Genomic DNA, 57007 nt, shown 5'->3' with positions numbered 1-57007 from the left:
TTTTCGATGGACCCAACGGGTTCGGTAAGACCACATTTTACGATGCCATTGAATTGCTGATTACCGGAACGATCAAACGTTTCGAACGGTTGAGCCGCCTCCTGGTCGATAACCGGGTGCGCTATAATGAGAACCCCTACCTAAATTATGGGAGCACGGGCGATATTGATATCAGAGTTGCTGTTCAAACCGATAATGATTTCCTTTTCTTTTCCCGGAGGGCTATCAGCGCAAACTTGCCAAAAACGGCTGACTTTACAGCATTCAAGCTGTATAAATTAGATAGCTTTGACGATACATCCGGAGAGCTTTTGGTCGATGAGCAGACCTACTTGAAGGGGATTTTTGGAGAAAATTACCGTGAGAATTTTCCTTTCCTTAATTATGTTGAGCAGGAAGATCATACACATCTGTTAAAAGATACGGAATCAGAAAAAAGGCAACATATCTCGCATCTCTTTAATGTCCGGGATTTCGAGCAGACCATAACGCAGCACGAAGCGGTGAAAAAGCAGATCGGTGAATTGTGCAAACCGGATGTTAAAAGAGCATTAAAGGAACATGCCGCTAAAATCGAGGGATTAAAGAAAAGCTTAAAAACTGCTGACGTTATTCAATTTCAGCGAATTCTCGGAGAACAGGCGCCTGTATGGGATCAGGAGGATATCTTTTTTTCGGAAAGCCTGTACAGTAGCTGGCTGGCCGAAAGTGGTGAATTGACATTACTAAGGAAATTGATTGGCGGCCGCCAGGAATACTTAAATTATTTGGCAGATGATCGCTTAGACCGTATCATCGCTTCGCCCGGCTTGCCTGTTTTTCTGCAATACTATCATTTTATCGAAGAAATAGAGCATTTTAAAGGGCAGGAATTATTGCACAAGCAATTGACCGGCCTGATAGAAGCTTTTGAAGATCTGACAACTGATGGGATCGATGAAGAAAAGACCGATCTGTCACCAGAAACAATAGCGGCTTTAACTTCGCTGAATGAAGCAGCGGTCGTGAATTACGAGCGCACTTTAAAACTCCTGCGTGATCAGCGAAAACATTCTACGACCTTTGAGAAGTCCCTTACCGATCTCCAAACATCGCGCAATCGGTTGGTTGAAAAGTTCATCGATCATGAAGTCCACCTCGATCAAAAAGATACAACTTGTCCGCTTTGTGGTCAAGACTGGCAGGAATATGATGAATTATTGGATGCCATAAGGCGCCAAGCGGTCATTTTACAGGAGCTTGTCAATGCCAGTAGTTCTGCTTTGATTACCGCTTATGAGGCATTTAAAATCGAGACCATCCCTGCACTGAAGGAACAGATCGAGTATTATCTATCTCATAACCCTATAGACAGCGAATTTATCGCTGCACTAGTTGAATTGAAGGTAGAGAACCTCGCTCACCAATTCGCCGTTTTTGAAGAACTGGGTGTTGTCATTGACCCTTACCTGAACAAAAGTCCGGTGAAGGATACGCAATTGCAAACCGAAGAACTGATCGCCGCGCTTGAACAGCTTAAGAGGGGCTATGATGCAAAAACTGGTCGCCCGCTGTTAAATGATCTTTATCAAAAATACTTCCGGGATCACCAGGATATTTTCATGAGCATTTCTGTAGCTCAGGTGGAAAACAAGATCCGGTATGTAGAATGGCGTTATGGAATTTATCATAACGCGCTGATCCGCGAAGAAGAAACAGCTTATGCGAAGGACAAGGCGGTCTATGACGAAGCGGAAACCCTTTCAGGTAAGCTTAAGGAGATCATCGACGTTTACAAAAAATCGCTGAAGGAATATAACCAGGCACTGATTAGGGATATCGAGATCCTGTTCCATATCTACTCAGGCCGTATCGTTCAGGATTTTCAGGGAGGTTTAGGGCTATTCATCAAAGAAGAAAGAGGAATCAAATTCGTGACCGATCCGGAAAAAACCTATGATGCGGTATTTTCTATGAGTGCCGGCCAGCTTGCTGCCCTGATCATTTCTTTTACTCTTGCTTTAAATAAAAAGTATTCATTAAACGATATATTGTTTATTGACGACCCGGTGCAAACGATGGACGAACTGAACATTGCTAGCTTTATCGAAGTACTTCGTAATGATTTTGGGGACAGACAAATTTTTATATCTACACATGAGGATATGATGTCCACGTTCATTCGCTATAAGTTTAAAAAGCAAGGGCTTAAAACGAAACGCGTCAACATGAAGAACTTGCGTCATTGATAGTTTATACTCAAACATCCAGGGATGCCGGGTAATATAATTTCCAGTGTGAATCATAAGCCGGAGAAATAAGTTCGTAGTCTAAATAGAAATCATAGTTTTTTTCCCGGGACGAGGGTAGCTTGATCTCACCTGTAGAATAGTTCCTCACCCCTACCATCTCCACACCTTAAAAGTCCAGGACAGCATCTATCGCATCGTCCGCTTTCTTGAAAGAGAAGTTCGATTGATATAGCATGGTTGTCAATACGCTTTCGTGCCTGTACATTTTCTGTAATACCTTAGGATGAATTTCTTTTTCTTCGGCTCTCTGAGCAAACGAGTGCCTTGCCTTATGCTGAGAGGCATTTTTAGTGCTGCCTATCATGGTCATTATCTCTTTCATAATCGTGTTTAGCCGTTTATTTGTGAATGAGATACGTTTACGCACTTCATAACGCTCGTCCAATGATGAAAGGTTTTGCAGATAAGGAAATACCAGTTGATGCGGATTGCTTTTGGTTTTACTTAGATACCGATATTGATTGATAATCTTTGCCGCCCGCTCCGGCACTTTTACAGAGCCGTTTTCGCCATTCTTTGACATTTTGTAATACAAACGACCGTTTTGGAAATCCAGCCATTTAAGTAGCAAGCAGTCGGTAATACGCATTCCTGCAAAGTAAAATTCGGTCAACCATATATTGCGTGCATCGTTATAAATGGGCAGGTGACCCGATAGGTCTAGTTGCTCCAGCTTTCTGATCTCTGCCTCTTCCAGCCCGATTTTGGCCGCCCCGGTCAATTTAATGGAAATATTGCCTTTACCGCCAAAAGGATAATAATCCTTGCTGACAAGTTTTGCGGTTATGGCCCGGTTAAAGAGCGTCCTGATCAAGATCAGGTGATTGATAATCGTACGCTCACTAAGTGGTTTTGGGGGTTTGGTCTTATCATACTGAAACTTCTTGGACAGGCGCATGTGAATCAAAAACCGTTGTAAGAGATCTACAGATATTTCTTCAAAAGTGATTTTCTCATCTTTTATAAATTCATAAAATCTTTTTAAACGTGCTGTATCATTTTGAAAAATATCATAATTACCGAGTGAGCGCTGATCTTCTAAATATTGCTGGGCTATATCTTGGAAGTAGACCTTAATTTCTTCCACTGGCTTTAAACTAACCTTAACGGCTTTGGCTGATACATGCCCCTTTGTCTCCATCTCCAAAGCTTTATCGTTAGCTTTGGCCAATTCGTTTAACAGAAAATTGTTAAGTCTGACTGCGCTGGGATGTGATTTTTTGACTCGCTGCGCTTTCTCATCCCATTGTGAGAGGCTGTCAAGCTTTTGGCCAGTCATAATATACTCCTGTTTACGATTGATCGTAATGCAAATTGAGATAGGAAATTTGCCGTCCCTTGTCGGCCTTTTTCTAATATACACCCTTACGGTTGCCATAATAAACACTAATCAAACCCTACTTTATCGTCAGATAAAGCTAATAGTTTTGGTCATACAATGTTCATACAACAGCTGTATCAATATGGGATTATGTGTATTGATATAATTTCAAAAACCGCGTTTCCACCTTATTTAAGCGGTTTTCAAGATCGAACGAACCATATTTTAATCGATTCATAACCCTAAGGTCGGCAGTTCGATCCTGCTCCCCGCTACTACAGCAGAAAGCCCCTTGAAAAAGGGGCTTTTCTTGTATATTGCCATTATGTTCACAGTGTACGTTTTATATTCCCAAACCTTCAAACAAATTTATATTGGTTATACATCAAACCTGGAGAGCCGATTTCTTTCCCATAATGAATTAGCCACAAAGGGGCACACTATCAAATACCGCCCTTGGATAATAGCATATACCGAAGATTTTTCAACAAAGTCGGAAGCCACAACACGCGAAAAGCAACTTAAATCAGCAAACGGGAGACAATTTATTTGGAATGTTATTAACAAAAAAATTAATAGCTCAGATGGTTAGAGCGTAGGACTCATATTCGTTAGCCAACGAACGGCAGTTCGATCCTGCTCCCCGCTACACTTGACAGAAAGCCCCTTGAAAAAGGGGCTTTTCTTGTATATTGCCATTATTAACAATAAAATTTATTAAGGCCTAGAGTTCATATTCGTTAGTCAACGAACGGCAGTTCGATCCTGCTCCCCTCCGCTACTTTTCAAGTAAAAAGCCTTGAAGAACCAACATAATTACTTATTGTTACCCCCGCTTTTCGATTTCTTTTTTAACCTCTGCAATTAATTGCTGTTCGGTAGGTAAATACAGCTTATACTCACTTGCAAAAATAGTTTTGTTATCTTCCGGAAGAGATATCTTTACAACAGCATTGTTCTTTTCTGCACATAATAAAATACCGATGGTTGGATTTTCAAAGTCTTTCTTTTCGTACCGATCATAGTAGTTTACATACATCTGTAGTTGGCCAATATCCTGATGTGTAAATTTTATGGTTTTTATTTCTATAATTACAAAGCATTGTAAGAGGCGATTATAAAAGACAAGATCAATGAAAAACTCGTCGCCTTCTATATGCAGCCTCTTTTGCCTTGCCACAAACGCGAAACCATTACCCATTTCTAATAAAAAATCGTGCAAATGTGTAATAATGGCTTGCTCCAGGTCTTTTTCATAATAGGACGCCTCGCGGTGTAATCCTAAAAACTCAAGGTACATGGGATCTTTAATTATCTCTTTAGCATCGGACGGTTGCTTTTCATTTCGAGCCACAGCCAATACGCTATCTTTGTCATTGCTCATTAACAACCTTTCCCACAAACTGCTATGGATTTGACGTTCCAATTGGCGTACGGTCCAATTATTCTTAATGGTTTCAGCTATATAAAAATCGCGTTTATCTTGGCTATCAAGCCTGATGATAACTTTATATTGACTCCAACTCAATTGCGAATACACTGCGTTCGCAATTGGGAATGTGCGATAAAATTGACGAAATAGTTCTATCTGCCGTTTCGAGAATCCACAACCATATTCCGGCTCTAATTGATCAACAATAAATTTAGTGAGGTAATTGCCATAATCCGCCCGGTCTTTCCCTTGTTGTTCCTCCTCGAAAATGCGTTGCCCTATTTGCCAATACATTAATGTACGCTCATAGTCAACCAGCCTGTGAGTCCCGCCAGTTTTTGGCGGTCATTGATCCTGATCTGCTTACCAGTCACGATAACTATATTTTCTTTTATAAGGTCCATGATCACCCGGAACACTGTTTCGTAGGTCGAGGCGGCGAAGGCCGCGAGATCATGCCTCGAAAGGGTAAAGTTAATGTAGCCATTCACATCTTTTCCAAACTGTTCTTCTAATGATAGCAAGGCCTGCGCCACGCGCCCTTTGACAGGCATATGTGCCAGGTCACGCATTTTCCGTTCGGAAACATCCAGTTCTTCTGCAAAAAGCACCATGAGTTTATAACTTAGGTCGCTATTGGTTTTCAGCGAAGCTTCAAAAAACTTGATATCCACAAAACAAACTACCAGCGATTCTACAGCAGTAGCGGAAACGCCGTAAACCAGTTTGCTACCCAGTCCCCGGTGCCCTAGTATAGACCCATCGGCGGCAAACTTGATGATCAGTTCTTTGTCATCGCCCCATTTCTTATGAACTTTTGCCGCGCCGGAATAAACAAAATAAATGCCTGTTACCGGTTGCCCTTCGCTAAATATCACCTCGCCTTTTTTGAATTTCAGGTTTTGTTTATGGAGGTTGATGGTCTCGCGCCATTCTGGAACGGTATTACTACACAAAAAACATTTTTCGAGGTTACATCCTTTCTGGGGCTTGTTCATGGACTTTCGTTTAAATATTCAGTTGGTAATGATAGTATATATTGTCAAAAGAAAAAAGCCACCCTGACTTTCGCGTACAAGGGGGTACCTGGTGTAAAACTCATCTGATCAACCGGTGCAGCTTCTCCTCTCAAGCGGCTCACCTGTTCAACGGCATATTCGTTCCATTTTTTGTTCAGCAGATTTTCTACAGTTAAACCGAACTCGTAGCGTTTTTTGCTGTAGTTGATCTTCAGGTCAGTTACGAAGTAGCCGTCTGCGGTGAGTGTATTCGTGTTATTTCCGGGGCGGTCGTGCATATAGCGGTAGCTCAACCCGCCGTTGATCCCGTTATTTAATCTAAAATCCAGCCCCCCGGTGCTGGTCAACGTGGGCGCGAGCGCGAGGTAGCCGGTGCTTTTTGTACTGTCGGCGTATCTTGGACGGGCCATATTGACGTTCAGGTCGGCAAAAAGCCATTTGGTCAGCTGGTAGCGGGCAGAGAGATCAATGCCAGAACGTTTGGTTTTACCACCTGGCACAATGTCACCATCGTCGGTGTAAACAAATTCCTGAGACAGATACAGGTACCACACCGCTGCGTTGATGAATAAGCGCGGCATTGGCTTCCAGTTCAGCTCCACGTCCAACCCATATGCTGACGGGATAGTTTCCAGCCCGTTATTGGCGATGATAGCGATCGCGTTATTGGAATGAAACCCTTTACCCGCTTTCAGATAAAATTGAATTTGTTCATTGGCTGTATACTGGACATTCAGTTTTGGACTTACCTCGAAACTGTTTTTAGTGGAATCATGGTAATTGAATTTAAAGTAGTCCAGCCGTGCACCAGCGTTGAACTGCCATTTACCACTTTCCAATGTTTCATCCAGGTAGATGGCCGTGTTATTTTGTCGGATATCGCCCCGGGTGATGTTATCCAGGAATTGGTATTGTTTGGTTACGTGGTCATAAACGGTGCCATAGGTGCGGTCAAAGCGACCGGCCAATCCAATAATAGAAGTCAGGAGGTTATTCTCCCAGTATTTGCGTTTACTGAGTTTGCCGTTATAACCGAACATATCCCGAGTTTCCGCTTGCTGTCGCTCGTCGCCGTTAACACTGTCTTCCGCAAAAAAAGTGGAGTTCACATGCAATGAAAATGTGTAATGGGTGTAGTACAGCTGATTTTCCATGGACCAGTCGTTTTTTAAACCAGTGGTTAAGCGGGCAATGGCATTCACCCTTGTTGAGCGGCCTCCCTGGGCGCTGTCGATGGCGGCAAACCTGTCGATGGTTACAGGAGCGGCCTGGATTCTGATCGCGTTTCCCTGTTCGTCAAGCGCAACCGTATTAGCCGCAACTACCCGTTCAGGGATTTCCCCGGAAGCGATCCAACTGGTGCTGAAGGTAGAAGCGCTTAAGGTTAATTTATTGTTTGCTCCTATTTTTTGAGTGTACTTTCCGAACAGATTGGTGCGTTTATAATGTTCCGGCAGCTTAAAAGCGCCATCGGTATAATTATATTCCCCGGCTATATAGGCTGTTGTTCCGCTTTGAGCGGCTTGCTTCCCTAACAGATCGACCAGTGCCGCGATGCGGAAGGTATGGAACTGCCCGTCTTCCAGGCTGATCATGCTCCTGTCAATCGCGTCTTTGGTGGTATAACTTAAATAGCCTGCCGTTGCCAGATCGCCATAAGCGGAATAATAAGGACCCTTGCCAAAGTCAAAATTCTTTACCGTTTCAGGGATTAGAAAGTGCAGGTCGGCATAACCCTGCCCGTGAATGTGGGAAACCATATTGACCGGCATACCATCGACCGAAACATTCAGGTCGGTGCCATGATCTGCATCGAAGCCCCGTACAAAAATTTGTTCCGCTTTGCCGCCGCCCATATGCTGGGCGATGAACAAGCCGGGAACCAGACGCATCAGGTCCTGTGAAGAATTGACCGGGCGCAGCCGCAGATCTAAAGTACTCAGGGTATGAAAAGGACTGCACATCAGTGAAGGGGCAATCACCACCTCTTTCAGGTCAACCTGCCCGTTATCCATTACAATGCTCACCGGAATAGCTGAACTGTGCGCCGGAAAAACTTTTGTCGTGTAACCAATATAAGTAATTGTCAAAGTGGCCGTGTCAGATGGAAGCGAAAGCTGAAAGTCCCCTGTTTTACTGGTGCAGCACAATTTGCCATTGGCGCGAATACAGGCGCATTCCAGTGGCTGTTTGATGGTATTATCGGCGATATGGCCTTTATAAATGTATTGTGCGTTTGCCCATTGCACCGCTAAAACGGTGACTATCATAAGCAACGCCATTTTTTTTAGCGTATTCATTGGAATATATATTGAGTAAAACCGCTCGCGGTTTGCTGATCGTTGAAAATTATTCTTTAGGCCGGAAGAAACGATCCGTGCATAAATTATCCATTGGAGGTGCCAAAAGGCTCCTCCTTGATGGTTACACTTAATTAAAGATCAACTCAATTGGGGCGGGCGGAATATGGAGTGAAAAGCACCTCGAAGTTTACCGTAATTTCCTACGGACGGGAACGGGCTTTCGATACCCACGCGCCATAAGGTGCTGTTGTGAAAGAAATTATTGACAAAATAACCATCCTGGAACAGGTTTTTTTGCGCCTGGCTTTCGGCATTGTTTTGTTTGTCCTCCGCTTGCTTTATCTTTTTCATCAGGTAACATTTACCGTTGCAATGCAGTAAAGGTTTATCTCGATTTTCGCACAGTTTGGCGGTAATATAGCTTTGGTTCAATTTGAACCCGGCATAAACGAACAGCCGGGAGTAGTTAACGGTGAGCACCGAGAAAATTAAAAGCCATGCCGTTAACTGCTTTAACATTGTTATATCTTAAAATATTGATTGAATATATTTAAGCGTTTTTTTACTTCATTGATGTGGATTTTGGCCGATGCTGCGTTAGTTGCCTGGTTAAGCTGGGCAACTTGTTCCATCAAAGGTTCCAGCCATTTGTGCAGGGCCAGGTGATCAGGGCCTTTCATCCGGCATTCTTTGATCATTTGATCGATACCCGCCTTTAACGTGGTGCCTGCCTGGTGATAATCAGCTAACGTATTGCCGTTGACTTTTTTTGCGATCTGCCGGAGACGGGCAACATTATTACCGGTAGCTTGGTCGATCTTCCATTTGGTGCCATTATTCAGCACCAATTCCTCGGAAGTTTTTTCATGCTGATAGCGAATCGTTGCATGAAGTGCAGAAAAAGCGAGTGCAAACACAATAACAGTGATTGATTTTTTCATTATAGGTCTTTCTTTTTGAATATTTTAAGTGCAAAAAATAATGGCACAATGATCCAGATCATTTGCATCAACAGGGAAAATACGATCCCGATACCACTTCCAAAAAACTGCTGGTAAAGCGCGCCCGTATAGCCCATTAACGCGGAAATATCCAGTTGCAGCAGGATCAGGATACGGGCAAGATCTATTGGGTTTAATGCCGTTAAAACGATCATCGCTTTTTCCAGGGGATAATCGGCAAAAAGCGTAAGGAATAATAAAACAAGCCCATCAAATATGATCGAGAAATAGAACCAAAGCATTAGGGCAAGTCCAATACCCTTGGCTTTATCGCGGGTGATGGTCGATGTCAGGAAAGCCAGCGAAATAAAGCTGAGTGTCAGCAGGCAGCCGGAGATCATCAGTGTAATGCCGGTGGCAGAAAAAGCGAACAGGCAAACGGGAATACATACGCCAATAAAAAAGGCAAGCAAGATCGAACTGCTGATCCCGATGAATTTCCCCAGTAAAATATTTCGCCTGCTGATGGGCTGCGATACCAGCATTTCGGTGAATTCGGCCGCATTGAAGTAATAAGTGGTCGCATAAACGATGCTCACCAGCGGAACGATGATCAGGATAACCGTCGTAATGCTTACCAGACCTTTGGTTACGTCGGCATCTGACAAGAAAATGGTCAGGCTGATCGCCAGCAATAAAAGTGTATACGCTAGCAATACCTTGCTGCGTACAATATCAAGGATGATATATTTAGCGATCTTTAGCATGATGGTGAACTCAATATTTGTGTTAAGGCCTTACTTAGTTTCTGCTCGCCGGTCTCCAGTTTCAAGTCCGTTAAAGTTTTATAAAATTTGATCTGGCCTTCAAAAAGGTAGAGGATATGATCAGATATCTCATCGGCTTCGCTCAAAATATGGGAGGTTACCATGATCAGTTTACCTTTAGATTTTTCTTCCAGTATTTTTTCTTTCAGCGCTTCGGCGGCGAGCGGGTCAAGGCCGGCAGATGGTTCATCGAGGATCAGCACATCAGGGTTAAACATAAATGCCAGCGCAGCGCTTACTTTTTGTAACGTGCCACCGGATAAAGTGCGCATGGTTTTTTGATACATGCTTTCCAGTTGGTAAGCTTTGAGCAGTTCTGTGTCCACCGCGTCCTGTTGCCGGATATCCATAACCATTTTAAAAAGCTGACCGATCTTCATGTTATCGGGGTAATGCCCTATTTGGGGCATATAACCGATGTTTCTTTTATAATCAAAGGTGTTCAGAATAGACCTGCCTTGAAACAAGATCTCTCCGCCATCCGGTATAACCATCCCTAGGATGGATTTGATCAGCGTAGTTTTCCCCGAGGCATTCGGCCCCAGGATGGATACCACCCCGCCGCTGGTAAAATCGCAGCTCACATTTTTGAGTACTTCCAGCCGTCCAAATGATTTTTTAAGTCCCTTGACCACTATTATCTTTTCCATGGTTTCATTCTTGGTTTTTCGTCTTTAACAGATTCGGGCGTAATGGAAGGAATGGCGCGTTCTACCTTGTCGATCAGGTTAACGATGAAACTTCGCATCAGCATGACGCTTTGCGGGTTCTGTTCGATGATCTGCGCGTACAGGCTTATCGGGCGGTACGGGATATCACCGGTACCATCCTTGTTCAGGTCATAGCCTTCGTATTTGTCCCAATAGTTGTCGTTGAAATAGATCTCTTTTAAAGTACCGTTGGTGGTAACGTCAAAAGAATTTCCTTTATAGTTGTTTTGGGTAAAATGGTCCTTGTTACAGCTGGCCAGTACCCGCATGGCCCAGCCATTGGAAATAAAATCGTTATGGGTTATCATGATGCGGTCGGAGTTTTCCATATAGATACCGGTGGTGTTCCGGATAAAATGATTGCCTTCGATCCGCGCGTCGGTGATCTCTTTGAGCAATACGCCATAGATAGAGCTACCCCAGTTTTCAATGAACGTGTTATCCAGCATGGCAATGCGCCGGGTGTACATGACGGAAACACCTGATCCATTGTTTTTAAAGGTATTTTGCCGATAGGTGTCATCGTCAGAGAACATGAAATGCAGCCCGTAACGGATATTCTTTTCACTGAAATTATTCTCGATCAGACATTTTTTAGCGAACTCGAAATAGATACCATCCCGGTGACGGGTCACGTAATTTCCGTTGAGCAGTACTTCCTTACATTTCCATAAATGGATGCCATTCCCGGAGTTCTCAATGTTGTTGGAGCCGGTAACATGATTATGCAGTACCTGGATGTGTTTACAGTTGGATAAATAAATTCCGAAAAAATTATTGACGAGCGTGTTGTTGCTAATGGTCACAAATTCCACATTACTTAAGCGGATGCCTGCAAAATCACGCATGGAGCCCGTTTTTGAATTTTGGATGATAAAACCGTCCAGTTTAACATGACTGGAAGTGATCGTCAGCACTTCTTCCTGGTAACGGGCATCCAGGATCGGTTGGTTCTGCCCTAAAATGGTCAGTTCTTTATCTACTATCGTATTCAGTGAAATATAGGTCCCTTTTTCAACGCGTATGGTATCGCCATTTTTGGCGAGGTTTACAGCCTGTTTGAGCGTTGCCACCTTTGTTCCGGGCGCCACGATGATCGTGTGTGCCCATAACGGAAGCGGCATCGCCAACAACAAACCTATTTTAACGATCAGCGATCTCATCATTTGTCTTTACTTAATAGCAGTGACCAGTCATACACCTGTGCCGACCTGTCTTTTTTTGCGGCTTCTGCCGCTGGCCGGGAAAGAAAAGCCGCCAAATTCCCACCCATAGGTGAGGACAGCGAACTATCCCGGAGGAAAAAGGATTTCCGGGCATCGGTAAATTGTCCGGGTTTGCTAAAATCATTGACTAAAAAAACACTCTTCGAGTCGTCGGCAATGGCAGGATTTTCGCTTATAAAATTACCCATGCATTCAACTGCATCAAACTTGAATACTTTGCCTTTCGCGGTGATAAGCTCAGCAGCGAAACGCTTATCCATGATCGTCATTTTACAATGCGCACAGGCATCTTTACCATATCGGATGGGATCGGGCGCGTTGCTGCAAGCCGTCAAAAAATAACACAGCACCATTGTAATAATGTTTAACCTTTTCATTTGATCTTGTTTGGAGAAATTTTCGGTTTATAAAAAAGTGCAGTTGCAGCTAATAACCCGCCTAATCCTACCAGGATCCCACCGGTATCAGGTAACGAACCAGCAGTAAAATTGAGCAGTTGCTTATAGCCAAAAAGCGGCGGCTGGTAATTCATCCCTTCTACTTTGATAGCGGCATGTGGATTGAGTTTGTGTCCGTAGCTATATTCCCACATGTAAAAGTCACTAAAGCCAACGCAGGCGAACAGGCACAAACCAATAAACCAGGTCCATAAAAGCTTGCGGCTTTTGGCGATAGCGGCTGCGAGACCGATGAGCGTCAATACCCCAAATACATAGGGGAGTATCTTAAATTCTTTAAAATCGGCTACAGAAATAAATTTCATTCCGATATAATGGTTCAGACCGTTGATCTGATCGATACTACCCGATAGTCCGTTCAGCCAGATCTTCATTTCCAGGCCTTCGGGGTATTGGGGAGCGTCCAGTAAAATATGCCATAACGGAAAAAAATAAGCGCTCAGCATCAGCAGGCCGCTGATTAAGATCAACACTCTTGTATGGGTTTTCATGGTCGGGGAATTATCCAAAGCGTATAGTGTTTTCAAACACTATACGCTTTGATTTATAATTATTGAGTTACCGGGTTTTCGCCGATAGAGAATTTAATGGGTACATTGGAGCCTGCTGGTGACACCCTAAAGTAGCCCTGCATTTCCTGGTGAAGCGCTGAACAAAAGTCAGTGCAATAAAAGGGAACAATACCCGCTAATCCTGGAGTCCATTTTAGGGTACAGGTTTCACCCGGCATGACCAATAATTCTGCGTTATTTGCACCTTTGATCGCGAAGCCGTGCGGTACGTCCCAATCCTGTTCCAGGTTAGTTACATGGACATAAACTTCGTCCCCGATCTTAATGCCATCAATGTTATCAGGTGCAAGGTGTGAACGGATAGCCGTCATGTAAACATCCACCCGGTTGCCGTTTCGTACTACTTTAGTGTCTTTTTCAGACTTGGTTACATAGGCGTTTTTATTTTCTTCCAGTTTGAAGAATTTGATTTGGTTTTTCAGCACCTTTTCTGCCGGGATCATTTGCGCGTAATGCGGCTCACCGATGGTTGGGAAATCCAGCAAAAGCTTCATTTTATTACCGGTAATATCAATTAGCTGGCAAGCCTGGGCAAGTTCCGGACCTGTTGGCAGGTACCTGTCCTTGGTGATCTTGTTCAGGGAAAGCAGGTATTTGCCAAATGGTTTTTTAGAGTCGCCGCCGACAATGGATAAGTGGCCGGGTGAATAATAAGAAGGTATCCGGTCTATAATTTCCAGGTTGTCCACTTTCCATTTAACCACCTCTGAAGAAACGAACATGGTCGTATAGGCATAGCCTTTATCATCAAACTCGGTATGCAGGGGGCCCAAACCCGGCTTTTTAACTTCACCGCGAAGGACGGCTTCGTATTTCAATACCGGGATATTACCGGCTACCATACCGTCATATTGTTTTTTTTCGATAGCGTCCAGCATTTTTTGATAAGAGAAAACCGGGATAACGGCCGCCAGTTTGCCACTTGCGACAATACTTAAACCGTCAGGGCTTACATCAACACCATGCGGAGATTTCGGGCAGGGCATGTAATAAACAAGGCCTGGAAATTTAGTGACATCAATGGTCTGTGTCTCTGTTTCAATGACAGAGGTAGCCGTGTGGTTTTTTTCATTATATATATTGTGCGCATATTTTGCAGGCGTTTTAGTTCCCTTACCGGCGGCGATCAATTCCTCTGCTTTTTTCCAGTTCACGGCCATTATAAAGTCCTTATCACGCTGGCTGGCATTCACCTCTAATAGGGTATGCGCCTGTTCGGTATTATAGCAGGTAAAAAAGATCCAGTCATGTGACAGGCCTTTACCGGCATGTGCGAGATCATAATTAAAGGCGGGAACTATCAGCTGAAAAGCCAGGTTCATTGCTCCATCGTCTTTATTTACTTTAACAAATGATACAGCACCTTTGAAGGTCTGTTTAAAGCTGCTGATCGGATTGTCGATTTTATTGTTATCAAGCGGCTCACTGAAACGGGTATTTCCAACCACGTATTCGGTATTCTCCGTACAAAACGGGGACGCGTGATTTCCGCCGATGTTCGGCAATTCTAAAATTTCTGCTGTTTTAAAGGTTGCCAGGTTAATACGAGCGATACGCGGCGTATTATTTCCATTAATAAATAACCAGCGACCGTCATCTTCGCCATTGGTTTTTGAAAGCTCCGGGTGGTGCGAATCATCCCAGGGCACAAAGCCGTGTGAAGTATTCAGCATCGGTTTGGTTTCTTCCGAATAACCGTAGCCGTTCTCAGGATTTTGAGAAAATACAGGGATCACTTTTAACAAGCGTCCGGAAGGAATACCGTAGGCAGCTACCTGACCGCTAAACCCGCCGGATAGAAAAGCATATACTTCATCATATTTACCTGGTGCCACATATACTTTTTGCGCGGCATCGGCATCGACTGATGAGCCGGCTTTTCCGGGTTTACAGCCATAAATGGTACTGCCCGCTAACAAAACCAGGGCCGCTACCAATAATTTATAAGGTGAAAATTTCATAATCCGTAAAAGTTTAAATGTTATTTGCTGTCGTTTTTTCTAAAGTATTCCAATACCTGGCGGGTTTCTTCATCCGTTACATTCTGGAAGGTCATTTGGGTCAGGTGTTTTGCCAATAATGCCTGGCCAACCGGATCTTTTGCTTCCATTTCAACTGGGTTGGTGATCTGGTTCATGATCCATTCCGGGGTGCGTCTTTTGGTAACATCCTTCAAGCCCGGGCCAACCACTTTCTGGTCGGTCAATTTATGACAGGCAGCGCATTTCGCGTTAAACACGACAAGCCCTTTATCCGCCATTGCGGGGTCAATGGCAGTCAGTTTCACATCCGTGAATTTGCCGACACCCTTGCTGTCGCTTTTTGCAGCCGGGTCAATATCCGCGCTTGCTGCTGGCGTAGCGGCCGATGTATTGTCTGCCTCCGTGGCTCCGTTTGACGGACCGCAGGCATATAAAAAGGTCAAACCTGACACTAGCGTAGCAATAAGTAAGGTTTTTAAATTTTTCATTTTTCTTGTGTTTTAATTTTTGATAAAACTATCAGTAAACAAGCAGGGTGGACGTGATGTCCGACAGCTTATAATATGATTTAAATCATATTATAAGCTGTGTTTTATTTGTTTATGCTTATTTTATCTACTTTAAATCATATTAATAAAAGATATAAATGTCTTTTATTAAATCAAATTTTTTTACTTCAAAAAGTATTTATGCTGATGGAACTCTTCCACCAGTTCGGTAACCGGCTTCTTGCTGAACTCGGCCATTAACATATCCCGGATCGGTTTGACCTGTTCATGCATCGGGCATGGCTGTGCTTGCGAACACTTCTCTAAACCCAGCACACAAGAGGTGAAAAGGCCGTTGCCATCAATGGCCCGTACAATGTCGATCAGGAAAAGGTCCTGCCCGTTTTCAACATAAAAACCACCGGTCGGCCCTTTCGCGGACGAAAGGATCTTCTTATGGACCAGGGTTTGCAATATCTTGCCTGTAAAATGCATGGGCGAACCAATTGCTCCAGCAACTTCAATGATCCCCGTCTTTTCATTCTTCCTGCTTTTAAGGGCGACATAAACCGTCGCCCTGATGGCGTATTCACATGATTTGGATAGTATCATTCTTTGTGCTCTTGATTTTACAACCCTTATATATAATTATCCGTTAAGATAATTCCTTTTCGAGCTGAATGGCTTTAGGAAACAGGATATTGCTTTCCAGGTGCACGTGACGGTGCAGGTCGTTTTCATATTCTTCCAGTTTCTTGAATAGTATAGTATAAGAACTGCAGGCGTCTATCGGCAATTGATAGTTCGAAGTGATGGTCCTTATAGTTTCAAAGTCGCCGCCTACCTGCTCATGTTCGGAATCCATCACCTGTATCGGTATGGAGATCTTTCCGAAGTTTGCTGAAGGCAGTAATCCACCTGTATGATAAACCTGTGCCAGTTCCTTAATAAAAGGAAATAGTATTTTTTCCTCTTTGACCATGTGCAGGATCAGGTCATTGCCGATCCGTTCGAATAACTGGGCTACCTGGATAAGTTCAGGATGTCTTTCGCCATGGACGCGGGCTACTTTTTGCGCAATCTCCAGGATGAAAGCTGTATTCTCGCGTACATAACGGTGGTGAGTATTGATAATATAATCACTCAGGAAGCCCAGGTCCCAGTTTTGAAAATCGTTTTCGCTGGTCGTGGTGGCTTCCCCTTTAACGGCTTCGAGCTGACGCACCACTTCTTCGGGACTGATCCCTTTTTTCTCACAAACTTCAGCTATGGTTTTTTTACCACCACAGCAAAAGTCTATACCTAAGTTTTTAAAGACTTGCGCTTTACGGTAATCTTTTGCCACGATCTCACCAATGGTCTCGGTGTCTTCTGCTTCGGTCTTTTTGGCGATTTTCACCTGCCATACTTCCGGCCCGCTTTCCAGATAATCCCAAAAGAATACCTGACCTCTTTCAGCCAGGAGCTGATAATACAAAGGTTTAGGATCATGGTCATTGTAAATAATAAAAGCTTCGCCTGCTGACAGCGAATCGAACTTGTCAAAAATCTTTGGATGTTTAAACCGTGGTTCGATCACGGTCACGTCCAAAATGTCTAATACTTCCATTTTCTAAATTGATAAATAATAAAAGACAAATATATCTTTTATTATTTATCAAAAAGTGATTGTCGTCACGTCTGGTCTTTATACGTTGCTTTTTGTCTTAAACAACAATAAAATACCGACGGGAAGAAAGGAAAGGCAAAGTAAAAATAACAGGGACTGGAAAGATGGGATTGTGATGAAAAATAACGCTAACAAGGGTTGCATAAAGAGCAGGCAGAGGTATGTTGCCACGAGCAAGATATAAAGGGTGTTTACTATGGAAACTGATTTACAGCGGACAATCAGGCCTTTCCTTAAAAACTGACCGATCAACAGGGGCATGATTATTCCCAGGGTAAGCAAATGGATGTAACCAATAATCAGGTTGCGGTTGAGGAAGGTCCAGTCACCAACCGCAGGAACACATACCAGGAGTTGAAAAACGCATTTGAAAGTGAGGCCTATGAAAGCCGCCCGTTCTATAAACAACAAATTGCGCCATTGACTCCTAAAATTAAAACACAGTACAAGCCAACTAACGAGGTTTAAGCCAGCACTGATACAGGCTAAAATCCAGACAATATTACCTTGCTTGCTCCATAAGGTGAAAATAAAAAAGAGAGGTACCGTAGAAAAGACAAAAAGATACAGCCATAGCCTTGATCGCCTTCCTAATGGCTTAATTGGCAAGGCAGCAGCCAGTAGTCCCAAAACTGCGGATAACATAAACCCGTTCATTTGGAAATGCAGGTAGAAGTAGATCGCGTCCAGGTAGTACGGTGTGTTTTTAAGCCCCAATGCAGCCAGCGGGCCTAACGTGAATGGCCCCAACGCGGAAAGACATAATAAGTTCAGGCCACCCCGGAGGAGGATATAAGCCGTTTCGCCCACACGGGTTTTTAATAAATTTCCATGAAATACGAGGTACGTAAAACGAAAAGTTACACCTACAAAAAGTGTTGAAAAACTAATGGAAACAAGTTTATAGCCTTGCCAGGAAAAACTGGCCAGCATACCATAAGCGCTGACGAGCGCTAGTAAAAGGACAATTGTGAAACCGGAACCGATTTTGCCGTCACCACATAATAATGCGATCAGCAAGGCAATTGAAAAAAACATCCAGCCTGAGAAAGCGAAATGCGAGTGTGCGTGCAGGATGAACTGGTAATCAAGTCCGGTAATGTGGTAAAGCTGTATATAACGCAGCATTACGCCGAAGATGCTCAGGACAATAAAATTAACGGTCGCCCAGCGGGGGTAATTAAGAGTGAAAAAGCGTTTCATTACATGCCTAACAACCGTTTACCTTCATCAGATATATTATTATATGACCAAACTGGTTCCCAAACAAGGTCGATGTTAGTCGTATAACCTTCATAATGGCCCTCGATACAGTTTTTAACCGCGGATACAATGCTTTCACCCATTGGGCAATACGAAGAGGACAAGGTCATCTGAACCTGAACCTGTTTTTTAGGGCTGTCTATTTCTATGCCGTAAACCAGCCCAAGGTCGATAATGTTGATGTGCAGTTCCGGATCCATCACCAGGCGGAGCGTTTCTATGATTTGTTCTTTTAAAAAGGAATTGGGGTCGGTAATATCAAAGCTTGCCATAAGTTTTCGTTTTATGAAAAAGTACAATAAAGATGTTGGATAGGTAAAGCATCGCGGTAATTATTAGCGCGACTATCCCGACGTAGATCAGCGGCATAAACAATAAATAACAGCCAGGCATAAAGGTCACACAAAAGATCAGGTAGGAAACCGTTTGTACCTTTAGCAGGTTATTTGAAAAAAGGTCTGCGGGCATCGGGGTTTTGAATTTTCCTGTTAGATGCTCGTAGTGTTTTACCCAAACAATGAAGGGCAGAGTCTTGAAAGTTTGCCCCAGTATTAACGCGGTGATCCAGCCCATCAACATGAATTCACCATAAATCATGGAAAACCGGATCGTCACCGGGTTGTTTCTGAGGTGGAAGTAGATGATGAATGGAACGGTTAGCGTTGCTATCTTTAACAGAATAAATGACAGGAAACTGTTCATCATCGGCAGGTCGATATGTTTTCTTAACCGCGACCGCAGGCATTTTAAAATGAAGATAAAATAGCAGGTTAATCCGGCGACTCCTATCGCGAATATCAGATAGGTACGTAGGCTGAGCCCGAATAGATAGGAATCTACCAGGAAGTACAGCAGCGCGCCGACGATCAGGTAATAACTGTAGGTAAGCAATTTGGTGTTTTGATACGAAGATACCAGGAACATGGGTACCAGTTTGGAACTCACACCGATCAGCATCAGCAGGAACCATCCGATCAACCCCATATGCGCGTGCAATTTCAGAAAATGCAGATGATCCTGCGGAAATATGGACAGCGTAAAATTAAAGACCAAAGCCGCGCCTAATGCAATGGTCAGGCAAAGACAGATACAGGCGCTGAAGATAAAATCCTCCTGGATGGTCTGCTGCTTTTTCTTTTTAGCAGTCAGATATACATTGACCGTAAACAGGACAACCGCCAAAAGCAATAAAATAGCCCCGCATTGCATGTGGATACCTGGCACAAATACCCAAAATGAATAGACAAGTGCAATTAACCCTGGCATAAAAAGCGCAAAGCTTATCCACGCGAGCCTTTCGCTGTACAGTTCCGTTTCCAGTACAACAGGGATCAACTGATAAGATGCCCCGAGGATGATCATTGTTCCCCAGCCGAGCGCGGCCATATGGGTGATAGCAAGGATCTGCGGATGGAAATAGTGCCCGGTAAAAGCTTTCACGGAGCACAGCATCATCACAGAAAGCGCCGAAAAACAAAACGCGGCAGCCACATAATGGGTTACCACGATCTTATAAAGGCCAGGGTTCTGCTTTATCCCACTCATTTTTTATAGATCAGCATCTTGATATCAGCCGGGCCAATCGTTTTAAAGATATAGGTCAATTCCTGTTTCTCCAGCTCAGGGAGCAGGTATACCGGCATCTTTTTGTGATGTACAAATAAGGCGTTGCCCGCCACAAGGTTCGGCGTTTGCTCCAGGATGGCCAGCATGGGTTTTGGCATCTCCAACTGGCGAACATCAAGAAAAATAATTCGGTGTTCGTCGAATCTTTTCAGCAGCTGGTCGAATTGGTCATTATCAGCTGTCGGGACTGTTAAAGGAATGGTTGCCGTTTCTTCCGTGGTCGGTACTGCTTTGCTAAGATAAGTTACGACCACGTTTGGCTCCGGGTGTTCCATACGGAAAGAAAACCCTTTGTCCGCCAGCAAATGGATCAATGGCAGCGGCTCGAAGGTATTGATAAGTTTTAATCCCTGACCTTCTTCAAGTTTCTTAATACAGGCTAATATTTCTTTTAGAGGATCTTTATCCCGGGCCAGTATAGGGCGCACATCAAGTTCGAGATAATCCAACGGCTCCTGGAAAGAAGCACTCGGCACGGATATATTATTTTCAACGCAAGTATCAGTGGTTACTTTGAATCCGATCTGCTTCATGCTCCACATAAAATCAGCGATCTCGGTTTTTGATATTTTGCAGGCATCGGCAATACTAACCCTTTTGATCAATAAATTCCGTAGTAATGGATTTTTAAGTCTTGAAAATTTTTTATTCAAGCCGACCAGCGTCTTGATCACTAGGTCTCGGTCGACTTCGAGCAGTTGACTGATCTTTGTTTGCGGATTTATTGCGAGTTCCATAACGCAAAAATGAACACACTTTGATCTATATTATATGATTTAAATCATATAATTGTGTGACAATAGCGATGCATATAGTAGATTTATATATCTAGTTGGAATTATTTATGAGAATAAATAATCAGCCGAAAATAACAGCCTTTCGAGAAAATTAATAACGCTGACCTCACAGTCAGAACGATAGTCGATCAATCGTGGCTGACAAAGGCTCTTTACCCGGAGCGAATTGTAAAGAATGAAGAATTAATCCTATAAACTATTTGCGTTTTCAATTAATGTTCGAGCACTTACAATTGCCTCAATATCATGATGAAAGTTAGAACTTTTGCCGCTTCCCTACTTAAGGAAACACCACTTCGTGGTTGTTTCCTTTTTTTATGCCAATAAAATTCTGTGATCCAAACCGTTACGACCTGGTCATTTTTAGTTCGAAATTTACTGACGAAGTCTTTAGCCTTTTATTCCATATAGTCTAAAAAGCGCGTTGAAAAGTGTTTCCACGCCATTTTTTCAAGGTTCGAATTTCCCTTAAGGTACCTATCGAACCATTTCAACTGATAAATCAAAATTCAGCTATTCTTCATTTCGGTTATAACACCGTCCGATTCGGTTATGATCACGCTTTTGTAACATCGCAAATTTGTATCACACAAAAGGAAAGCAACATGAAAACTATTTTGATCACCGGCGCATCGGCCGGATTAGGCAAAGCAACCGCCAAATTATTCCAGGCTAAGGGATGGAACGTCATTGCCACGATGCGGTCACCGGAAAAAGAAACAGAACTCAATCAATTAACCAACTTAACGCTGTTGCCGCTGGATATCACTAATAGCGAACAGATAGTAAAAACCGTGCAGGCTGCATTGGAGTCTGGTGATATTGATGTAGTATTTAATAACGCGGGCTACGGTTTGATCGGGCCGGTCGAATCGCATACAGAAGAACAGATCCGCGCGCAATTCGACACGAATTTCTTTGGTAACCTGGCAGTTATCAGGGCATTTATCCCTTATTTTCGTCAGCGTAATAAAGGATTGTTTATTAATACCACTTCGCTTTGCGGTTTGGTTTCCAATCCGCAATCGGCGATCTACAACGCTTCAAAATGGGCCATGCAAGGCCTGGCGGAAAGCCTGTCCTATGATCTGGCCCAATTTAATATCGGTATCAAGAACGTAGCACCGGGCGGCATTAAAAGTGATTTTATGAAAGCCATGCAGGTAACCGAGGATAAGGCCTATGAAGCTACGGTGGCCAAAATGACCGAAGGTTTTCAAGATGGAACGTTGATGGAATTTACGGACGCTGAAAAGATTGCCGAGGTGGTTTATCAGGCAGCTACGGATGAAAAAGACCAGCTAACTTACCCGGCCGGGAATGACGCGGTGCGTCTTTATGCCAAACGCCTGGCTGAAGGCCCTGAAGCTTACCGTATCGGTTTGACAAAATACCTTAACTTGCAGAGCCCATACCCACAAGCATGAAAAGTGTAAGTAAACAACCCGTTGTATTCACTTCGATCTCGGAACTGCACCGGGCGTTGGGTTTACCCAAACCCCTGCATCCGCTGATCAGTCTGGTAGATTACAGTAATATTACGGTGGATACAGTCGAACTGGAAAAAGGAATGCTGTTCAATTTCTATAAGATCTCTTACAAGAAGAATTTTAGCGGCAAAGTAAAATACGGCCAAAACCATTATGATTTTGATGAGGGCGGCTTATCCTTTATCTCACCGAACCAGGTGATCAGCGCATTGGAAGGAGAAGCTGATTACGGGGGCTACACATTGCTGATACACCCTGACTTTATCAGGTCGTACCCCTTGGGGAAAAGCATCAAAAACTATGGTTTTTTTTCCTACGCAGTCAGTGAAGCTTTATACTTATCAGAGAAAGAGAAGCAAGTCATCGTCGCTCTGTTCAGGAACATCGAAATGGAACTTGACTCGGCAATCGACCAGATCAGCCAGGACGTACTGATATCACAGGTGGAATTATTACTGAACTATAGTAAACGCTATTATAACCGGCAATTCATTACCCGTAAAACAGCCACCAGTGATCTGATGGTTCGTTTTGAAAGTTTACTCGCTGATTATTTTGACACCGGCAAGCCCTTAACGAATGGCTTGCCGGCGGTTGATGAACTGGCGGCAGCACTAAATGTGTCAGCACATTATCTGAGCGACATGCTTCGTTCGCTGACCGGCCAAAACACCCAGCAGCATATCCATGCTAAACTGGTCGAAAAAGCAAAAGAATTGTTGAGCGCAAGTGAATTAAGCGTTGCTGAGATCGCCTACCAATTAGGCTTCGAACACCCGCAATCCTTTAACCGCTTGTTCAAAAGCAAAACCAAATTTTCACCGCTTGCTTTCAGGCAGTCTTTAAATTAAAAAGCTTTTTATGAAACATTCCGAACTTGAGCAGATCGCTCAACAATTCATAGCTGCGGCCAACCGCTTTGACACCCAGGCTGTCCTTAACCTTTTCGCTGCGGACGCAGTGATCGAAGATGTTTCCGTGGGTGATAAATTCGAGCATACAGCGGGGATCAAAAATTACTTTGTGACCTTTTTCATCGGTTATCACACGTCAACCCAATTGCTATCATTGGAATATTCCGGACCAGATAATGTTTTGGTCAAAGTGGATTTTACCGGGGATTTCGGCCATGAGACCGGAGGCCTGGATATTCGTGTCAATGAAGCGGGACTTATTGAACATATTGATGCTTATTTAGATTAGTCATATTGTAACTATCAGTATGAAAAACACCTTACAGCTCATCGCTGTAAGGTGTATTTGTTTAAGGTAATTGCATGCTATTGTTCCAGATCAATCACTTCAACATCAGTCAATGAAGAAAGAAGGTCCTGCCCATAGACAGATCCCGGCGATTGAAAGCCTGCTTTGTACCCGCCCTTAAGTACACGGGATGCAACCTCTATCGCGGAAGTGACCGTTGGCATGTACCCAGAAGGCATTTTCGCCAAAGATCTGACCATCTTTCCGTCTGCGCCGGTGATCTCAGCAACGATCATACTTACCCTTTCAGCTATATCCGCGCTCAATTCACCATTTTGGATCTTTACGGTTTCGGGATCGGGTGTATTTGCGGGCAGGGCCATCTGAAAATATTCTTCGATATTGGGAATGCCGGTCGATCTGTAGCATAAAACGACACCGCCAAGAGGGGTCGGAAAGCAATCTTCCGGTCCGTCGCCAAAATCAAAAGCAGCAGAGGGCGCTTCTATCAGCTTTTCGATCTTGCCATCTTTACGCACCAAATATCCGGCATTGATAATATTGGCACTGCTGGCGATGGAGCCGGGTGTAAAACCTCCCGAATATTTGAAGGCCACGCGTAGTTTCACCGGTTCATTTACTCTTTTGGCTGTGTGCATTACCAGCGGGTCGTAAGTTGCAAAAAGTCCTGCTCCTGAAAGTATCATTATATCCGCGACTTTAGCCTTCTCATCCTTTGTTTCAGCAAGACGGTAAATATCCACTTCTGCGGTGATGTCTATATAATGCACGTTGAACGTGATACAAGCTTCCATGGCCAGTTCAGCCGTTTCGCTAAACGGACCTGCAATATTCAGCAAAGCGGTTTTACCTGCGAGTGCCGCCCCCCATCCGCCATGATCATTAACCGGAAATACATGATAAGAGACATTGAGCTCACCCGCCAATACGGCCAGCTTATCCTTACTTCGTCCCGCGATCTCAAAATCAAGTCCTCTTCGTGCGGCTTCATGACAGATCATGGTACCGGTATAGCCTGTGGCACCGTAGATCAGTAGCTTTCCCATTTTTTCTTTTATCGTGGTCATGTTTTATTTCTTTAAGAGTTTTTCTGTTTTTGAAAGGAAGCCTTCCAGTGCAACATTAATATCTATATTCATACGGCCGGCCAGGATGATCAGCCACCAGATGCTTTCTCCCAATTTGTGTGAAAGTTCCTCATTCGTCGTATCTCCCTTTGGCCAGCGCTCTTGTTGCGACATGGTTAACCTGCCCACCAGACCTGCATCTGTTAAAAATGCCAGAGCATCCTCTTCAATGGTCCATTCACTGCCGTGGTGTTCTTTTTCAAGTTCATGATACTGCTTCCTGATCTGTTTTGACCGGGAAATTACCTCTGTGAAATTCAGTTCTTTGCTCATTTGAGTTGTTTAAAGGGTATGCGTGTGGACAATTTATTATCGCTTATTTTAGAACACTTGTTACAAAATAAGCGCCTATTTGTGTTGCTCTATTAATAAGCACATAGGTAAAACGGTATTACTTTGATATTTGACCGATCAAGTATTTAGCCATTTTTTTGATCTTGATCGGGTCTTGATGGATAATGTAGGACTCGTGCCAGCCGGTAAAATTGTTAAGGATAAAATCGGCAAGGGTGTTCGCATCAGCATCAGCAGGGAGTTCTTTTAGCTCAATCGCTTTTTGGATAAGACTTGTCAATAAGCCGTACGTAAATTCATGGTCTTCGCGGAGAATGGACTGCAACTCCGGATCGGTTGCGGCTACTTCGAAAGTGGTTTTTATAGCTAAACAACTGTTAGCGCTATAAAGGATCGTATGTACAGCACCCTCAATAAAACTAATAATGGCTTTTAATGGTGACCTCACTCTGCCGGCGCTGTTTTGTGCTTCAATCGCCCGGGTTTGTGTGTAACTGCGAATGCATTTGATGAACAGCTGATGTTTATCACCCATTGTATTATAGATACTGCTGATCTTGATATTCATCGCCTCGGCCAGATCTCTTATAGAAGTGCCGCTGTAGCCTTTTTTCCAAAAAACCTCCATCGCTTTTTTGATTGCTTCTTCTTCGTTAAATTCTAAGTTCCTTGCCATTTCTCCTGCAAACCTAAAATTATTTTAGAACAACTGTTCTAAAATAATGTCATTTTATTCACTTATGTAAATTGAGGCTCCCCAGAAATAAATGTAATAAACCTAACGGCCCGTGATCTTGTGCCGGTGTTCCGTTCCCCAATCGGCAAGTGCCTGAATGATCGGTTCAAGTGTATGCCCGTAGGGCGTTAGTTCATAAGTCACGGTGATGGGTTTTGTTGTGTTGACCGTCCGTGTGATCATTCCGTTGATCTCCAGGTCCTGTAATTCTTTTGAAAGCATCTTTGCGCCAAGCCCGTTGATCCGGTGCTGAAGATCGGTGAAATTCTTTTTACCATATAACAGAACACCCACCACTTTGATCTTCCATTTACCGCTGATCAGATCGAGTGTATCCTGTATGGCAAAAAGTATTTTGGAACAATCTGCCTCTTCTTCATATATCGTTTTGGTCTTTCCCATGTGCTGCTGTCTGAACAGGGAACCCGCTTTACTTCAGGAAACCCATAACATAAGTAAAGTTAGGGGTATCTACCTTTGAACCATCATTTATTACAGATTTAAATAAAATGGAATTAAAACTCAAAGATAAAGTGGCGCTGGTGACCGGTGCTTCCAAAGGCATAGGCGCCGGGATCGCCAAAGCATTCGGTAAAGCGGGCGCAACAGTGATCGTAAATTTTGCCTCAGGTGCAAAGGACGCCGATCAGGTTGTTAATGAAATCGTATCAGCCAGCGGAAAGGCTTTCGCCATTCAGGCCGACCTGAGCAGCTCAACCGATATCACACGCATGTTCGATGCGGTAAAAGTGAAATTCGGACCTGTTGATATCCTGGTCAATAACGCCGGTGTCGCAGTTTTCGAAATGCTCGACGACCTGACTGAGGACGCTTTTCACAAACAGTTTAATCTGAATGTGATGGGTTATTTGCTGGCAGCGAAGGCTGCTGTAAAACAGATGGATCATGGCGGAAGCATCATTAATATCAGCTCTATTTTAAGCACGGATCCCTACCTGGCATCAAGCGTTTATTCAGCAACCAAAGGTGCTGTGGATACCTTGACAGTAGCACTGGCCAGGGAGCTTGGCCCTCGTAAGATCAGGGTAAATTCAATACTTCCGGGCCACACCAATACACCGGCCACCGCCGGAAATTTTGAGGGCGAATTTGGCGAAAAACTGATCGCGGGAACACCCCTTGGCAGATTTGGCGAACCGGAAGATATCGCCCCGCTTGCTGTCTTTCTTGCTTCCGAAGATGCACATTGGGTAACAGGTGAATCTATCAGAGCATCGGGCGGTGTAAGAGGCGTTGGCTATTAAACATCTAAAAATTCATATCTAAAATTTAATATAATGAAAAATCAAATAATAAACTTTCAGGAAACCGCAGACAAATTTGCGGTAGTTGAAACCCTCTACCGCTTCGCTGCGGGCATTGACCTGCGTGATAGCAACCTTCTTGCATCAGCTTTTGCGGAAGACGCAATATCTGATTTCGGGCCCGCCGCAAGAAAAGCCGGCTTCGAATATCCGGTACTGGAAGGACGAGATGCCATAGTTGCTGCACTTACAGGCTCACTGGCAAATATTGACACCACCCATTCGGTGAATAACCCAAGGGTAGTTATTAAAGGCGACAAAGCGGTGATGGATGCGCTTGTAGAAGCACAACATTTACCCTCGAACGATCATTCCCGGCATTATCTCATGAAAAACAGATACGATGTGGAACTGATCAGGCAAGAAGATGTTTGGATTATTCAGCGGGTTACAATAGATAATGTTTGGCGCTCAGGAGATCCATCGGTTCTTACGGATATCTAATGAAGTTGATCGGCAGGTGATAAGTAATTCGAACCGTTTTATTGATCAACTAAATAAAACGGTTCGAGCCACTTTTATACCCATTGAAAGTTCGAGAATTGTCCAGTGCCCTTCTCGAACTGTTTTTCAAAACGCCATTCTATGCAAATCCTCAAAGAAAAAGTTCGTGAATTATCCAGTGTGGGCTTCATTTCAAGTAAAACGCCTCAAGTCGAAAGATTTGAGGCGTTTTTTTGGGAACTACAGGTTAATGATGCAGTGAAAACAGGCTGACCATAAACAGGTAAAACTGTTTAAAAGACTAATCTTCTTATTGATTTGTTTTTTGATAAACTTTACTTTTGTTACCGGTTTACATTTGCTTTAAAGCGAGTACTGGTATTAGCAAAGTGAAATATATATTTGCACTGGGTTCAATTTAATAATCATGAAAATCAATGCACGAAAACTTATTAGCATACATCAACGAACACGCTACCTCGCCACTTACAAATGATGAAGAAGCATTAATTGCAGCGACTTTCCACCCCAAAAAGCTCAGGAAAAAGCAATACTTTTTGGAAGAAGGCAATGTGTGTAAATACGTTGGTTTTATTGTAAAAGGTGCAATGCGACAATACAGCGTAGATGACAAAGGTGTGGAGCATATTGTACAATTATACATTGAAAATTATTGGGCAAGCGACCGTGAAAGTGCGGTCATGCTTACTCCATCAAGATATAATATTGATGCCTGGGAAGATACCGAACTACTCATTGCTACAGTAGCAGGCATGCTGGATCTGATAGAAAAAGTACCTTCATTTGGACAAATGACAAGATTAATGGACCAAAGAAGTTTCATCGTTTCTCAGCGAAGATTGAATTCAACCATTAGTAATACAGCAGAAAAACGCTATGAAGAATTTGCCGATAACCACCCTCAATTTATTCAACGATTTCCCCAGCATCTCATTGCTTCTTTTTTGGGCATAACTAAAGAAACGTTAAGCAGAGTTAGAAAACAAGCAAGTAAATAAATTCTATTTTAATTTTTGGTTTTACAAAAGCGTTGATAAATATCAACGCTTTTTTTTATCATTTCTCATCGTTCCAGGGCATGCTGTTGCTGCAATTTTACATCATAAAACAAACAGATGAAAAAGCAAACAATAGTAGTAATTGGAGCAACAGGGGCACAAGGTAAGGGTATTGTAAATGCACTTGTAAACGAAGGCTCTTTTAATGTGAAAGCAATAACCCGTAATCCGGAAAAATATACAGGCAAGGCAAACGAAGCAGTTTATGCAGATCTAAAAGATTTGCCATCATTAAAAGATGCTTTTACAAATGCTTATGGCGTATTTGTGGTAACCAACTTTTGGGAAGGTGCCGACGAAATCACTCAAGGTAAAAATGCCATTGAAGCGGCAAAAGCAACGGGAGTACAACATTTTATTTGGTCAACACTTCCGGATGTTGAACTCATTAGTGAAGCAGGATTTGAAGTACCTCATTTTAGTGGCAAAGCTAAGGTGGATGATCTGGTGAAAAGTGCAGGGTTCAAATATGCAACATTGGTTCAGCCACCGTTTTATTTTCAAAATCTTGTTGGAATGATGGGACCACAGCCAAAACAAGATGGCACAACTGGCTGGACACTACCGATTGACCCAACAAAAAAAGCGATTCACATGTCGGACATTAATGACCTGGGAAAGGTTGTCGCTGGTGCATTTTTGCAACCCGAAAAAGTTGGAAACGGTAATTACCTTGCCCTGGCAACCGGGTTGTACAGTTTTAATGATATCATAGAAGCCTATAAAGCCAATGGCAAAGAGTACAGCTTTTCACAAGTGCCAGCTGAAATATTTTCCACTTTTTTTGAAGGGGCAAAAGAGTTAGCAGAGATGTTTGGGTATTTTGAAAAACACACCTACATGGGACCTGATTCAACATCACGAATTGAGTTGGCAAAAGAAACTGCCACCCACAAATTTGTGCCGCTCCAGGAGTGGCTGAGTAAAAACAATTAAGAAAATGAAAAAGAAAACGAGTTTCGCAACAAAAGGCAATCGTACTGCAGTCGGCCTACTATCTATCCAACGAATGTTACCTAATCGGTATGCTAACAAAGTTGGCCCGTTTGTGTTTTTAGATTATGTTGTCCCTGTTGTTAAAGAAACTATAACCCAAAATGGTATGGGAGCACATCCTCACCGGGGCATTGCAACATTAACTTATATTCTTCAGGGCGAAGTAGAGCATTTTGACAGTGCGGGAAATGAGGCGATAATTCATTCAGGAGGTGCACAATGGATGAAAGCAGGTAATGGAATAATCCACGATGAAAATTTAAATTATGACTCCCAAACAGAGAGCAAATTTATCCAGGGTTTTCAATTTTGGATAAATCTACCTGCCAAAAACAAAGCTGAAAAGCCTGCTCATATCGCTGTACAAGATGGCGAAGTCCCCAAAAAAGAATTGCCGAATGAAAGTGGTTGGTTAAAGGTTATTGTTGGCAGCTATGAAGACTTGAGTTCGAAGATCCCGACTTATTCTGAGCAGTTTTTGTATCATATTCAATTGAAAGCAGGTAAAAACCTTTCGATAGAAATCGAGAACGATATAGAAGTTGCTGCTTTTCTGCCCACGCAAAATGCGATGCTAAACGACACCGAATTTCAAAAAGGAGAGTTTGTAGAATTTGATCGAAGTGCAGGAGAAATTGAAATAAAAAACACTTCTCCAACAACAATTGATATCCTATTATTTGGTGGCGAAGAATATAAAGAACCTGTGGTAGCAGAGGGCCCGTTTGTAATGAATTCACAGGCAGAAATAGCAATTGCCTACCGGGATTTTTACGCAGGAAAATATGGAAAAATAAAATCCACAGCGAAAACAGATTAGTCTGGTTGGGCTACCAAACAGGCGAAAGCGGCAAAATCCAAATTTAATTCTGGCATGTCGCTTTTTATTACTCATAAGTTATTGAAAATAATTAACATAGAAAAAACACGAAATTTATTCGAGGGGTTCGAACTTCCTCTTTTTTTTACTAAAAGTAAAACCGTCCGGAAACACTAATGACTGGATCTTTTGCTTACATTGACCCGTCAACCTCAGTGGAATAACAATGGAGCCATTAGTAAGCAAGACGTTTCCCGCCATCAGAAAAGTGATTTCCATCACCTAATAACCAATTGATTATCATTTAATTAAAAATAAAAATAAAGGAGATTTACGTCAGATAAGATCAAAATCATGAAAAAGCTACATTTATTTTTATTTATACTAACAATGACGACAGCTGTTACTGTTAGTGCGTGGGGCCAAACCAAAAAAGACACGACATTTAAAATCTCCATTACCGACAAGGGATGGATACGAGACTACGGTGGCACCAAATTGGGGTATATCGATAAAGACAACATCGTGCGCAACAACAAAGGGCAAAAGCTTTACTTTATTGATGGGAGCGGTAATGTGATTGATGCCAATGGTAAGAAATTGGGTATGGCCAAGAAAAATGGGGCCTATTACAATATCAATGGACAGAACATTCTTAACACGAAAGACATTGATAAAGAAAAATGTGCCATTTTAGACCCTAAAGGACATAATTTTGGAACCGCTCATATGAACTATAAGTTACATGCGTGTGCTGCACATTGTTATTTCTTAGAACAGCAAAAGAAAAAGGAAGAAGCAAAAAAAGCAAAGAGCTAACACTTTGGTGCTATCAAGATACTTGGGCTGGGCTTTCTAACGGATACCCAGCTTTTTTATTAACGCCGGGCTATATCAATCTAAACGGCGGGCGGGTTGTTAAACAGCAGCGTACTTTTATAGTAAACCAACCTTAACGAGAAGTTCAAGTCTCACGAAAGGCCAGATAACAAAATTGTCACAGACTATAAATCTTGTCTAAAATCTCCTCCCTATAATAATTTTAATGATAGCTCTATCTGCATTTTGCGTAAAACCATAGCCAACGCCACCGTTAAATTCCCAATTAGGGTCAAAATTCAAATCTGTCGCTACAAACAACTGATGATCCTGCTGTTTGAATGTGTCATAATGAAAAAACGGGCCGGTGCTGCCATAATACTCTAAGCCGAGGGCAACAACTTTAGTCACGTCATAACTGCCTTTAACATTAGGCGAAAAGATAAATCCCCTGTTCTCATCCGGCCCTTTAAAGCTTTTCTCCAGGGTTGGGTTAACAGAAACATATAATTTATTCCATTTTTTATCAACTATAGGTCTTATTTCCAGTGTGCTTGTATTTGCCGAGAATGCACTTTTTTGAAAGCCAAATTCGGTTGAAATACTTACACCAACTGGCCAGTTCCAGCTCAACGGCGCAGCAACTCTTGGCCTGATATGGGAGCCTACATAAGCGGTACGCCCGCCATCGCCTATCGAATTAAAAAAATAAAAACCGGTTTCGAACCAGGGGGTCCAGCCATGGGTTATCTCAATCGTTTCATGTTCTACGTGGTTTGTCGGAAGCTCGCCATTAGCTACTGTCTTACTTCCGTTGATCGTGTAATTACTGTGCAGTTCCACCATGGTTTTACCCTTTTCAACTGTTTCAGAACCATAAACCTGGATCTCATAATTGTCCTGTGCTTTAAGTTTCAGGGTAGAAAACGCAAGGATAAGTACGCATAGATATTTCATTGATATTCGGCTTTAAACGTATGCAAATCGCATTCGCCTTAAAACTATTGTGATAATCTGAAGCAAAATTGTAGTTGGTCGCTAAATTTGAATTGTATAACAAAAGTGACAAAACAGGATCATGATAATCCCTGATCAGCAACAGTTTTCTTAAAAGAGAGGATAAACCCGTGCCATCCGGATTCATATTGGTAGCGGATGGTATAGCCATAATGCTGGCAGATATTTTTAACCAACGTTAATCCAAGGCCGGTGCCTTGTGATTCCTTACCCTTTTGAAAACGTTCAAAGATCAGATGCTCATCTAACGGATGGCCAGCACCGGTATTCTTAATACACAATTGATCTTCGGTCAATTCGATACTAATAACGCCACCGGGATTATTGTGTCTGATGGCATTACTGAACAGATTATTTAATAAAATATCAATCAGGTATTTGTTGGCTAACACCTGCCTGGGCTGCAGATTGGATTTAAACGAAAGATTTTTTGTTTGCATCAGTTCCTGAAACTGCAGCATTTTTGCGGGCAGCACATCCTCAAGGCTAATAGGCACCTCATCAGCGATCAGTTTATTTTCCAATTTTGCCAGCAATAATAGAGATTGATTAAGCCGGCTTGATTTATTGATCGAGCTGTAGATGTCAGTAATCTGTGCCAATTGTTCAACACTTAAGGTTTCATCCTGTATCAGCGTATCCAGCTTGGTGGTCACTACAGCTAAAGGGGTCATCATTTCATGGGAGGCATTCTCTGTAAATTGCTTCAGGTTAAGGTAATCATAGGTTACCCTTAAAGACATCTCCCGGATGGCTTCGTTAAGTTCAGCAAATTCGTCCACCTTACTTGCCTTTCCTTTAAACTGGTTAACATCTGCAATGTTGAATTGCTTTATCTCCTTTAATGTGAGTTGAAATGGTTTCCAAAGGCTATTGAGAAAATATTTATTGATAATAAAAAGCACCAATAACAAACCTGCCAGCAGGGCAAGGGTAATAATGATGATAATCTCTATAAGGTATTTTTGGCCAGCCCTGGAAATGGTAATAATAACTTTGTAATTGGTATCCTTTAGCTTAACAAGGTCCTCAACTGCACGTCCAGCCTCCTTCCGCTGCTCCTTGGGATTGAAATAGATAGTATCAAAAAAGCGTTTCTGTAACTCCTGCTCATTAGTTTTGATAAACACTGCATGATCTTTGTCAAGGTCATACTGTTGCGGGTTTTGATTACTGCTCCTTACATATTCTTCTGCTTCTGTCAATTGCTGTTGAAGTCCCTCGTTCAGCTGTTGCTGGGCAATGTAATTAATAGCAAAATAATAGATGACCGCCCCAGTCAATAATACGCTGAGGGTGATGTAAATACTCGTCCTGGTATAATGTGCCGATAATTTCATTAACCAATAAATTTATACCCAAGCCCGTAAATGGAAGTTAAATAGTCTTTGCCGCCCGCGTCCAGTAGTTTCCGGCGAAGATTTTTGATGTGTGTGTAAATAAAATCAAAATTATCATGCATATCCATCTCATCACCCCACAGGTGCTCGGCAATGGCATTTTTGGAGATAACCTTACCCTTGTTGGCAATAAAATACAATAACATATCATATTCCTTCCTGGTCAGGACGATAGCGGTTTCGTTAACTTCCACCGTCCGGCCCAATACATCGATCGATATCTCATTAAATACCAGTTTATTATTGGTATTCAATGCCTTTCTGCGGTAAACTGCCATAAGGCGAGCCTTGAGTTCTGCTAAATGAAAGGGCTTGGTCAGGTAATCATCGGCACCAACATTCAATCCTTTTAATTTATCATCTAACGAATTTCTGGCAGAAATGATCAACACTGCTTCATTTTTCTGATTGGTTCGCAAGTACTCCAGAACACCAAAACCGTCTCCGTCAGGCAGCCCGATATCCAACAGAACGCAATCATAGTCATAGTCTGATAGTTTCTGTAGTGCAGGATTCAACGCGCTACAGCTTTCGCAGATATTGCCATCTACATTCAAATAGTTGGTGATGTTCTCACGTAAACCTTGCTCGTCTTCTATTACCAGTATTTTCAAAGTGCTTTTTATTCAAATATAACCACCGAAATTGAAGACAACCTGAAGTATATGCGACCTGTTATTTTATGAATCGGGTAACAATAGCGCAACTACAGATTTGCTTCATATTTATTTGGTAATTTACAAACAATTCAGCCGCTATTTACGATAAATAGGGTACTCAAAAAAGAAAGCCCGATATTTTATATTAAAAAATACAATCACGATCATCCGCTTAAATCTGATTAACATTAAAACATACTTAAGCCAAGCCTGTACTAATTAGAACCAATATGGCAACAATCGAACCTGTCCGTAAAGACGTCCAGCATAACGGACATACAAAAAAATATTCAACTTCACTACGCGTATGGCACTGGGCCAATACTATCGTTATCAGCGGTTCATTAATCACGGTATTAATCAATGCAACCATTACGGATGACGGCGTGGTATCAACACTGATTAAAGATGAGTTAAAGAACGCCGGCACCACAGTAAGCGATAAGCAGGCTGGTTCTGTTGCACATGCGCTTAGCGATAGTGTCTGGAGCATACACACCTATTTTGGGTATGTATTGGTTGGTTTATTTTTATTTCGCTTAGTTTTTGAGTTTTTTCAGTTGGCCGATCAAAAATTCATTCGTAAAATGAAAAGCATTTACCGGCAATTCCAATCTACAAAAAAGGAAAGGGAGTTGGCAAAACATGAACTTACGGTAAAAGCTATTTATGCTGCATTTTATATTCTGCTCGTGGTTATGGCTGTAACCGGTTTATTTTTGGCATTTGAAGACTTGTTGGCACCTTTCAAATCCATCAGACACAGCGTTAAAGAGGTTCATGGCTTTTGTATGTACCTGATCATTGCTTTTATCTTTGTTCACCTGGCTGGTGTTTTTTTAGCCGAACGCAAGGATAATAAAGGTATCGTCTCTGATATGATCAATGGGGGGTAAAGTGTAGTTTAAACGAAGCTATTATTTTGTAACCTTTCTTTATTAAAACTCTTTGTCACCTGTTTCGCTGGTGGGTAATTTTAATTTACTGGTAATCCTGTTTAAACTAAAACTAAGGTTGAGCAGGAGTATATCTGTTTCAGAGATGTAATTTGTTGTAGTGTAAAAATCAGGCCCGGCAGTAGTAATACGCTGTTTGTTTGCGCCTAATAACCCCATGTTCATGTTTTGCCATAGCAGCGATGCAGACAGACGCCCTTTCATGAATGTTTTTTTCACAGAGGTATTCGGTACAAAAAAACGTCCATCTTCTCCCTGGGCTGTTGGCCTTTTAGAAAGATAGTTCACGTTAGCTTGCAAACTAAGCGTTTTGCTGAGTTGAAAGCTGGTGTTACCATTAACCGAATAGGCCCACTTTGTATTAGAGATGATAAAAGGCTCATTTAAAATGGCAATATTACCAAGTATTTTATAATTATACAGGTTGCCGCCAAGATAAATGCTCCACCATTTAAAGGGCGATAAATTCATTCCCGCCTCCAGTCCTAATAACTTGGCGCTTCCGGCATTGGTATACACCCGGTTCAGGATGGTATCGGCATACACACTGTTGAGCCGTTGTATGGGGTTTTTAATATGCTGGTAATATAGTGTGGTAAAAAAGGAGCCTTTGGTAAAACTCCGGTTCATACCCAACTCGGCCAGGTCAATAAATTCCGGCAGCAGGTCGGGGTCGCCCTGTTCCAGTGTTTCTGAATGTTCGCGCTCGGGTATAGGGTTTAATTCTAAATTGCTATTACGCTGTACCCGCCTGCTATATCCCGCCTTGAGGTTCCAACCCTGGTTGATGTGATACAGCAAACTGGCGGAAGGAAATATATTGGACAGATTCAGGATATGAGGATTGAGGTCATATGACAAGTTAACCGTGCGTGCTGCATATTCATAGCGCAAGCCCCCAACGTATTCCAGCTTTTGTACTTTGCCTGTATATTGACTATAAAATGAATTGATATCATTTTTAGCGTGGGTACTGCCGCTAAACCTGTCCAGATCGGGTTGCGAGGTGGCCGGTGTTACAAAATAATCAAAAATACCATCCTGGGTATCATGCCTGAACTGGTAACCGCTTTCCAGTTTCCCCATGCCAAGGGTTACACTATAATCAAGTTTTAACCGGTAAGCATTGATGGGTCTTTTGTAAGGGTTATTTACATATTGTATGGTGTCGGTTGTATTTGGATATTTTAAATTTCGATTTTGAGTAGCCCCGTACAAGTTATCGTGCTCATACAGCAAACTGGCTATCAGGGTTGATTTATTGGTGAAGGTGTGGGCATAATCAATATTCCCCAGATTAAAAGCGCCTTCTTTGGTTTGTAGGTTTGAGTTATAATAGGTTGTGCTTTTGATAGGTGTATTGTTGCTGAGGTTTGAAGTGGTGTTGCTGTACAGCAGGTCGGCCAGGCGCGCCTGGTATCTTTTGCCACTGTACAATCCCACCGATATCACATTGTTCGGGTCGGCAGTATAACTTACGGATGCCCTTCCGGCATAATTATACCGGTCGAAACTTCTTTCTCCGTTAGATGGGAAACGGGTGATGGTATTGTTGGTGAAATTTTTTGTATAAACGTCACCTTCCCGATAACCTGCATTATCATTCCGGGTATAATTACCCCCCACCGAAATATCCCACTTATTTTTTCTATAGTTAATGGTGGCATCGCCTCCAAAGCGTCTCGGCTTCTCCAGGTTGCCATAGTAGGTTGTACTGGGCAGCCCACCCTGTGCATTGGCTGTAAGTGTAAGGCCATCAGCCGTACCCTTTTTAGTAACTATATTGATGATGCCGCCCCGGCCATCCGGATCATATTTAGCTGATGGCGCCGTTATCAGTTCAATATTATCTATCACATTGGCCGGTAACTGTGTTAGCACGGTTTGTGCATCGGCCAAAACAGGTTTACCGTTGATGAGAACCATGAAGCCCGCTGAGCCACGTACACTAATGTCGCCCTCGGCATTGACAGCAACAGATGGCAAATTTTTTAATACGTCAATAGCTGAGCCGCCTTTGGCAGACTCAAACTGCCAGGCTTTATAGCTTTGTTTATCAATTTTATTTAATGCTGTTATTTTCTGGCCAGAAACAGCAACCTCATTCAGCATTTTACCCGAGGGATTGATCTGGATATCGCCTAAGTTCAGTTGCTGACTGTATAATATATTGATATCTTTCAGATATTTAGTTTCATAGCCTATAAATACAACTTTGAGGCGATAGCTGCCTTGTGGTATTTTGGCAAACTCAAATTCGCCATTGGCCCTGGTTACCTGGCCGGCAACCAGTGTGGAATCTGTTGTTTTGAATAGGGCAACACTCGCATATTCAACCGGCAATTTGCTTTTGGCATCCATTACATTACCTTTCAAAATCGCTCTCTGCGCAAATGAATGGGTATAAGAAAAAAACAAGATGAAACAACCGAGTAGTAAACGTACTTTCATGATAGCATGCAGATAGCACCTGTAAAAGTAGAGTTTACCGCATGTTGATCACGGTATAATACCTATCATTTGCGGTATAATTAAACTGTTTTGCCTGCCGATGTCAGGGCAAGCTCCCGGTACTGGCCCGGTGTTAAATTGGTATTGAGCCTGAAAAATTTAACAAAGTGTGAAGTATCAGAAAAATCAAGAACGGCGGCAATTTCTTTGATAGACAATGGAGTATTGGATAACAACGTTTTGGATTCTAAGAGGATGCGCTCATTTAACAACATGGAAGGGGTTTTACCTGAAGCGTTCTTACAGATCATATTTAACCGGGATGCTGGCACGTTTAACAGATCGGCATAATCCTGTATCTTTTTTATCTGTTGGTAGTTTTCATTAACCAGGCTTTTAAATTGGTAATAAACAGCATTAAACGCTGCATCTTTTTGGGGTAAGGCATTTTCCCTCTCTGCAATCTTTAACAGAATCAGTTGTAAATAAACCTTAAGTATAGTGAGTGATGTACCGGATTGATAGTCCTGGTGAAATCTTTTTACCAACTCTAAAAGCGTATCACTATTTGCAGGAATTAAGTGTGAAGGTAAATGATAAACAATCTCCAAACCTTCCCTGTTCAGCAGCTCCTCTCTGAACAGGATAACAAAGCCTTTGGGTATCCTGGAAAAATCCCAGCAGTGCGTTTGTCCAGGCTTTAAAAAATAAACAGCTGGGGGCAATACTTCGAATGTGCTATCATCAATGGTATGAAATCCCGAACCTTGACTTAATATGATCAGCTCGAAGTAACCAACATGTTTATGCGGCACAGTGGGCTTGATCACTTCCTTAAACGGGCTGATTTTTAGAACCTGATTTGATGCAATTTTTGTTTTAACAGGAATGGCATTCATATTTACACTAAGTTAGCAGGCTTTATTTTCCGGTAATTAGCTTAGCCATCATGAAAGCAGCCCCAGCGGCAAGTGCGCCAATTACAACTACTTTGCATGCCCCGGTTAATGCCGGTTGGCCCGTCATCTTACTTTTAAAGTAACCAAAGATAAATAAGCAAATTAATGTAAGTCCACAAGAATAAAAAAGAGCTTCCTGAGCGTGGCTAATAAGAATGTATGGCGTCAGGGGGATAATGCCTCCAACAATGTAGGAGATACCAATAGTAACGGCACTTTTTTTTGCCCGGTTGGCATTGGGCTCTTCCAATCCCAATTCATAGCGCATCATAAACTCCACCCATTGTTTTTTGTCTTTTGTCATTTCATCAGCAATTTGATGCTGTAAAGTTTCCGAAAGACCAAAGCCTGCAAATACTTCTCTCACTTCTGCCTTTTCCTGTTCAGGCAGGCGCTCTACTTCTTCATATTCCCGCTTTAGTTCAGACTGGTAATGATCTACCTCTGTTCGCCCGGCAAGGTAACCACCCAAGCCCATGGCTATAGAACCCGCAAGGATCTCCGCGATACCCGCGGTGACCACGAGGCCCGAAGAACTGATGGCCCCGCTTAAACCTGCCGCTAAAGCAAAAGGGACTGTTAACCCATCAGACATACCGATCACGATATCTCTGATGGTTTCTGAACTGGTTACATGGTGCTCGTGATGCATTTACACTTGTTTTATTAACGAATATATTATTTGAACTTCATGGCCAGCGTTACAATATTTGAATTCAATCCGGTAGAGCGCATGTAGTGGCCTGCCCTAATCTCCAGCGAATTGAAATGCTGCCAACCAAACACACCTGTAGGCGGAGACAACCTTATATTGGCCCCAACAAAATTGCTATGTAATGTAGACAGGTCATAATCGCTGGTGTAATATGTATCGGTAGGATTATGCTGCCCATAAGGTGCAAAATAGCGTGTACCCTGCTGGTTATTATACCGGTAATAAGGGCTCACCGATACAAATGAAGTTAGCTTAATAGGTATTTCCAGCTCTGCAGTATGAGCCCGGATACCCCAACTATCCATATAGTAACGGTAAAACGTCCGGATCACAAAATGATCATCCAGGAAATAGTTAAATCGTACGGCTATGGGGAGTTTATATCGATTACCCGGAAGGCTTTCTACCCGTTCAGAGCCATCGGTAAAATAATCACGCTGGTATTTGGTGGCCAGCAAACCATGCTGATAAGATGGCTCGATGATCAGTAAAGCCTGAAGCCGGGGCGTTAGCACCTGTGAAACAGAAAACGACGTACTGAATGAATTACGCGGACTATGGTCAACAGAACCTCGCCCGTCGCGGTCAGATCCTGAACCATATCCTGGCGGTCGCAGTTCAACCGGTAAAATTACTTTCCAGGTATCAAGAAAAACCTGTCCCTTAAAATCAAACTGGGTATTTTTATCCTTAGATACCCGGGTAAGATTTATACCCCCACCAAAAGACTGATAATCAAACTCATGCGAATAAGATCCGGTTAATCCGAAAGCGTTGCCGGTTTTGTCGTTTGAAACGGTCCAGTTCAATGATGGGTATACTCGGGTATCCTGCCTGGAGGCGGAGGAAATACTGTTCGGATCTATTTTATCTGATGATGCAGAGGTGTAGTGATCTACCCCCAGTTCGAAAGTAAAAGTATGTTTTTTGCCACTTACGCCATATTTTGAAAGTTGCAAATCAAATGTATTGGCAAAATCAGTTAAGTTTTCGGTGCCGATGCCTCCGGTTACTGCAGAGTTGTTACCATTTTGGTGGTAATAAGCCGAAATGATATTGATCTCTTCAATTTTAAGCTTCCGTGCTTCATAATTGCTACTATCCTTAACCGGTAAAGTTTTAGTTTGCGCGTGCGAAGCAACAATCCCTAAATATAGGGCAGCCACACATAAATATATTTTTCTCATATCAAGCCGCGTTTTTAGTTACATCCGCAGCCACCGCCGCTTTTACCACCATTGGCTCCCGAGCCACCTTCTCTGTATAATTGAAAACTTTGTTCAAACTTCTGCGATTTACGGGCAGACAACTCCATTTCGGCATCATTCAGGCGGTTTTTTTGATAAGCTTTTACAGACATACATGACGATAAGCCGAAGACTGGTAAACTGGCTATGAGTATTAATTTAATCAGGGGTATTTTTTTCATCTGCTAATTTTTAATGTTAATATTTTTGGAGGTATAGAGTTGATTATCGTCATCAATGATTACACAAGCAAGCTGTTGCAATTGGTTTACCAGGTTAAGTCCTACATGAACCCCCATAACTGTGACGGGTGTGGCCATTGCATCGGCAAACTCCGCGCTGGGGCAAATAATGCTTACACTCTTAATTCCGCTTACCGGAAAGCCGGTTTTTGGGTCAATAGTGTGCGAATATTTTTTACCATTGATGATGACAAACTTTTCATAGTTACCGGATGTAGCAATAGCCATATTGCTGATATTGAGTGTAGAGAATGGCGTCATTCGCTTATCCGGATCGGCAATAGCAATCGTCCAGGGGTTGCCGTTGGGTTGCATTCCCCAGGTAATCAAGTCGCCAGCTGCGTTTACTATCCCGCTACTTACTCCATTTTGCTGTAGCACAGCTTTAGCGCGATCGGCCGCATAGCCCTTTCCTATTCCTCCAAAACCAGTGCGCATACCTTTCTCTTTGAGCATAACTGTGGTATTTTCGGCATCCATGATTACATTTCTGTAATTAATAAGGCGTACCGCTTCCCGGGCAGTTTCTGCAGCCGGCAAGCTTTTCATGTTCACATCAAAATTCCAAAGGCTTTTATCAATAGAACCATAAGTAATATCAAACGCTCCCTGGGTAAGCTCAGATATTTTCAATGAGCGCTCTATCAGCTGGTATACTTCAAGATCAACCTTTACCGGCCGGATACCCGCAGCCGCATTAATCTGGTTAGTTTGGCTATCATCGCTGAAGGTGGTCAACAGCTTTTCAATCCGGCTAATCTCGGCAACAGCCATATCAATACAACTATCTGCCCAATCCTGGTTATCGCCTACAACACTAATCTCAAACCGGTTCCCCATCAACTTCAGTACCCGCTTGTAAGCGGTTGTTGCCTTTTTAATGGTTTCAATGGCTGGCATTTGCAGAAGATTGGATTTGGCTAATAAACTGGTCGGCAGTTTCATCGGGATATCCATCCCATTCTTTTAATACTTTACCATGCTCATCAATCAGCAGCGTAAATGGAAACTTGCCGTCGGGATTATATTTGTCGGCCAGCGCTTCGTTCAGTTTTACCTGTTCTTTGCTCAATTGATTTTTCTTTTGCCGCGGAAAATCGGCACGAACCAACACCAGGCGATCTGTAGCAAAATCATTGAATTTTTCCGATTCCAGAATTTCCTTCCTCAAACGAATGCATGGGCCACACCAATCTGATCCGGAGAAATTAACCAGGATAAGTTTATGTGCTGCTGCTGCCTCAGTTTGTGCTTTATTGAAATCACCCAGCCATGTGGCGGTGCTGGTTGTAAACAAGAAAAGAAAAATTGTTAATAGCTTCATTTTTATCAATTTTTAAGAGAACACCCTCAGCGATGTTCCGGTTAATGTAGTTTGATATACCGTTAGGCTACGGTTTGCCGGCGAATTTTTAACAACACCCTTTTCTGTAAAAGCCGAACCATGGTTATTACAGTAAAACTGCTGGCTGCTGCCCTGATAAATCAGGGGATAACTCTCGTGAGTACAGGATTGTTGAACAGCTATATACGTACCGGCGGATGTTTTGGCAACAATAACTCCGTTAGATGCCAGGTAACCGCCGTTAGTAAGCAGTGCTGAGTTAGCTGATGTACTAAGATCAAGTGTAAAGTCTACGCCGGATGGGCCAGTAACGCCAGATGCGGAGCCGTCCGATTTTTTGGAACAACCTACGCAGTTGATAAGGGCGAATGACGCGGCAGTAATACCAATAGCTGAAAGAAATTCTTTTCTGTCCATAAATTTAAAATCAGGTTACATCAATAAGTTTCTATTAAATTTAAAAAGCCTTTAAACATTATAAACGATGTGCCGGCAGAGAGGGCTTTTGTATCGACAAACACCAGAACATAACCGCCCGGGACCTTCTATTTTCACAATACTATCCTAACATTCTGTAGTTGGCATGAAATTGAGGGCATTTAACAGATTTTAACAAAAACCTGATATAACCTCCTTTAAGTCATTCTGCCTCAACTTCAGATTTGCTTCAAATTTCAACGCTATTTTAATGGGATTAAATAAACTACGGCAGCTATTATTGATTGCGATACAAGTATGAATAACCCATTTCCTTTTAGAACCTCTAAATCACGCCCTACCAAACCGCAGGAACAACAACGGATAATTAACGAGCAGATCATCGATTATATGACCACATTACCGGGGGAGAAAAACGCGGAAAGCCTTTGGCTTGCAATATGCGATCAAGGGTATAAGATGAGCATCAGTTCATTTAACACCCGGTTAAAAAAATTGGTAGAAGCCGGCTTTATTGAAAAAATATCTCTGGGTTACAATAAGCACTCCTACAAAATTGCCGATCAGCATTAGTTTGTTTTATCATACTTTAGATAATATAGTCGCAGATTTATATTTCCACACTACCCTGCTTCTTGAGCATCTTTTTTTAGTGTAAACCTTGCTTTGGCATACAATTTTGCAAATTTAATAAGCATAAGTAGCACCCCTCCCATTACCTGTTATCAGGAATCTTCAAAAAGCCACCTTAATGGTTTTGTTACACGTTTGGGTTTTAATCCATACTGCTTGATGCTTTTTTCACGGATCAGGTTTACAGCCTCCTCAATATCGTCGGTCACCAGGTAAAGCCTTGTATCCGGCTCGCTTATGGTCGCGTCCTTTTTCATGATAGCGATGTGGTCGAGCAATTCCTGATGATATTCCCTTCCAAATATGATGACCGGGAAATTATGGATCTTATGGGTCTGTATCAGGGTAAGGGCCTCAAAAAATTCATCCAGGGTACCATATCCTCCGGGCATTACCACAAAAGCAAAAGAATACTTCACAAGCAATACCTTGCGCACGAAAAAATGCTTCAGATACACCCATTTATCCAGATAGGCATTTGGCAGCTGTTCAGCAGCCAGCTGTATATTGCAGCCTACAGACCGCCCACCTACATCTTTTGCCCCCCTGTTGGCTGCCTCCATTAAACCCGGACCACCGCCAGTTAAAATGGTAAATCCCAGGCTGGCAAATGCTGCGCCAGCACGTCGGGTCATTTCATAATAAGGATGATCCTCTTTGAACCTTGCAGAGCCAAATATGGTGATGCACGGACCAATAAAATGCAATGCCCGCAAACCATGAATCAGGTCAATCATGGTTTGCACAGTAAACTTCAATTCCTGCAAGCGTGAATGCGGTCCTTCCAGGAAACGGATCTCGGTTTGATTCATTTGGTTAAAAATTTAAAGCGACCCTTTTTCAAAAGATGATACGCTCCCCTGTAAAAAAAGTATTTAGCAAGTTCAGCGCTAAACATATAGCATACGATGATTAATAACATCCAGCAGTAAAATGCGAAGGATAACTGAACAAAACCAAACCAGGTAGCTAACGATGTTAAAGGCAGGGTCAAGACCACTGTAAGGACAATTATCGTTGCTGTAAAAAGATACTTACCGGGCAGGCTTTTAAAAAATGGCAGGCGTGTACGCACAATCAGTACAATTAAGATAGCCGAAATAACGGATTCGGTAAACCAGCCGGTTTGGAATACCTTTTCATTGGCATGGATGATGAATAATAAGACCCCAAAGGTCAGGTAGTCATAAACCGAGCTTAACAGGCCAAAGGTGATCATAAAACGCCGGATAAACCGCATATCCCAGCGTTGCGGCGTCTGGATATTGATGTCGTCAACACGGTCCGTCGCGATCGCCATTTCTGGAAAATCCGTTAATAGATTCGTGAGCAGTACCTGCTTTGGCAACAACGGCAAAAAAGGCAAAAACAAGGATGCGCCCGCCATACTGAACATATTGCCAAAATTAGCACTGGTGGCCATAAAAATATATTTCATGGTATTGGCAAACGTTTTGCGCCCTTCCAGGATCCCCTCCAGCAACACATTCAGGTCCCTGCTAAGTAATACGATGTCAGCGGCCTCTTTGGCTACATCCACCGCTGTATTCACAGAGATTCCAACATCTGCCGCATGTAAGGCCGGGGCGTCATTGATGCCATCCCCCATAAAACCAACCACATGCCCTACCTTTTTCAAAACCATAATGATTCTTTCTTTTTGGTTAGGCTCCACTTCCGCAAATATATCTGTAAGGGGCGCCTGGTGGCTTAGTGCAGCATTGCTCATTTTTTGTATAGCGGATCCAGTGAGCAACTTAGGGTGCCCAATACCTATCCGTAGCGCCAGGCTTTTAGCAACCAGGGCATTGTCCCCGGTAATTATTTTCAAACTGACTCCAAGTGTATTCAGTTTTTTAATTGTTTCATAAATCCCCTCCTTGGGTGGATCAAACAAGGTAATAAAGCCTAAAAAGATCATCCCACGCTCATCATCTTTTGTTATGATGAGTTTACCGTCAATAGGTTTATAAGCCACACCCAACGTCCGGAGGCCAGCTTCACTTAACCGGGTATATTGTTCATGAAGCACCGTTTCCATTTCCCGGATATCCGCCCGTTTTCCCTCGCTTGTTTCCACCTGGTCACATAACGCCAGGATACCTTGCAGTGAGCCTTTCGTTATTGCCATATTACAGGTGTCATTTTTAACCTGAATAGTCAATCTTTTTCTGATGAAATCATACGGAATTTCCGCCAGGAGATGATAGTCGCTTAGCGTGTCCACGTGCGTATTACATATTGCCTCATCAATGGGGTTATGAAAGCCTTGCTGCATTTTAGCATTAAGCCATGCATATTGCAACACCTTATCGCTATGCCTGCCATTACAATCAAGACTCTCTGCCAGGGTTACCTTTCCTTCTGTAATTGTCCCGGTTTTATCCGTGCATAAGATGCTCATGCTGCCAAAGTTCTCTATAGAAGACAGGCGTTTAACGATCACCTGCTGCTGGGCCATCCTTCTTGCCCCTGCCGCTAAGTTCACACTTATAATGGCTGGCAACAATTGCGGCGTAAGTCCTACAGCCAATGCCAGGGAAAATAAAAAGGAATCCAATACAGGTTTATGAAGCAGTACGTTTGCGGCGAATATGATAATAACAAGCAGTAAGGTTATCTCCATTAACATGTAGCCGAATTTTCTTATCCCTTTTTCAAAATCAGTTTCGGGTGTCCTGCTCATTAATTCTGCGGATATTTTTCCAAATTCTGTCCCGGCTCCTGTTTGGATGACCAATGCTTTGGCCCTGCCGCTGATCACATGTGATCCCATAAACAAGGTATTACTCCGTTTGGCCATGGGAGCATTGGCAGCAACAGCGCCGCAACGCTTTTCAACCGGAAAGGTCTCGCCGGTAAATGCAGCTTCATCTACAAACAGGTCCTGTGATTCCATCAGTAAACTATCTCCGGGAATAAAGTCTCCCGCGGTTAAGCTAACTACATCCCCAGGGACAACTTCTTCCACAGGAATGGCTTTAAATTGACCATCCCGCAGCACATCACAGTGCAGCTGTACCAATTTTAACAGTTCCTTAACCGCGTCTGCGGCTCCTTTTTCCTGCCAGAAGCCTAAAAACCCACTGATTAGAACAATGGCGAGGATAATTGCAGTATCCGCCACATCACCCAAGCAAGCAGAAAGTAAAGCGGCTGCGATTAGTAACAGCGTAACCGGGCTTTTAAACTGTGCCAGAAATAAAAGAAAAAAAGATGTTTTTGGATTGTTCCTGATTGTGTTGGGCCCATAAAGCCGCCTTCGGATGGCCGCTTCCCGATCTGATAAGCCCTTAGAATCAGTGGATAGCTGCTGATAAGCCGTTTCTGTATCAAACTCCCAAAATTTCATTTCAGTATCGGCCATTACTTCCATAGTTTAATCAGCATGGAAAAATGAGCAATGGCACAGAGATATGAACGGGCAGGGAATGCCCTAAATATTCACCTATAATTTCCTCAAAATGAAAGCGGTGATTGACCACAACCAGCAAATCGTTATGCATACCGTTGATCATCACGTCAACCGCTTTGATCAAATCGCGTTCCTGTATATTGTTAAAAAACAGCCGGTCATAATCAAAACGAGAACTTATTTCTTCTAAAAATATACTTTGTGCATATGACTCAATAATATGCGGCAATCCCTTGGCAGATAAATGGGCAATGGTTAAGCTGGCGTTAAATGGCTTAGCCAGCTCAACCAGGTATTTAACAATAGCTATGCGGCAATAGCGGAGGTCCGCTATATAAACCAGGCGTTCCAGATCTTTCAGCGGCCAATCCTCCGGGATCAGCATGAGCGGGCTAAGCACCCGGTTCAATACGCAATAGGCATCCAGTTTCCCTTCCGCATCGTTCTTTTTTACTTTAGAAGGCAAACCCTTGATGATCATATATACCTGATCTTTATTGACCATCTCTGCAAAGCGGGGAATATTGAAATCAGTAATCCTCATTTCTTCAATAACGGGGTTATTGTTACGCTCAGAATAATTTGGTACATCTGTTTCATCCAATACTTTATTTACATACTGTTCATGCTCATCCGCTGCGAGATGTGTTCCAGCCCGCACTTTTTCGCGTTTCTGCTTCCGTACTTTTGAAGTATGACAAATCACTATTTTTGCCTGGATCTTCCTGGCGATCATCTTGGCGAAAACGGCTGCATGAAGGTCTGCCGGCGAGTTGTCATGGAGAACGATAATAGTTTTCATAATGTATCCGGTTGAATATTCCTCCTGTTGTAAATTTTGCAATAATGCCCCGGCAATTAAATGATAAACATCACATCAGGAATTGTTTAACGTCAGACCCTGAATCGAAGTAGTACGCATCATTATGATGATGCGTACTACTTATTGGTAATTTGGCGGGTATGCAAAAACGATCAATCTTCTACTACCGTTTCAGTCCGGGTCCATTTCCAGTTCTTAATTTCGGGCATATCATCCAGATGAGCACAGATATAGTTGTGATGCTCCTTTAATCTGGATTCGCACCAGTTGATAAAACCATCTGCTTGCTGATGCATCCGCGGCACTCTTTTCACTGCTTCCATCGCTAAATGATAGCGGCTCATCTGGTTCAATACCACCATATCAAAGGGCGTAGTTGTAGTTCCTTCCTCCATAAAGCCACGTACATGAAAACGGGCAGGATCAGGGCGGCCATGCACCAGATCATGAATAATGCGTACGTAGCCATGAAATGCGAAAATTACGGGAGCTGTATTTGTAAACAGTTCACTAAACAATTCATCACTCATTCCATGGGGGTGATAAGCCTGCGGAGAGAGGGCCATCAGATCCACCACATTAACTAACCTAACCACCAGATCGGGAAAATGATCCATTAATAATTTCGCTGCAGCAACAGATTCCAGTGTGGGTACGTCACCGGCACAGCCCAATACCACATCAGGCATTTGCCCATGGCTATTACCCGCCCATTTCCAATCAGAAGCTCCTTTGGCACAATGCTCAATAGCTTCTTTCATAGACAACCACTGCAATTCCGGCTGCTTTCCTGCCACCACCACATTTACATAATCTTTGCTGCGCAGGCAATGGTCCATAACCGATAAAAGGGTATTGGCATCAGGCGGCAAATAAATCCTGACTACGGAGCTTTTTTTGTTCACCACCGTATCTATAAAACCAGGCCCCTGATGACTGTAACCATTATTGTCCTGTCGCCAGGTATGTGAAGTCAGTAAATAGTTCAACGATGCTACAGGCTTGCGCCAAGGCAGTTCACGCGATGTTTTGATCCATTTGGCATACTGGCTCACCATAGAATCTACAATGGTGACAAAAGCCTCATAACAGGGGAACAAGCCATGTCTCCCGGTGAGTAAATAACCTTCCAGCCATCCTTCACACAAATGTTCGCTTAATACTTCCATCACCCGCCCATCGTTGGCCAGCTTGTCATCTTTGGGCAAAATCTGTTCCATAGAACGCCTGTTGGTTACTTCAAAAACTGCTTCCAGGCGGTTCGAGGTCGTTTCGTCCGGGCAAAAAAGTCTGAAGTTTTTAGCATCTTTATTAAGGGTAAAAACATCGCGGAGGTATTTGCCAAAATTGCGGGTGCTTTCCGCTTCTGTTTCACCAGGACCTGTTATCTTTAATTCGTATGAGCTAAAATCAGGTAAGATAAGTTCCTTTAGCAGTACACCTCCGTTAGCATCAGGCAATGCACTCATCCGTTTATCCCCTTGCGGCGCCAGAGCGGCCAATTCGGGTATCAGTTTTCCAGCGTCATCAAACAATTCTTCCGGCCGGTAGCTGCGCATCCAGGATTCAAGTAATATCAGTTTATCCGGATCTTCTTTTACCCCGGTAAGTGGCACTTGATGCGCCCGGAAGGTGCCCTCAATTGGAACCCCTTTCCATTCTTTGGGTCCGCTCCAGCCTTTTGGCGTCCGTAAAATAATCATCGGCCACCGGATAGGTGTTGTAATACCGCCCGCCCTGGCTTTTTCCTGTATCAACCTGATCCTCCGGTAGGCCTCGTCCAATATCCCTGCCATTTGCTGATGAACCATCGCAGGTATATCCCCCTCCACAAAAAACACATCATAGCCATAACCAGAGAATAGCTGGGTCAATTGCACATCGGTCATCCGGGCAAGTATTGTAGGACCGGATATTTTATAACCGTTAAGGTGCAGTATCGGTAATACGGCGCCATCACGTACGGGGTTTAGGAATGCGATCGATTTCCAGCTACCTTCCAGCGGAGCTGTTTCCGCTTCCCCATCTCCAACAACGCAGGCGGCCAGCAGGTCGGGATTATCAAATACCGCTCCAAATGCGTGACTCAACGCATATCCCAATTCACCGCCCTCATGCACCGATCCGGGCACATGAGCTCCTACATGGCTGGGCACTCCTCCCGGTGTCGAAAACTGGCGAAACAACTGCCGCATACCTTGCGCATCTTGTCCAACCTCCGGATAAATTTCTGAATAGGTGCCCTCTAAGTAAGTGTTGGCTACAATGGCGGGAGCACCGTGCCCCGGTCCACAAACATAAAGCACATTTGCGCCCGTATTTTTGATCAGCCTGTTCAAATGAACATAGATCAGGTTTAAGCCAGGAGAAGTACCCCAGTGGCCGAGCAAGCGTGGCTTAATATCCCCTGGCTTTAAAGGCTCCTTTAGTAAGGGGTTTCCCTGTAAATATATCTGCCCTGCCGCCAGGTAGTTTGCTGCCCGCCAGTAGGCATTGATATCAGTCAGTTCTTTTTGAGATAATGTATTCATAATTGCTTTTTTGATTACTGAGCCATTAAGGTTGAACTATATATTTGCGATCATTTAGTTTTTTACTTGTGGAATAATCCCCCTGCCATTTTACACGGTTGTCCGGCGGGAGCCACGGCACTGAATCTGACATTCAAAAGCCGCAATAATCGTTAGCGATAGCATTGTAGACAGCTTTACTAAAGCCCACTGTAAACTAAGACGAAGCTACAATCAACCTTTCATCGGATAAATGATGGTTGTTATTTATAGAGATGACAATTGTCACCTTTAGCGTGGAGTTGTATAAAACAAATAGACATAAGCACACCCAAAACAGCGAAGAGACGTAACCATACCCCGAAAAAGCGAGGTTTGGCAACTTCTGCAAAATGACTGCCGAATTTTGCTGCCTGATCTTTACGGTATGGCATCATCCATTTGGGTGACCGTGATCATTCTTTAACCCCGATTTACGCAGGACTTTTGTTTAATAAAATTCTACCATTATGAAGCTATTGACACAAAAAACAGCCCTGGTGACCGGAGCCGGATCAGGGATCGGGAAAGCCATCGCAGAAACTTTTGCCGAACAAGGCGCCAAAGTTGTACTGACCGATATCCATCACCAAAATATCGAAACCGTTGCGGCGGGGATCAACGCGAAAGGAGGAACAGCATTGTGCATTGCTGCGGATATCGCCCGCAAAGAGGACGTACAACTGGTTATAAAATTTGTGCTGGATAGCTACCAAACGCTCGACATACTGGTCAATAATGCCGGCGTTATGGATAATTTCACCCCGGTGGCCGAGGTCAGTGATGAATTATGGAACAAGGTGCTGGGCACCAATCTAAATGGTCCTTTTTTCACCTGTAGGGAGGCCGTTCAACTTTTCCTGAAGAAACAAGGAGGAACGATCATCAATATCGCTTCAATCGGCGGCCTGTACGGCGGCCGGGCAGGCGCCGCTTACACAGTCTCCAAGCACGCCCTGATTGGCCTCACCAAAAATATCGGCTACCAATATGCCACAAAAAACATTCGCTGCAATGCGATAGCGCCCGGTGGCATAAATACCAACATTATTCAAGGCATGGAACCCCACCCCTTCGGTTTTGAAAGAATGAACGCTGGAACCGGTAATGCCCCGCCGGCTGCAAATCCGGAGCAGATTGCAGAACTGGCTTTATTTCTGGCTTCAGAAAAATCAGCTTTCATTAATGGGGCGGTGCTGACAGCTGACGGTGGTTGGACGGCCTACTAATCGGATATGGGCAAAACAATATATATCGCCGCTACTGAAGCGCACAGCGGAAAATCAGTTATGGCCATTGGGCTAATGCACACTCTTTTGGGCAGTGCTCAAAAGGTGCCTTTTTTTAAGCCCATCAGCAGCCAAAGCAGGAAGTTCCGCTATGAACAGGTATTCAGCTGCTCATAGCGGAACTTCGGTAAAATTCACTTAAAAATCTTTACATCCATTTCGCCGCCATGGAGTTAAATTCATGACGCAGGTCGTTAAATATTTTTTCCTCATTGAGGTAACGCTCATGAATCAGGGAATGTTCGTTAGCAACGGCTTCTGAAACCATGGTACCTGTAAGCAGCAGCTCGGCCTCGATGTCCTGGTCATTGACGTGGATATCTTGCTTTAATTCATCCAGGTAATTCCCGTGAATCAGAAACTGGTTCTGGAAATGCTCTACTTCTTCCTGTACTTCGCGCGTCGTGTTGTCGGCTGCGATCTCTTGCAGTCTTTCCTGCAGGATGCCCAACTCCTGTTTATAAAAGGCAGTGCCTCTCAAACCGTCATTGTTCAGGTTTTTGATGTGTTTAATATTAACATGATTTTTCATATGACAAGATTACGGTGGACCTCCCAAAACCGGAATGACCGGCAGCAGCCCGGAAAGTGACACTTATCATTCTACTTATTTGATCAGGGATTTCCGGGTCCGTATCCTTGACGGAAAAAACAATTGACAAAAACTAGCCAGGCCGGTTAGCAGGAGACCAGCAGCGATCACGAGCAACAGCATAGCCAGCAGGCCGGAAATAACGCTAAAAAAATATAAAGCCAAAATGGCGGCAGCCACCAAAACGCACGCTACTTTGTAGAGTATACCGATATTCTTTTTCATATCTGTATAGATTAAATTTGTTAATTAAACGAGCCGGCAATTTGATTGATCCGTTCGCTGATAAAGACAAAGTTCAGTAAGGCCCCACGCGTTTTTCGTGACCCGCAACTGCGTTACGCATGATACTGCTCATTTTTCCGGCTATCAGCGCGTTGCCTGTTTTTCTTTGGGATCCGGATGACACAATTTCAAGGATGAATAACTTATGTCATGGAGCATCCAGTTGTATCAAGGCCACTACCAGTTAATGACCGCCGTCAGTTTTTTTACCCGGCCAGATCATTTTACGCGGCTATGGCCTATACTACCTTTGCAGAAATACGAATTATATCCCATCATAATATCACCGGAGAGGACATGGCTGAACAGGCAGAAAATTATAGCTTATGTGTCAATTGCGGTTCTTCGAGCCTGAAATTCAGCATTTACCAGGCAAATACCTGTTTGCTGGAACTCAGCGGCCAGATTAGCCGAATCGGCCAGGAAAATTCCGGGGTGGAAATTAAAGATGCCGCAGGGCAGCTACTCGAAAGCCGTTCAGCACATTATACCGATTTCCAGGCCGCTGTCAGCGAGCTGATCACCTGGCTAAGTGGTCAAAAAAAATATCAAACCATAAACACCATCGCCCACCGACTGGTACAGGGCGGACCGGACCACCGCGAACCTGAAATAATCACCGATGAGCTGCTCGACGACCTGGAACGATATACATACCTGGCAACAAATCACCTGCCAGTTGAACTTGCAACAATACGGGCATTTCGGGCCGCTTATCCGGGGCGCCGGCAGATAGCCTGTTTTGACACCGCCTTCCACCGCCATATGCCTGCTATCGCGAAAAACTACCCGTTGCCTGTAACATACCGTGAAAAAGGTTTGTTCAAATACGGTTTCCATGGTCTTTCCTTCGCCTATATCCTGGAAGAGCTAATGGCGCAAGATCCGGTTGCAGCCCGGCAAAAAACGATAATCGCTCATCTGGGCAATGGCGCCAGCATGGCCGCGGTAGATCAAGGGTGCAGTGTGGATACCACAATGGGAGTTAGTCCACTCGGCGGCTTAGTGATGGGTTCCCGCTCCGGGGATCTGGACCCGGGCGTGTTGTTGTTCCTGTTAAATCAGTACCAGATGACACCGGCCGAACTGGAGGAACTGCTCAGCAAACATGCCGGCTTAAAAGCCATTGCCGGCGTAAGCGATGTACAGCAACTACTGGAAATGGAACCCGAAAATACGCAGGCGAAAGAAGCGCTCGCAGTTTTCTGTTACAGTGCCAGGAAGCACATCGGTTCGCTCGCTGCCGCTTTGGAAGGTTTAGAAACGCTGGTATTCACCGGCGGCATCGGCGAAAACGCTGCCATCATCCGCGAACGAATTTGTAAGGGCCTCCGTTTTTTAGGGCTGGAACTGGATGTGCAAAAGAATGCAGCAAATGAAAATACCATATCAACAGCAGCAAGCCGTGTAATGGTCCGTGTCATTAAAACTGATGAGGAATTAATGATGGCCAGGCTGGTACGGGCAGCAGCATCTATTAATTAAATGCTGATAATAATGAAAAGAGCCCTCTGGTAAACACTAACGAAAACATTGCCACTGGCAGTAGATGATTACCGGCCCGCGGCCGAAAAAACAAGCTAACGCTCAAAATGATGATGACCAAACCTGAAATTTTCGGCTACTCGCCGGATGAAAAATATGCCACGAGTGTCGCCTACTTCTCGATGGAATTCGCTGTTGACCAGGCGCTCAAAACCTATTGCGGCGGATTAGGCTTTTTAGCTGGCTCACACATGCGCAGTGCATATGAATTTAAGCAAAACCTGTTAGGTATAGGAATCCTTTGGAAATATGGTTATTATGACCAAACCAGGGACAGCGAGGGCTTGATGAAAACCACGTTCATCAAAAAAGAATATACTTTTTTAAAAGATACCGGTATCATTTTTACAGTCAGGGTGCATGACGCTCCGGTGCAGGTTAAAGCCTACCTGCTGCAGCCGGAGACCTTTGGTACCGCCCCCCTGTTTCTGCTAAGCACCGATATCAAGGAGAATGATGAACTTTCACGATCTATCACCCATTACCTGTATGACCCCAATGAGGCGAGCAGGATTGCGCAGACCATTGTTTTAGGGATCGGTGGCGCCAGCTTGCTGGATATATTGGGCATGGCGCCGGATGTTTATCACATGAATGAAGGACACGCGTTGTCGCTTAACTTCTACCTCTATGCCAAATACAAAAGCCTGGAAGAAGTAAGAAAAAGAGTGGTTTTCACGACCCATACACCGGAGATGGCTGGCAACGAGTCGCATAAATACAGTCTGCTAAAAGAAATGTCTTTTTTTTACCATCTGCAGGAACATGAGGTCAAAAGCCTGCTGGGTTTAGCGGGCGATCAATTTAACTACACCCTTGCGGCACTCAAATTCTCAGGGAAGGCGAATGGCGTTTCCAGGCTTCATGGCAAAGTGGCACAACAAATGTGGGGCGGCAACCCCGGTATCTGCGATATCATCTCGATCACCAACGCGCAGAACAAAAATTATTGGAAGGATGCTCCGCTGGATAACGCAATCGCTATCGGGGATGACCAGGCGATCATCCGTCGAAAAAAAGAAATGAAACGGGAGTTGTTTAAGGTGGTGGCCGATCAATGCGGTAAGTTGTTTGATGAAAACACACTTACCATAGTTTGGGCCCGACGCTTTACCGGTTATAAACGGGCCGATTTACTGATGGCAGACTGGGCCCGGTTTATCAGCCTGCTAAACCAGACGAACCGGCCGGTGCAACTAATATGGGCGGGGAAGCCTTACCCCCGTGATGAGCAGTCGATTGGGCTGTTCAACCAGATCATCGCCAGCGCCCAACCGTTTGCCCGTTGCGCGGTACTTACCGGCTATGAGTTGCAGCTGTCTGCATTGTTAAAAAAAGGTTCAGACGTCTGGCTAAATAATCCCCGGCTCTACCACGAAGCTTCGGGGACGAGCGGGATAACAGCTGCGATGAACGGCAGTATTAACCTGTCTATGCCGGATGGCTGGGTACCTGAATTCGCCCGCGACAAGGATAATTGTTTCCTGATACAACCGGCACCAGACACACTTTCGGAGGTGGAAAAAGATGTTCACGAAAACCGGAACCTCATGGACACCCTGGAAAATGTGGTATTACCCATGTATTATGATCACCCGGAACAGTGGCTGGCCATTCTTAAAAAAGCGGCGGCCGATATACTTCCCAATTTTGAGTCAGGACGGCTGGCCAATGAATATTATACTAAAATGTACAACGGTAATAAATAAAATTTCAAGTTTAAAAACCATGTTATAACGATTATTCTTTTTTTTGGGAGAGAGAGGAGGGCTCCTCGTCACTCGTATTGTTTCGCTGTTGATTACTAAGAAATAAAATATATAATTTGTTAATTTATAGTAAATTAGCAATCAACAACTACAAAAACCTTTTTCTATGGATGATGTTCGCCCCTCCTCCATTCAGTATTACGAGAAGCTTCCCATAGCCGTATATCTATGCGACCGAAACGATGTATTGGTGGAATATAATACCGCTGCCGCGTCACTGTTCGAAATCACTCCGCTAACGGGACAAAAAGATTGGTACCCGGCCCTAACGAAATATGACCACGAAGGGCGCCAGATCGATGCAGGCGATAAATCCGTAACGATGGAGATCAAAATGCATCAGGATGGTGTTCGGCAGGAGATCCGCTACCGGATGCCCGATGGTGCCGACCGGTATGTCCTGGTCTCTTCCATCGCGGTTTGGGACGAGGCAGAAAACTACGACGGCGCAATCCATACGTTGATCGATGTAACCGCTCAGCGCAGGTCAGAAAGACAACAGGCCCTGCTCGCCGCTATCGTCGATTCATCCGATGACGCCATTATCACCAAGGATCTGGATGGCCACATCACCAGCTGGAACCGGGGCGCGGACCGGCTGTTCGGCTACAGCGCCACCGAAGCAATCGGAAAGCACATTAGCCTGATCATCCCCGCCGAACGGCTGGCGGAAGAAAAACGGCTCATCAAAGCGATTAGCGAAGGCAAAAAGGTGGAACATTTCGAAACCGTGCGCCGAACCAAAACTGGGCAGGAAATACCGATCTCGCTGACCGTTTCGCCTGTACGCGACACTTCGGGCCGGGTTGTCGGCGCCTCCAAGATCGCCCGTGATATTACCCGGCAGAAACTGGCAGAGGAACAGGTAAAGACCTATACTACACACCTGGAGGACATGGTTGCACAACGGACCGACGAACTGAACCGGGCCTTGCAAAAAGAAAAGGAATTGAGTCAGCTAAAGAGCCGTTTCGTATCAATGGCCTCTCATGAGTTCCGCACACCGCTCAGCGCAATCAAACTCTCCGCCTCCCTCATCGAAAAATATGCGCAGCCTTACACGGACCTTAATATTGCCAAACATATAGGCAAAATCAAGAATTCCGTCAATAACCTTTCCGGCATCCTGGGCGAGTTTCTTTCAATGGAAAAGCTGGAGTCTGGGAAGATCAGCGTTTCGCTGACGGAATTTGACCTGTCTGAATTTTGCCAGGAAACGGCCCTGGAAATGCAGATGCTGGCCAAACCAGGACAACGACTACTTTACCGGCATACGGGAGCAACAGAACCAGTGCTGCTGGATCAGCAATTGCTCAAGAACTGCCTTCATAACCTGCTATCCAACGCGATCAAATATTCAGCTGAAGATACCATAATCAGGCTGGATACAGAACTTCTC

59 protein-coding genes (2 of these 59 cut by a window edge) are annotated in these 57007 nt (G+C 43.6%); 19 read left to right on the top strand and 40 right to left on the bottom strand.

Annotated features, from left to right (window positions below; translation table 11 throughout):
* Positions 1-2228, top strand: partial view of an ATP-binding protein gene (locus AC1D0K_RS07445; protein WP_477390327.1) — the 3' portion only. The gene continues 88 nt to the left of window position 1, outside the view; the window shows 2228 of its 2316 coding nt (coding positions 89-2316); its start codon lies beyond the left edge, outside the window; the stop codon is at positions 2226-2228.
* 169 nt (positions 2229-2397) lie between these two features.
* On the opposite strand, the gene AC1D0K_RS07440 is transcribed toward AC1D0K_RS07445, so the two are convergent.
* Positions 2398-3669, bottom strand: a complete 1272-nt coding sequence (locus AC1D0K_RS07440; protein WP_477390329.1) for a phage integrase SAM-like domain-containing protein — start codon at positions 3667-3669, stop codon at positions 2398-2400.
* Positions 3670-3937: 268 nt separating this feature from the next.
* On the opposite strand from AC1D0K_RS07440, the gene AC1D0K_RS07435 reads away from it, so the two are divergent.
* Positions 3938-4204 (top strand): GIY-YIG nuclease family protein, encoded by a 267-nt coding sequence (locus AC1D0K_RS07435; protein WP_477390502.1) that lies wholly within the window; start codon positions 3938-3940, stop codon positions 4202-4204.
* Positions 4205-4438: 234 nt separating this feature from the next.
* Here AC1D0K_RS07435 and AC1D0K_RS07430 read toward each other — a convergent pair whose 3' ends face one another.
* From AC1D0K_RS07430 to AC1D0K_RS07345, 18 genes are all read right to left on the bottom strand, one after another.
* Entirely contained in the window at positions 4439-5338 is a 900-nt protein-coding gene (locus AC1D0K_RS07430) for a PDDEXK nuclease domain-containing protein (protein WP_477390331.1), read from the bottom strand.
* Positions 5338-6042 carry a Crp/Fnr family transcriptional regulator gene (locus tag AC1D0K_RS07425; RefSeq protein WP_477390333.1) on the bottom strand — a complete coding sequence of 235 codons (705 nt, stop codon included), beginning with the start codon at positions 6040-6042 and terminating at the stop codon, positions 5338-5340. Before AC1D0K_RS07425 ends, AC1D0K_RS07430 begins: the two co-directional genes overlap by 1 nt.
* Positions 6043-6086: 44 nt before the next feature.
* Positions 6087-8363 (bottom strand): TonB-dependent receptor, encoded by a 2277-nt coding sequence (locus tag AC1D0K_RS07420; RefSeq protein ID WP_477390335.1) that lies wholly within the window; start codon positions 8361-8363, stop codon positions 6087-6089.
* 141 nt (positions 8364-8504) lie between these two features.
* Positions 8505-8885, bottom strand: a complete 381-nt coding sequence (locus tag AC1D0K_RS07415; protein WP_477390337.1) for a hypothetical protein — start codon at positions 8883-8885, stop codon at positions 8505-8507.
* A 2-nt stretch (positions 8886-8887) separates the two neighbouring features.
* Positions 8888-9307: a hypothetical protein gene (locus AC1D0K_RS07410; protein ID WP_477390339.1), complete on the bottom strand. Its 420-nt coding sequence runs from the start codon at positions 9305-9307 to the stop codon at positions 8888-8890.
* A complete protein-coding gene (locus AC1D0K_RS07405; RefSeq protein WP_295711562.1) occupies positions 9307-10074 on the bottom strand; it encodes an ABC transporter permease subunit in 768 nt (255 codons plus the stop codon). The genes AC1D0K_RS07410 and AC1D0K_RS07405 overlap by 1 nt, the downstream gene beginning before the upstream one ends.
* On the bottom strand, positions 10068-10784 hold the full coding sequence (locus AC1D0K_RS07400) for an ABC transporter ATP-binding protein (protein ID WP_477390341.1): 717 nt from the start codon (positions 10782-10784) through the stop codon (positions 10068-10070). The genes AC1D0K_RS07405 and AC1D0K_RS07400 overlap by 7 nt, the downstream gene beginning before the upstream one ends.
* Positions 10772-12010: a nitrous oxide reductase family maturation protein NosD gene (locus tag AC1D0K_RS07395; RefSeq protein WP_477390343.1), complete on the bottom strand. Its 1239-nt coding sequence runs from the start codon at positions 12008-12010 to the stop codon at positions 10772-10774. Before AC1D0K_RS07395 ends, AC1D0K_RS07400 begins: the two co-directional genes overlap by 13 nt.
* Positions 12007-12447, bottom strand: coding sequence for a nitrous oxide reductase accessory protein NosL (locus AC1D0K_RS07390; protein ID WP_477390345.1), 441 nt, complete (start codon positions 12445-12447; stop codon positions 12007-12009). The genes AC1D0K_RS07395 and AC1D0K_RS07390 overlap by 4 nt, the downstream gene beginning before the upstream one ends.
* Complete coding sequence (locus tag AC1D0K_RS07385) at positions 12444-13019, bottom strand: hypothetical protein (RefSeq protein WP_477390347.1); 576 nt, start codon at positions 13017-13019, stop codon at positions 12444-12446. The genes AC1D0K_RS07390 and AC1D0K_RS07385 overlap by 4 nt, the downstream gene beginning before the upstream one ends.
* A gap of 59 nt (positions 13020-13078) precedes the next feature.
* Positions 13079-15061, bottom strand: a complete 1983-nt coding sequence (gene nosZ, locus AC1D0K_RS07380) for a Sec-dependent nitrous-oxide reductase (protein WP_477390349.1) — start codon at positions 15059-15061, stop codon at positions 13079-13081.
* 20 nt (positions 15062-15081) lie between these two features.
* Entirely contained in the window at positions 15082-15570 is a 489-nt protein-coding gene (locus AC1D0K_RS07375; protein WP_477390351.1) for a c-type cytochrome, read from the bottom strand.
* 183 nt (positions 15571-15753) lie between these two features.
* Positions 15754-16182 carry an RrF2 family transcriptional regulator gene (locus AC1D0K_RS07370; protein WP_477390353.1) on the bottom strand — a complete coding sequence of 143 codons (429 nt, stop codon included), beginning with the start codon at positions 16180-16182 and terminating at the stop codon, positions 15754-15756.
* 43 nt (positions 16183-16225) lie between these two features.
* Complete coding sequence (gene ric, locus AC1D0K_RS07365; RefSeq protein WP_477390355.1) at positions 16226-17179, bottom strand: iron-sulfur cluster repair di-iron protein; 954 nt, start codon at positions 17177-17179, stop codon at positions 16226-16228.
* A gap of 78 nt (positions 17180-17257) precedes the next feature.
* Positions 17258-18442, bottom strand: a complete 1185-nt coding sequence (locus tag AC1D0K_RS07360; RefSeq protein ID WP_477390357.1) for a hypothetical protein — start codon at positions 18440-18442, stop codon at positions 17258-17260.
* Positions 18442-18774 carry a metal-sulfur cluster assembly factor gene (locus tag AC1D0K_RS07355; RefSeq protein ID WP_477390359.1) on the bottom strand — a complete coding sequence of 111 codons (333 nt, stop codon included), beginning with the start codon at positions 18772-18774 and terminating at the stop codon, positions 18442-18444. Before AC1D0K_RS07355 ends, AC1D0K_RS07360 begins: the two co-directional genes overlap by 1 nt.
* Positions 18761-20047, bottom strand: coding sequence for a cytochrome C oxidase subunit I (locus AC1D0K_RS07350; RefSeq protein WP_477390361.1), 1287 nt, complete (start codon positions 20045-20047; stop codon positions 18761-18763). The genes AC1D0K_RS07355 and AC1D0K_RS07350 overlap by 14 nt, the downstream gene beginning before the upstream one ends.
* Positions 20044-20865: a DUF2249 domain-containing protein gene (locus AC1D0K_RS07345; protein ID WP_477390363.1), complete on the bottom strand. Its 822-nt coding sequence runs from the start codon at positions 20863-20865 to the stop codon at positions 20044-20046. The genes AC1D0K_RS07350 and AC1D0K_RS07345 overlap by 4 nt, the downstream gene beginning before the upstream one ends.
* Positions 20866-21530: 665 nt before the next feature.
* Between AC1D0K_RS07345 and AC1D0K_RS07340 the strand changes: the two genes are divergently transcribed.
* From AC1D0K_RS07340 to AC1D0K_RS07330, 3 genes are read left to right on the top strand one after another with little or no spacing between them, the layout of a single operon-like run.
* Positions 21531-22352, top strand: a complete 822-nt coding sequence (locus AC1D0K_RS07340; RefSeq protein ID WP_477390365.1) for an SDR family oxidoreductase — start codon at positions 21531-21533, stop codon at positions 22350-22352.
* Positions 22349-23266 carry a helix-turn-helix domain-containing protein gene (locus AC1D0K_RS07335; RefSeq protein ID WP_477390367.1) on the top strand — a complete coding sequence of 306 codons (918 nt, stop codon included), beginning with the start codon at positions 22349-22351 and terminating at the stop codon, positions 23264-23266. The genes AC1D0K_RS07340 and AC1D0K_RS07335 overlap by 4 nt, the downstream gene beginning before the upstream one ends.
* Positions 23267-23276: 10 nt before the next feature.
* The gene (locus AC1D0K_RS07330) at positions 23277-23618 is read left to right on the top strand and encodes a nuclear transport factor 2 family protein (protein ID WP_295711534.1); all 342 of its coding nucleotides are present in this window, start codon (positions 23277-23279) and stop codon (positions 23616-23618) included.
* A gap of 77 nt (positions 23619-23695) precedes the next feature.
* On the opposite strand, the gene AC1D0K_RS07325 is transcribed toward AC1D0K_RS07330, so the two are convergent.
* From AC1D0K_RS07325 to AC1D0K_RS07310, 4 genes are all read right to left on the bottom strand, one after another.
* A complete protein-coding gene (locus AC1D0K_RS07325) occupies positions 23696-24706 on the bottom strand; it encodes a saccharopine dehydrogenase family protein (protein ID WP_477390369.1) in 1011 nt (336 codons plus the stop codon).
* A 3-nt stretch (positions 24707-24709) separates the two neighbouring features.
* Entirely contained in the window at positions 24710-25039 is a 330-nt protein-coding gene (locus tag AC1D0K_RS07320; protein WP_295711527.1) for a nucleoside triphosphate pyrophosphohydrolase family protein, read from the bottom strand.
* Positions 25040-25157: 118 nt separating this feature from the next.
* Positions 25158-25736, bottom strand: a complete 579-nt coding sequence (locus AC1D0K_RS07315) for a TetR/AcrR family transcriptional regulator (protein ID WP_477390371.1) — start codon at positions 25734-25736, stop codon at positions 25158-25160.
* Positions 25737-25838: 102 nt separating this feature from the next.
* The gene (locus AC1D0K_RS07310; protein WP_295711523.1) at positions 25839-26198 is read right to left on the bottom strand and encodes a winged helix-turn-helix transcriptional regulator; all 360 of its coding nucleotides are present in this window, start codon (positions 26196-26198) and stop codon (positions 25839-25841) included.
* A 107-nt stretch (positions 26199-26305) separates the two neighbouring features.
* Between AC1D0K_RS07310 and AC1D0K_RS07305 the strand changes: the two genes are divergently transcribed.
* The 7 genes from AC1D0K_RS07305 to AC1D0K_RS07275 all read left to right on the top strand — a co-directional run bounded on the left by AC1D0K_RS07305 (position 26306) and on the right by AC1D0K_RS07275 (position 31279).
* The gene (locus AC1D0K_RS07305; RefSeq protein ID WP_477390373.1) at positions 26306-27061 is read left to right on the top strand and encodes an SDR family NAD(P)-dependent oxidoreductase; all 756 of its coding nucleotides are present in this window, start codon (positions 26306-26308) and stop codon (positions 27059-27061) included.
* Between the two features lie 33 nt (positions 27062-27094).
* On the top strand, positions 27095-27565 hold the full coding sequence (locus AC1D0K_RS07300) for a nuclear transport factor 2 family protein (RefSeq protein WP_477390375.1): 471 nt from the start codon (positions 27095-27097) through the stop codon (positions 27563-27565).
* Between the two features lie 141 nt (positions 27566-27706).
* Positions 27707-27838, top strand: coding sequence for a hypothetical protein (locus AC1D0K_RS07295; RefSeq protein WP_477390377.1), 132 nt, complete (start codon positions 27707-27709; stop codon positions 27836-27838).
* A gap of 164 nt (positions 27839-28002) precedes the next feature.
* Entirely contained in the window at positions 28003-28584 is a 582-nt protein-coding gene (locus AC1D0K_RS07290) for a Crp/Fnr family transcriptional regulator (protein WP_477390379.1), read from the top strand.
* A 117-nt stretch (positions 28585-28701) separates the two neighbouring features.
* Positions 28702-29580 carry an NmrA/HSCARG family protein gene (locus tag AC1D0K_RS07285; RefSeq protein ID WP_477390381.1) on the top strand — a complete coding sequence of 293 codons (879 nt, stop codon included), beginning with the start codon at positions 28702-28704 and terminating at the stop codon, positions 29578-29580.
* Between the two features lie 4 nt (positions 29581-29584).
* Entirely contained in the window at positions 29585-30460 is an 876-nt protein-coding gene (locus AC1D0K_RS07280) for a pirin family protein (RefSeq protein ID WP_477390383.1), read from the top strand.
* Positions 30461-30814: 354 nt separating this feature from the next.
* Positions 30815-31279: a hypothetical protein gene (locus AC1D0K_RS07275; protein WP_477390385.1), complete on the top strand. Its 465-nt coding sequence runs from the start codon at positions 30815-30817 to the stop codon at positions 31277-31279.
* 198 nt (positions 31280-31477) lie between these two features.
* Here AC1D0K_RS07275 and AC1D0K_RS07270 read toward each other — a convergent pair whose 3' ends face one another.
* The 3 genes from AC1D0K_RS07270 to AC1D0K_RS07260 all read right to left on the bottom strand — a co-directional run bounded on the left by AC1D0K_RS07270 (position 31478) and on the right by AC1D0K_RS07260 (position 34310).
* Positions 31478-32236, bottom strand: a complete 759-nt coding sequence (locus AC1D0K_RS07270; RefSeq protein WP_477390387.1) for a hypothetical protein — start codon at positions 32234-32236, stop codon at positions 31478-31480.
* Positions 32237-32355: 119 nt separating this feature from the next.
* The gene (locus AC1D0K_RS07265) at positions 32356-33636 is read right to left on the bottom strand and encodes a sensor histidine kinase (protein ID WP_477390389.1); all 1281 of its coding nucleotides are present in this window, start codon (positions 33634-33636) and stop codon (positions 32356-32358) included.
* Complete coding sequence (locus tag AC1D0K_RS07260; RefSeq protein WP_295711507.1) at positions 33636-34310, bottom strand: response regulator transcription factor; 675 nt, start codon at positions 34308-34310, stop codon at positions 33636-33638. Before AC1D0K_RS07260 ends, AC1D0K_RS07265 begins: the two co-directional genes overlap by 1 nt.
* Before the next feature lie 275 nt (positions 34311-34585).
* On the opposite strand from AC1D0K_RS07260, the gene AC1D0K_RS07255 reads away from it, so the two are divergent.
* Positions 34586-35251 (top strand): cytochrome b/b6 domain-containing protein, encoded by a 666-nt coding sequence (locus tag AC1D0K_RS07255; RefSeq protein ID WP_477390391.1) that lies wholly within the window; start codon positions 34586-34588, stop codon positions 35249-35251.
* 42 nt (positions 35252-35293) lie between these two features.
* Here the strand turns inward: AC1D0K_RS07255 and AC1D0K_RS07250 are convergent, their stop codons facing one another.
* The 8 genes from AC1D0K_RS07250 to AC1D0K_RS07215 all read right to left on the bottom strand — a co-directional run bounded on the left by AC1D0K_RS07250 (position 35294) and on the right by AC1D0K_RS07215 (position 42687).
* On the bottom strand, positions 35294-37762 hold the full coding sequence (locus AC1D0K_RS07250; RefSeq protein ID WP_477390393.1) for a TonB-dependent receptor: 2469 nt from the start codon (positions 37760-37762) through the stop codon (positions 35294-35296).
* 80 nt (positions 37763-37842) lie between these two features.
* Entirely contained in the window at positions 37843-38661 is an 819-nt protein-coding gene (locus tag AC1D0K_RS07245; protein WP_477390395.1) for an AraC family transcriptional regulator, read from the bottom strand.
* Positions 38662-38683: 22 nt separating this feature from the next.
* Positions 38684-39373 carry a VIT1/CCC1 transporter family protein gene (locus AC1D0K_RS07240; protein ID WP_477390397.1) on the bottom strand — a complete coding sequence of 230 codons (690 nt, stop codon included), beginning with the start codon at positions 39371-39373 and terminating at the stop codon, positions 38684-38686.
* Positions 39374-39399: 26 nt separating this feature from the next.
* Positions 39400-40623, bottom strand: coding sequence for a DUF3570 domain-containing protein (locus AC1D0K_RS07235; RefSeq protein ID WP_477390399.1), 1224 nt, complete (start codon positions 40621-40623; stop codon positions 39400-39402).
* 14 nt (positions 40624-40637) lie between these two features.
* On the bottom strand, positions 40638-40865 hold the full coding sequence (locus AC1D0K_RS07230) for a DUF4266 domain-containing protein (RefSeq protein ID WP_477390401.1): 228 nt from the start codon (positions 40863-40865) through the stop codon (positions 40638-40640).
* Positions 40866-40868: 3 nt separating this feature from the next.
* Complete coding sequence (locus AC1D0K_RS07225) at positions 40869-41825, bottom strand: FAD:protein FMN transferase (protein WP_477390403.1); 957 nt, start codon at positions 41823-41825, stop codon at positions 40869-40871.
* Positions 41812-42249, bottom strand: a complete 438-nt coding sequence (locus AC1D0K_RS07220) for a thioredoxin family protein (protein ID WP_477390405.1) — start codon at positions 42247-42249, stop codon at positions 41812-41814. The genes AC1D0K_RS07225 and AC1D0K_RS07220 overlap by 14 nt, the downstream gene beginning before the upstream one ends.
* A 12-nt stretch (positions 42250-42261) precedes the next feature.
* Positions 42262-42687 carry a QcrA and Rieske domain-containing protein gene (locus AC1D0K_RS07215; protein WP_295711490.1) on the bottom strand — a complete coding sequence of 142 codons (426 nt, stop codon included), beginning with the start codon at positions 42685-42687 and terminating at the stop codon, positions 42262-42264.
* A gap of 318 nt (positions 42688-43005) precedes the next feature.
* On the opposite strand from AC1D0K_RS07215, the gene AC1D0K_RS07210 reads away from it, so the two are divergent.
* Positions 43006-43281 (top strand): hypothetical protein, encoded by a 276-nt coding sequence (locus AC1D0K_RS07210; RefSeq protein WP_477390407.1) that lies wholly within the window; start codon positions 43006-43008, stop codon positions 43279-43281.
* A 152-nt stretch (positions 43282-43433) separates the two neighbouring features.
* Here AC1D0K_RS07210 and AC1D0K_RS07205 read toward each other — a convergent pair whose 3' ends face one another.
* The 4 genes from AC1D0K_RS07205 to AC1D0K_RS07190 all read right to left on the bottom strand — a co-directional run bounded on the left by AC1D0K_RS07205 (position 43434) and on the right by AC1D0K_RS07190 (position 50110).
* A complete protein-coding gene (locus tag AC1D0K_RS07205) occupies positions 43434-44153 on the bottom strand; it encodes an LOG family protein (protein WP_295711486.1) in 720 nt (239 codons plus the stop codon).
* Complete coding sequence (gene mgtA, locus AC1D0K_RS07200) at positions 44150-46708, bottom strand: magnesium-translocating P-type ATPase (RefSeq protein ID WP_477390409.1); 2559 nt, start codon at positions 46706-46708, stop codon at positions 44150-44152. The genes AC1D0K_RS07205 and mgtA overlap by 4 nt, the downstream gene beginning before the upstream one ends.
* Before the next feature lie 16 nt (positions 46709-46724).
* Positions 46725-47558 carry a hypothetical protein gene (locus AC1D0K_RS07195; RefSeq protein ID WP_477390411.1) on the bottom strand — a complete coding sequence of 278 codons (834 nt, stop codon included), beginning with the start codon at positions 47556-47558 and terminating at the stop codon, positions 46725-46727.
* A 173-nt stretch (positions 47559-47731) separates the two neighbouring features.
* Complete coding sequence (locus AC1D0K_RS07190; protein ID WP_477390413.1) at positions 47732-50110, bottom strand: phosphoketolase family protein; 2379 nt, start codon at positions 50108-50110, stop codon at positions 47732-47734.
* A gap of 488 nt (positions 50111-50598) precedes the next feature.
* On the opposite strand from AC1D0K_RS07190, the gene AC1D0K_RS07185 reads away from it, so the two are divergent.
* Together AC1D0K_RS07185 and AC1D0K_RS07180 are read left to right on the top strand one after the other, a co-directional pair.
* Positions 50599-51357 carry a glucose 1-dehydrogenase gene (locus AC1D0K_RS07185; protein ID WP_477390415.1) on the top strand — a complete coding sequence of 253 codons (759 nt, stop codon included), beginning with the start codon at positions 50599-50601 and terminating at the stop codon, positions 51355-51357.
* A gap of 6 nt (positions 51358-51363) precedes the next feature.
* Positions 51364-51534 carry an AAA family ATPase gene (locus AC1D0K_RS07180; protein WP_477390417.1) on the top strand — a complete coding sequence of 57 codons (171 nt, stop codon included), beginning with the start codon at positions 51364-51366 and terminating at the stop codon, positions 51532-51534.
* 31 nt (positions 51535-51565) lie between these two features.
* Here AC1D0K_RS07180 and AC1D0K_RS07175 read toward each other — a convergent pair whose 3' ends face one another.
* On the bottom strand, positions 51566-51949 hold the full coding sequence (locus AC1D0K_RS07175) for a hypothetical protein (protein ID WP_477390419.1): 384 nt from the start codon (positions 51947-51949) through the stop codon (positions 51566-51568).
* A 75-nt stretch (positions 51950-52024) separates the two neighbouring features.
* The gene (locus AC1D0K_RS07170; RefSeq protein WP_477390421.1) at positions 52025-52234 is read right to left on the bottom strand and encodes a YgaP family membrane protein; all 210 of its coding nucleotides are present in this window, start codon (positions 52232-52234) and stop codon (positions 52025-52027) included.
* Positions 52235-52444: 210 nt separating this feature from the next.
* On the opposite strand from AC1D0K_RS07170, the gene AC1D0K_RS07165 reads away from it, so the two are divergent.
* From AC1D0K_RS07165 to AC1D0K_RS07155, 3 genes are all read left to right on the top strand, one after another.
* Positions 52445-53779 (top strand): acetate/propionate family kinase, encoded by a 1335-nt coding sequence (locus AC1D0K_RS07165; protein WP_477390423.1) that lies wholly within the window; start codon positions 52445-52447, stop codon positions 53777-53779.
* A gap of 107 nt (positions 53780-53886) precedes the next feature.
* Positions 53887-55548, top strand: a complete 1662-nt coding sequence (glgP, locus tag AC1D0K_RS07160; protein ID WP_477390425.1) for an alpha-glucan family phosphorylase — start codon at positions 53887-53889, stop codon at positions 55546-55548.
* Positions 55549-55714: 166 nt separating this feature from the next.
* On the top strand, positions 55715-57007 hold the 5' portion of the coding sequence (locus tag AC1D0K_RS07155; RefSeq protein WP_477390427.1) for a sensor histidine kinase. 240 nt of this gene lie beyond the right edge of the window; 1293 of the gene's 1533 nt are visible here — the first part of the coding sequence; it begins with the start codon at positions 55715-55717; its stop codon lies off the right edge, out of view.

The organism is Mucilaginibacter sp. P1_A3 (genome assembly GCF_056406855.1).
The sequence above is the reverse complement of the archived record's forward strand: the minus strand, read 5'-3'. Positions and strand labels throughout refer to the sequence as shown.

Coding starts and splice junctions, on each gene's coding strand:
- AC1D0K_RS07300 (WP_477390375.1), top strand. CDS start 27,095: ATGAAAAATCAAATAATAAACTTTCAGGAAACCGCAGACAAATTTGCG.
- AC1D0K_RS07355 (WP_477390359.1), bottom strand. CDS start 18,774: ATGGCAAGCTTTGATATTACCGACCCCAATTCCTTTTTAAAAGAACAA.
- AC1D0K_RS07270 (WP_477390387.1), bottom strand. CDS start 32,236: ATGAAATATCTATGCGTACTTATCCTTGCGTTTTCTACCCTGAAACTT.
- glgP (WP_477390425.1), top strand. CDS start 53,887: ATGATGATGACCAAACCTGAAATTTTCGGCTACTCGCCGGATGAAAAA.
- AC1D0K_RS07375 (WP_477390351.1), bottom strand. CDS start 15,570: ATGAAAAATTTAAAAACCTTACTTATTGCTACGCTAGTGTCAGGTTTG.
- AC1D0K_RS07325 (WP_477390369.1), bottom strand. CDS start 24,706: ATGACCACGATAAAAGAAAAAATGGGAAAGCTACTGATCTACGGTGCC.
- AC1D0K_RS07320 (WP_295711527.1), bottom strand. CDS start 25,039: ATGAGCAAAGAACTGAATTTCACAGAGGTAATTTCCCGGTCAAAACAG.
- ric (WP_477390355.1), bottom strand. CDS start 17,179: ATGGAAGTATTAGACATTTTGGACGTGACCGTGATCGAACCACGGTTT.
- AC1D0K_RS07215 (WP_295711490.1), bottom strand. CDS start 42,687: ATGGACAGAAAAGAATTTCTTTCAGCTATTGGTATTACTGCCGCGTCA.
- AC1D0K_RS07165 (WP_477390423.1), top strand. CDS start 52,445: ATGGAGCATCCAGTTGTATCAAGGCCACTACCAGTTAATGACCGCCGT.
- AC1D0K_RS07290 (WP_477390379.1), top strand. CDS start 28,003: ATGCACGAAAACTTATTAGCATACATCAACGAACACGCTACCTCGCCA.
- AC1D0K_RS07315 (WP_477390371.1), bottom strand. CDS start 25,736: ATGGCAAGGAACTTAGAATTTAACGAAGAAGAAGCAATCAAAAAAGCG.
- AC1D0K_RS07425 (WP_477390333.1), bottom strand. CDS start 6,042: ATGAACAAGCCCCAGAAAGGATGTAACCTCGAAAAATGTTTTTTGTGT.
- AC1D0K_RS07415 (WP_477390337.1), bottom strand. CDS start 8,885: ATGTTAAAGCAGTTAACGGCATGGCTTTTAATTTTCTCGGTGCTCACC.
- AC1D0K_RS07295 (WP_477390377.1), top strand. CDS start 27,707: ATGCAAATCCTCAAAGAAAAAGTTCGTGAATTATCCAGTGTGGGCTTC.
- AC1D0K_RS07210 (WP_477390407.1), top strand. CDS start 43,006: ATGAATAACCCATTTCCTTTTAGAACCTCTAAATCACGCCCTACCAAA.
- AC1D0K_RS07255 (WP_477390391.1), top strand. CDS start 34,586: ATGGCAACAATCGAACCTGTCCGTAAAGACGTCCAGCATAACGGACAT.
- AC1D0K_RS07340 (WP_477390365.1), top strand. CDS start 21,531: ATGAAAACTATTTTGATCACCGGCGCATCGGCCGGATTAGGCAAAGCA.
- AC1D0K_RS07310 (WP_295711523.1), bottom strand. CDS start 26,198: ATGGGAAAGACCAAAACGATATATGAAGAAGAGGCAGATTGTTCCAAA.
- AC1D0K_RS07235 (WP_477390399.1), bottom strand. CDS start 40,623: ATGAGAAAAATATATTTATGTGTGGCTGCCCTATATTTAGGGATTGTT.
- AC1D0K_RS07330 (WP_295711534.1), top strand. CDS start 23,277: ATGAAACATTCCGAACTTGAGCAGATCGCTCAACAATTCATAGCTGCG.
- AC1D0K_RS07175 (WP_477390419.1), bottom strand. CDS start 51,949: ATGAAAAATCATGTTAATATTAAACACATCAAAAACCTGAACAATGAC.
- AC1D0K_RS07410 (WP_477390339.1), bottom strand. CDS start 9,307: ATGAAAAAATCAATCACTGTTATTGTGTTTGCACTCGCTTTTTCTGCA.
- AC1D0K_RS07385 (WP_477390347.1), bottom strand. CDS start 13,019: ATGAAAACCCATACAAGAGTGTTGATCTTAATCAGCGGCCTGCTGATG.
- AC1D0K_RS07390 (WP_477390345.1), bottom strand. CDS start 12,447: ATGAAAAGGTTAAACATTATTACAATGGTGCTGTGTTATTTTTTGACG.
- AC1D0K_RS07170 (WP_477390421.1), bottom strand. CDS start 52,234: ATGAAAAAGAATATCGGTATACTCTACAAAGTAGCGTGCGTTTTGGTG.
- AC1D0K_RS07195 (WP_477390411.1), bottom strand. CDS start 47,558: ATGAAAACTATTATCGTTCTCCATGACAACTCGCCGGCAGACCTTCAT.
- AC1D0K_RS07370 (WP_477390353.1), bottom strand. CDS start 16,182: ATGATACTATCCAAATCATGTGAATACGCCATCAGGGCGACGGTTTAT.
- AC1D0K_RS07190 (WP_477390413.1), bottom strand. CDS start 50,110: ATGAATACATTATCTCAAAAAGAACTGACTGATATCAATGCCTACTGG.
- AC1D0K_RS07230 (WP_477390401.1), bottom strand. CDS start 40,865: ATGAAAAAAATACCCCTGATTAAATTAATACTCATAGCCAGTTTACCA.
- AC1D0K_RS07345 (WP_477390363.1), bottom strand. CDS start 20,865: ATGGAACTCGCAATAAATCCGCAAACAAAGATCAGTCAACTGCTCGAA.
- AC1D0K_RS07430 (WP_477390331.1), bottom strand. CDS start 5,338: ATGTATTGGCAAATAGGGCAACGCATTTTCGAGGAGGAACAACAAGGG.
- AC1D0K_RS07350 (WP_477390361.1), bottom strand. CDS start 20,047: ATGAGTGGGATAAAGCAGAACCCTGGCCTTTATAAGATCGTGGTAACC.
- AC1D0K_RS07405 (WP_295711562.1), bottom strand. CDS start 10,074: ATGCTAAAGATCGCTAAATATATCATCCTTGATATTGTACGCAGCAAG.
- AC1D0K_RS07360 (WP_477390357.1), bottom strand. CDS start 18,442: ATGAAACGCTTTTTCACTCTTAATTACCCCCGCTGGGCGACCGTTAAT.
- AC1D0K_RS07275 (WP_477390385.1), top strand. CDS start 30,815: ATGAAAAAGCTACATTTATTTTTATTTATACTAACAATGACGACAGCT.
- AC1D0K_RS07440 (WP_477390329.1), bottom strand. CDS start 3,669: ATGGCAACCGTAAGGGTGTATATTAGAAAAAGGCCGACAAGGGACGGC.
- AC1D0K_RS07285 (WP_477390381.1), top strand. CDS start 28,702: ATGAAAAAGCAAACAATAGTAGTAATTGGAGCAACAGGGGCACAAGGT.
- AC1D0K_RS07250 (WP_477390393.1), bottom strand. CDS start 37,762: ATGAAAGTACGTTTACTACTCGGTTGTTTCATCTTGTTTTTTTCTTAT.
- AC1D0K_RS07265 (WP_477390389.1), bottom strand. CDS start 33,636: ATGAAATTATCGGCACATTATACCAGGACGAGTATTTACATCACCCTC.
- AC1D0K_RS07400 (WP_477390341.1), bottom strand. CDS start 10,784: ATGGAAAAGATAATAGTGGTCAAGGGACTTAAAAAATCATTTGGACGG.
- mgtA (WP_477390409.1), bottom strand. CDS start 46,708: ATGGCCGATACTGAAATGAAATTTTGGGAGTTTGATACAGAAACGGCT.
- nosZ (WP_477390349.1), bottom strand. CDS start 15,061: ATGAAATTTTCACCTTATAAATTATTGGTAGCGGCCCTGGTTTTGTTA.
- AC1D0K_RS07225 (WP_477390403.1), bottom strand. CDS start 41,825: ATGCCAGCCATTGAAACCATTAAAAAGGCAACAACCGCTTACAAGCGG.
- AC1D0K_RS07180 (WP_477390417.1), top strand. CDS start 51,364: ATGGGCAAAACAATATATATCGCCGCTACTGAAGCGCACAGCGGAAAA.
- AC1D0K_RS07205 (WP_295711486.1), bottom strand. CDS start 44,153: ATGAATCAAACCGAGATCCGTTTCCTGGAAGGACCGCATTCACGCTTG.
- AC1D0K_RS07305 (WP_477390373.1), top strand. CDS start 26,306: ATGGAATTAAAACTCAAAGATAAAGTGGCGCTGGTGACCGGTGCTTCC.
- AC1D0K_RS07185 (WP_477390415.1), top strand. CDS start 50,599: ATGAAGCTATTGACACAAAAAACAGCCCTGGTGACCGGAGCCGGATCA.
- AC1D0K_RS07220 (WP_477390405.1), bottom strand. CDS start 42,249: ATGAAGCTATTAACAATTTTTCTTTTCTTGTTTACAACCAGCACCGCC.
- AC1D0K_RS07420 (WP_477390335.1), bottom strand. CDS start 8,363: ATGAATACGCTAAAAAAAATGGCGTTGCTTATGATAGTCACCGTTTTA.
- AC1D0K_RS07245 (WP_477390395.1), bottom strand. CDS start 38,661: ATGAATGCCATTCCTGTTAAAACAAAAATTGCATCAAATCAGGTTCTA.
- AC1D0K_RS07240 (WP_477390397.1), bottom strand. CDS start 39,373: ATGCATCACGAGCACCATGTAACCAGTTCAGAAACCATCAGAGATATC.
- AC1D0K_RS07335 (WP_477390367.1), top strand. CDS start 22,349: ATGAAAAGTGTAAGTAAACAACCCGTTGTATTCACTTCGATCTCGGAA.
- AC1D0K_RS07280 (WP_477390383.1), top strand. CDS start 29,585: ATGAAAAAGAAAACGAGTTTCGCAACAAAAGGCAATCGTACTGCAGTC.
- AC1D0K_RS07435 (WP_477390502.1), top strand. CDS start 3,938: ATGTTCACAGTGTACGTTTTATATTCCCAAACCTTCAAACAAATTTAT.
- AC1D0K_RS07395 (WP_477390343.1), bottom strand. CDS start 12,010: ATGATGAGATCGCTGATCGTTAAAATAGGTTTGTTGTTGGCGATGCCG.